This is a genomic window from Gottfriedia luciferensis (assembly GCF_002156865.1).
In the GTDB taxonomy this organism is placed as follows: Bacteria; Bacillota; Bacilli; order Bacillales; family Bacillaceae_G; genus Gottfriedia; species Gottfriedia luciferensis.
Genome location: NZ_NCTA01000002.1, coordinates 230687 through 288357 on the forward strand (window position 1 = coordinate 230687; position 57671 = coordinate 288357).

The following is a 57671-nucleotide window of genomic DNA, read 5'->3' on the forward strand; positions in this document are numbered from 1 at the left end:
AGTTTTACCAGTTCTGCATAAACCTGTTTGAATTTCATCAGCAATGAATAACACGTTTTCGTTTTTACAAACTTCAGCTACTTCATTTAAGAATCCTTCTCTAGGGATATTAATTCCAGCCTCACCTTGAATTGGCTCGATTAAAAATGCAGCAGTATTAGGAGTAATTGCTGCTTTTAATGCTTCAATATCTCCATAAGGAATTAATTTAATTCCTGGTAAGAATGGACCAAATCCACGTTGATAGTCTTTTTCAGATGATAAAGATACTGCAGCCATCGTACGTCCGTGGAAGTTTCCAACGCAAGCAATAATTTCAGCTTGGTTTTCTTCAACACCTTTTACATCATATGCCCATCTTCTAGCAGCTTTAATAGCTGTCTCAACAGCTTCAGCACCAGTGTTCATAGGTAAAATCATATCTTTATTTGTAACTTTTGCTACCTTCTCATACCATTCACCCATATTTTCACTATAGAAAGCACGTGAAGTTAATGTAACTTTATCAGCTTGATCTTTTAAAGCTTGGATGATTCTAGGATGACGATGTCCTTGGTTTACAGAAGAATATGCACTTAGCATATCTAAATATTTATTTCCCTCTGGATCAGTAACCCAAATCCCTTCTGCTTTTGAAATTACTACAGGAAGTGGATGATAGTTATTTGCACCATATTGATTTGTTTGATCAATGATTTTTTGAGAATTAGTTGTCATTTGAGTTCCCCCAATATTGTTAAGTTTTTAGTTTCTTACTAAAAGAATAAGCAATTTCCGTGCCAAACATGTTAAATTAAATAATTTTCACAAAATGTACTTATTTAAAGGGTTATTTATTATAAACCAATGATACCGTTTTCAAATTACCGCAAATTTTTTTTGCATTTAACCGCAAATTTATATAAAATATGCATAGATTATTTGCAGCAAAAAACTTACGATCAACAAAAATGAATACATTTGGAAAAAAACTGCCTTCTTATCTTACCAAAAATAGATAGATGTGCAAATTTTTTCTATTGATTGGGTGAAAAGAGAGAATAGTATGAAAAAAGAAGATAAGCAGGATTTTTTAGCTATTGATGAATTATTACAGTTAATATTAGAAGAAATTGATATTGGTATACACGTCGTAAACCAAGAAGGTAAAACGATGGTATATAACCGCAAAATGATGGAAATCGAAATGATGAATGAGGAAGACGTATTACACAAAAACTTATTAGACGTGTTTACCTTTCAGAAAAACCAATCAAGCACTTTACTTGAAGCACTTCAAAATGGAAAAGTTAGAAAAAATATTAAGCAATCCTACTTTAACAATAAAGCAAAAGAAGTAACGACAATTAACGATACGTATCCAATCATGAAAGAAAATAAAATTATTGGTGCGATCGAGATGGTTCGAGACGTAACGGAATTAAAACAATCTGTACAGGATGGTATACTACAAAACCGAAACACTCGCTATACATTTGAGCAGCTAATCGGTAACTCTCAATCATTCAAGAGTATCATTGCAGATGCCAAACGGTCTGCTAAGACACCTTCATCAGTATTAATTGTCGGTGAAACCGGTACGGGAAAAGAATTATTCGCTCAAAGTATTCATAATGCTAGTCAAAGAGCTACAAAACCGTTTATTTCTCAAAACTGTGCCGCTCTTCCAGAAACATTAATTGAAAGTATACTATTCGGTACAAAAAAAGGTGCTTTTACGGGTGCAATAGATAAACCTGGATTATTTGAAGAGGCCAATGGTGGAACCTTATTATTAGATGAAATCAACTCACTTAATCCCAATTTACAAGCTAAGCTTTTAAGAGTTATTCAAGAACGCAAGGTTAGAAGAATTGGAGATACGGTCGAAAAAGAAATAGACGTTCGCATCATTGCAACGATCAATGAAGACCCAATTGAAGCGATTGCAAATAATCATTTACGGAAGGATTTATACTATCGTTTAAGTGTGGTTTCATTATTTCTTCCTCCTTTACGTGAACGAGCAGATGATATTTTGTTACTAGCAAATTTCTTTATTCAAAAATATAATCGTCTTTTTGGTCGTCAGGTAAGTAAATTAGATGAAAATGTAACAGAATTTTTTCTAAGTCATAACTGGCCGGGTAATATACGTGAGCTTGAACATATGATTGAGGGTGCAATGAACTTAATTGAAGATGAAACGATTATTAATACTACACATTTACCATCTAGATTTTTTAAAGATATTCAAAATGTGAAAACTGCATCTAGCAATCAAGAAAACGAGCAAGCCAACACAAAACAATCAACAGAATCAACCAATGATCAGACAAACTTAAAAAACACTTTATTAAGTAAAGAAAAGCAACATATCTTGAATGTTTTAAATGAACATGATGGCAATATTACGCAAGCTGCAAAAAAATTGGGCATCAGTAGACAAAACTTACAATACCGTATCCGTAAGTTTAATTTATTGAATGATTAATCGATAAACCAATCATGATTAGAAATGAGTTACAAGTTGGAGTGTTTTTTCTATGTAATATGCCCAAACCTTCCACATTTGTCCTGCATAGTCTAAATATGTAAGACTCACATGTGGAAGGAGGTTAGATTATATGCAAAATGAGATCGAGCATGAGTACCGTCCTCATGGATTTGGTGGATTTGGTGGAGGAGGCTTTCATGGTGGTTTTGGTGGATTCGGTAGACCAGGATTCGGATTTGGCAGACCTGGATTTGGGTTTGGTAGACCTGGATTCGGATTTGGATTCGGCCGTCCGTTTTTCCGTCCGTTCTTCCGTCCATTTTTTCCATTTTTCCCATTTTTTTGGGGTGGTTATGGCTATGGTTATCCTTACTACTATTGTCCTCCAGGATATTATTGCCCACCACCTTATTACTACTAATGTAAAAATAAAAAATATAAAAGAGAAGGTTCAAAAACCTTCTCTTTTTTCTTTGTCTATAGTGAAATAGTAGAATAACTTCCTACTACGTTTACTGTAAAACCTAAAGCCTCCAATTCCTGCTTAACTCCAGGTAATAAAACATCATCGTATCCCATCTCGACATCAATAATGAAAAAATAATTCCCTAATCCCGTTTTCATTGGACGTGATTCAATTTTTGAAAGGTCGATCTTTCTCCAGGCAAATGCAGACAAAACTTGATGAAGTGCTCCAGCCTGATTCTCTGGCATCATAATGACGAAAGTTGCTTTTGTCTGTTTAGCCTGAAAATAATTTGATTGAACTTGAGTATTATGTCTTTGTAGGACAATAAATCTAGTATGGTTATACGAATTAGAATGAATATCCGAAACAACAATTTCTAATCCATATTTTTTTGCAGCAAATTCATTTGCAATTGCTGCTATACACTCATTTGATTGTTCACTTACAATTTTAGCTGCAGCGCTTGTTGAAGTGACAGGTTCTAACTTCGTGTATTTATACTGATTATGTAAAAATGTATGACACTGCGCTAAGGCATGAGAATGAGAATAAATAACTTCGATATCCTTAACACGATGAGCTTGTCCTTTTGTCATCAATAAATGTTGTCTTATCGGGATAATAATCTCACCGATCATTTTTAAAGGTTGTTCGTGTACAAGATAATCAATTGTTGTCGTTACTGATCCTTCAACTGAATTTTCTATTGGTACTACGACCAAATCAACTTCTCCTTCAGCTACACTATCCATACAAACTGGAATACTAGAATATGCAATATGTACTTCACCCTTGAAAACAGACTGAACAGCGACATGTGTAAAAGTCGCTTCAGGACCTAAATACCCAACTTTCACGTTCCCACTCCTTTTAATTTTTAATTATACTAAAAAGAGTGATTATTTAAAGTGAAATGTTTAATTTTTAAAAATTTTCTAACAAAATGTATGGATTTAAACTATTTGCAATCATGTTTAAATACTACTCTCGCGGATCTTTAAAGTTGTAGGTACAATTACTTTTTTAGCTATTTTGCGTCCCAACAATCTTTCCATTAATAAATCCACTGCTGATTCACCCATTAATTCGGTATATATTTTTAATGTACTTAAACTCGGAAAAAGATATTTAGAAAAAGTAAAATCATTCATTCCTATTAAATTTACTCGCTCCGGCACTTGGATTTGCGCTTCGTGTAGTGCCTTTAAACATCCGGCTGCCATCGTATCACATCCAACTAAAAAAGCTGTAGGCAATTCTTCACCTTGCTCCTTGATCGCTTTTTTCATTAAATTAAATCCTTCCTCGGCCGAAAAATCACTTAAATACAGATTTTCTTTTTGAAAAAGCTTTTTTTCTTCTAAATACTTTTTAAAAGACTTAGACCGAGAATTAATTTTCTGCCCCTGCTTCTTTTCATATTCATGACCTCCAATATATCCAATCTTATTGTGTCCATGTGATATAAGATGATCCAAGACTTTAATAATAGCATTTTCATAATCTATTATAACTGAATCATATTTTTCTTCATCTGGCGAAAAATCAACAAATACAATATTCTTGGAAATCTTTCGCAATGAAATAATTTGTTGGTCATCAAATTTACCTAAAGCGATAATTCCTTGAATTTGATCATCAACCATCCCTTTATCATGTCCTTGAAATAACGTAGAAATTTGTAGGCAGTGCTGATCACATTTATTTTCAATCCCAAAACGAATTAGCATAAAAAACATGACATCCAATGCTTCTATTTCCAGATCACCTTGGACGAGTGCAATTTTAGCTATATTCTTTTTTGACTTTGATTTTTTCTTATATGAAAGCTTTTCAGCCGTTTCAAAAATTCTTTGTTTCGTGTCATCGCTTACAGATAGCGCAGGATCATAATTAAGTACTCTTGATACGGTAGCAATTGATACCCCTGCTTTTTCTGCAATTTCTTTAATGGTTGTCATCGCAACTCTCCTTATAAACTTACTGGCTTAAAACAATTCTACCAGTTGAAAGTTGTACGATTCTTCCATAATTATGAAGAATTTTTTACATATTTTAATTTCTTCATAATAAGATCATATTTTTTAGTTTTATTTATGGATTTTAGAAATATTATATTTTAATTGGAGGAAAAATTATTTTTTGGAGTGAACACTTAGATGATTAGATAGTTTGATCTAATTTTTTATTCATATAATGCTCTTATAATTACACCCGTTATCGCTTCAATCGTTTTAGATGAAGAGAGCCCTACTTCATTTGGAATATTACTATAAATTAATAAATCCATTCCTTTATTAATACAATAACCAGCCTGTTTTAAATAACTAATCGTTTTCTTTAAATAACTCTTCCAATCATGTCTTATTTCATCATCTAAATCATTTAACGAAATTTCAATGATCCCTAATTCTTCAAAGTTTAGTGATACCAATTTAATTAAATTATTTTCTGTTTTAGACGTAACTAGATAGATTCCAAATGATTGTGACAATGAATTAATGTCATTTTTATTATTCTCAGTAATTTCTACGATTTCGTCAGAGTAACCTGACACAAAAAATATACGTAAGTCTGAATGATTATAATATTGCTTATGTGCTAACACCAAATCATTAACGTCCATTTCCATATCACTCCTATTTACCTAATCAGTATTAAAATTTAACTAAAAATTAGATTTGAAAATAAGCCACATAGTTCGATGCAACACATTCCAATTAAAAGCCTGTTTAGATTAAGTAATTAATTCGTTAAATGTATCCTACTCTCATAGATATTATTGGTCAATAACAAAACAGAGTATATTTACTAAAATACTGGAATTTTTTACTAAGTTTTTTATTCTGTCACAATTACACTTCTTTTAAAATAGAGATTGATTTCCTTTTATGAATCAAAGCTTTCAAATACATAGTGCTATTAGATTAATAATAGTAATAATTTTACAATTTTACTTTCATCCTCTATTTAAAATTATACTAAAATAACTAAATACAACTTTACTATCCCTTGATTTTAGTTAATCCAATTAATTTTCCACCATGTTCAAATATAATTTTATCTTTTTCATTGATTTATTTTCAGAAAATTTAATAAACTAATTATAACCTTATTATTTGGCTCTGCTAATGTTAATTGTTGATATTTTACAAAACACATTTTTTGAGAAAAGTTTTATACAATTTAAAGACATTGATTGGAGTGGAAGGTGGGAGAAATAAAAAGCAGGAAGAGCAGGGAAAGAAGGGGAAAACAGATTGATAAGAATACTGAAAGGAAATGAATAAAATTCTCTAAAGTCTTTTAATCTCTTTTCCCTTTGATCCTGCCTTTCCTTGTTCCTGCTCTTTACTCATCAACATTCTTTTTTAACACAGCCAATTATTTAAAGGGGGCATTTCAAATTGTCAGGAATCGATTCTAGTTTTGATATTTTTAAAATCATTGCTTTTGTTTTTCCAATCATATTTGTTGTCGTCTTTGCGGGCATTTTTTTCACACTTTTGAAAGGATTAAAACAGTGGAATTACAATAATAAACAGCCTAAATTAACTGTTTCTGCAAAAGTTGTTGCAAAAAGAACAAACTTCATTCAACGTAAAAATAGTAATCAATTTGGTCAAACTTCTACTCATTATTACGTAACCATTGAAGTTGAATCTGGTGACAGGATTGAATTTCAAGTCGAGGGTTCAGTTTATGGAAAATTAGTAGAAAATGATTTTGGAAATTTAACCTTTCAAGGAACGAGGTTTATAAATTTCGAGCGATAACGATATCTTTATTGAGGTGGGTAATGAAAGTTTTTATAAGTGGCGCTACAGGGTTTTTAGGAAAACATACTGTTAAAAGATTAAGTGATTTGGGGTATACCGTATTAGCGTATGGGAGAAATGAGCAAGCTGCTAAATTTTTTAATGATATGAAAAATGTTACCTTTTTAAAAGGTGATTTAAATCATACTAAATTATTAGAAGAAAGTATAAAAAATGTAGATTATGTCATCCATTGTGCTGCGATAGCAGCGCCTTATGGAGATTATGCCGAGTTTGTTGAAACGAATGTGAATGGAACAAGGAATATCGTTAATGCTGCTAATTCGGCAAACCTAAAAAAGTTTATAAACATCTCAACACCTAGTGTTTATTTTACAAATGAAAGTCGTAAAAATGTAAAAGAAAGCGATTCACTTCCACTTAACTATTCAAATCACTACGCCAAAACGAAGCGTTTGGCAGATTTAATTGTTGATGAAGCAACACAAAATGGACTTCCTGCAATTTCATTAAGACCTAGACAAGTTTTTGGACCTTTCGATCATACTATTTTCGGAAGGTTTATCCAAATAAATGAGAACGGCGGAATTCCATTAGTTAACGGTGGACAAGTTCTGATGGATTTCACTTATATTGATAATGTTGTCGATATGATCGTAGCTTGTATGAATGCCAATGATCAATTTAATGGTGAATACTATAATATTACAAATGATCAACCCATTTATTTAATTGATATACTTAAACAGCTTTTTCTTGCATTAAATAAAGAGCTAAATACAAAAAATATCTCACCAATACTCCTTTCGTTTATTGCGACAAACTCTGAATTAATGTCAAAACTCACTAAAAAAACGCCAAAGGTATCTAAGCATATTGCAAACTTCTTAAGTTATGACTATACGCTTAATATTGAAAAAATCAAAAACGATTTAAAGTATGATCCCAAGGTCTCAATAAATGAAGGGATAAAACGCTATGCCGATTGGTATTTAGCTACAAGTAAATTAAAATAACTTTTTCTTTATCTGCCAAAAATGATTAATGAAGCATATTTGCTTCTAAATGAAAACAAGTTAAAATCACCTTTATATGATTGGTGATTTTAACTTGTTTTTTTAAATTTTAAGTCAGCTAAATTTCCATTTTACTACAATTTAATTAAAGTTTAGTAATCTATTATTTTACAACATGGTCTATTTAACCTAATGATTAACTAATTAAAGAAGACGCTTTTTCGCAGTCTGTACCTTTTTAATATTTAATGACCATAATCCACTATTTAGGATTGTATCTGCATCAACGATCTCTAGTCTCTCTTTAAATAGTGGTCCATCAACTACAAACGTGTGATATTCTCCACCTTCACCCATTAAACAGATTTCCTTGCTAAAGAATATTTCTTTTAAATCTTTATTTAAACTCTTTCCAACTATAGACGAATCAAAAATATTCTCTAAAGCTCTACATATAATTGCATCATATCCACTTGCCAACCATTCATCTAGCAAATTAGAAGACGCTTTTTTGTCAATCCACATTGGGAATAGTGGTTGAAGTCCCGCCTGTAAAGCTACGTATTCATTCCACTGTCGATCTTCCTCAACATATAATGTACCAAATGCAATTTTGGTAAGATTAAATTGTTCTTTTATCAATTTCAACCCCGCTATCATTGATTCCTCATATTTACCTGCGGAATCTACCATTACTAATGGGATACCTAGTGCATCTGCTTGCATTTGTAAAGAAGCAAGTGGTGTTCCATGCGCATGGTTTCGTTCATCCTTTTTTGAAACCATTGATATAAGACATACTACTTCATCATTATTTTTAATTAAACGCTCTAACGCTAAACAACAATCTTTCCCACCACTCCAAGAAACTGCCACTCTATGTTTATTCATCCTAAAATCTCCTAAATTTAATGAGATAACCTCCTACTTCCAGGAGGTTTATTATTTTATTAAACTTTTTACATATCCCATTGCTTTCATCGAATAATCAAACCACCGTTGATCTTGTCCGTGTGGAATTTCAACCCACTCCTTCATAGGTTTCCCACCCATCGGATCAAAATTCTTTGCACCACTTAGCTTTAGTGCTTCTGCAACATCTACTGGCCTTAACTTTACTACTATATTTGGTTCATTATAGAAAACAAATACTTTACCTAGTACTTTTAATCCTTTATGCCCAAAAATACTGCCTTTTGTGGCATCATGATGATTGATCAGTTCAGTACGTAAGTTTTCAAATATTTCAATTGTGCCTTCCATTTTCACCATTCCCTTACTATTTACTATCTATAAAAAAACTCTGCTTAATGCCTTTATTCATTCCTAGAACGATCCTTTATAACAATATCTTATTAATGCTAATAACTTATCGATATTATTCATTGCAAGATTATCGTCTATACTAATAATATAAACGATTAATTTGGGAGGAATTAACATGACAATTGACTTCCATGATACAAATAACCAAACGACCTACTCTACTCGAGATGCTGATCAATCTTGGATTCAATTAATAACGGAGAATATTAATCTACTTGGTAAAGATGTAGTAGATATTGGTTGCGGAGGTGGCATTTATTCAAAAGCCCTAGCAGAACTTAATGTAAATCATGTTACTGCTGTAGACTTTTCAGAAGAAATGCTAAAAGGTGCCACAAAAAACTGCAAAGACTACAATAATATTTCTCTAATTAAAGGTAACGCATACCATACTAAACTTCCATCTTATAAATATGATTTTATTTTGGAAAGAGCTTTAATTCATCATTTAGATGATTTAAAGGCTTGCTTCGATGAGGCAAATCGGTTATTGAAAAAGAATGGAATATTAATTGTACAAGATCGGACGCCTGAAGATTGCTTGCTACCTGGTAACGATCATCATTTACGTGGTTATTTTTTAGAAATGTACCCAAAATTAATAAAAAAAGAAACCTCAAGAAGGTATACTTCACATGAAGTAAAAACTGCTTTAGAGTCTGCTGGGTTTAAAGTTGAAAAATCTGTAAAACTTTGGGAAACGAGACGGTACTATCACAATTTCGAATCACTTCGAGAAGATCTTTTATTAAGAACAGGTCGATCCATTCTTCATGAACTGACTGATAAAGAGCTTAAACTATTCGTAAATTTCATTGAAACTAAACTTCAACATCAAACATCATTTGTTGAGAAAGATCGTTGGACGGTGTGGTTTGCTAGTAAAAAATAAAATCATCCAGTTAGAATTGAGAAAACTATTTTACTTATAGACTACCTGCTTGTATATTAATTCTCAATTCTAATTTTTCACGTTCTAGTAGTTTAAGTGAAGAAACTTAATTGACCAACCTAGTTTACTATGTTTATCTTATTCTTTTATTTTCAGGTTGTTTAAGCCAGTACCGTACGCCTTTACCTGCCAATGGTTCATCATTATATCTCGGTATGATATGAAAATGACTATGAAGGATGGATTGATTAGATACTTTCCCAACATTCCATCCAAGTGTGTATCCATTAGGTATGAATTTTTCATCTAGATATTCCTTAGCTTTTTGTAGCAGTTCATATGTATCATTCCACTCTTCAACCGTTAATTCAAATGTGTTTTCTCGATGTTTTTTCGGGATAATTACACCGCTACCTTCTAGTACATCCTGTTGGAGATTATGTTGTAAAAAGTAACAAGTCTCGTTTTCAAAGAGTATATTTTGGTTTGGATCATCTAGTGGATTACAAAAAGGACAAGTATTATTTAATGTCATAACATCCTCCTAGTTTGCCTTAAATTAATTTGCACTTACTTCATACAATTCAATTTTTGGCAACGTTATTGTTACCTTCGTTCCTTCATCTAAATTGCTCTCGAACGAAATTGTTCCATTCATTGCCTCAATAATTCTGACAGATATAGTTGTTCCAACGCCAGTTCCCTTTTCTTTTGTTGAATAAAATAAAGTTCCAATACGCGACAGTTGTTCTTTTGTCATTCCTTTGCCGTTATCTCTAATTGTTATGATTGTTTTTTCTTTTACCTCGAATAACTTCAAGTGTACATATCCGCCGGAATTTGTTGCTTCTATCGCATTTTTAATTAAATTAATTAATGCTTGCTTGAATTGATTTTTATCTGTACTAATTAGAGATTCAGCTACTAAGTCGCCTTTTAATTTAACATTTTGCTTTAAAGCTAAGGGTTCTAATAAAGTAATGACATCTGAAACGCATTGTTTTAAATTAATTATTTCGACTTTATCAAATTGTGGTTTAGCAAAGTTTAAATAATCATTAATAATTCCTTCTGCTCTGCCTAACTCACTTAAAACTAAAGGTAAATATTCCATTGACTGATTATTTTTGCTCTCTTGCATTAATTGTAGAAATCCCTTAACAACTGTAAGAGGATTTCTTACTTCATGTGCAATTGAAGCAGCCATTTCACTTAATGTATTAAGCTTCTCAGCTCGTTGAATTTCTCTATGTAATATTTTCTTCTCAATTAAAGTTTCGTTTAGTTTCGCTGCTAAAGTAATTGCAATTACTTCTATGACAATAAAGATCAGAACTAACCCATATAGTCTAAAATCATTTTTAAAACTAATATGACTAAAATATAAATATGAAAATAAGATTCCTAGTTGAACTAACGCCGGCCAAAAGCCAATTAGTGCAGTTAAAATAATCCTCTGTTTTGGATTGAATTTCCAAAACCATTTTGCTAAAACAAAGGACCCTAGTGAGGATAAGGTAATACTAATCATTCCAAATATGACTGCATCTCCACCTAAAATTAACCTAGCTAATAAAATAGCGAAAAAGGTTATGATTCCCCACCTATATCCGCAATAAAGAAAAGCCAAGGTAAGTGGAATATACCGTAAATCCCAAAATAATCCGTATGCTGGGTAAGGAAAAGCCATGCAAAAAAAGCCTGCTACAGCTTGAAAAATTCCAAAAAGATGAATTTTATCTTTGTAGCTATGGTTTTCATAAATAATACTGTAGATTAATATTGGACTTAATATGATTAAAACATGTAGTAAAAGTTTTTCAATTAACACATTTATATCCCCACAAGTTCATAATTTACCAATTATTTTAACACTCAAATAATACGACAAAATTTCCAAAAATCCTTTATTTTTTCCTAGAAAACTCCATTATCTGTCAATTTATTTTCATTCTAAATATTTTCGTTCATATGTGAGTGAATAAAGTGCGTTTATGCGTTTAAACATTTATACTATAAATACTTAACCTACATATGAAAGGGATCTGTATGAATAAAAGAATATTACTTAATATTATTTTAGTGACGTCTTTCTTTTTATTAATAAATTTTTATATCGGATTTCATGGGTGGATGTATATTAGTGCTTTACTCGCTAAATGGGCAAATCCGACAGTTAGATCTATTTATTGGATATTGTTTTGGTTTATTTCTTTCTCATATATTTTCTCAAGAGTATTTAAAAAAAGACTTCCAAATCCTCTTTTTAAACGATTACATCAAGTAGGAGCTTATTGGTTAGCAATCTTTTACTATTTAATCTTTTTCATTATTGCTTCCGATTTTATTGGATTAGTTATAAAAATAACAACTAATCTAAAATCAAATAAGATCATCTTAATACTTGGAACAATTGTTTTATTGAGTATTATCTTCCTTATTTCAAAAGGTAGAAAGAGCGCATTAAACACACAAATAATTCACTATGACCTGAATGTCGATAAATCAATTGATAAATTTAAAGAGCTATCAATTGTATTAGTTTCTGATTTACATTTAAGCACATTAGTCACGAATAAAAGATTAGAGTTTCTTGTTGCGGAAATCAATAAACTCTCACCAGATCTCGTTTTGATTGCTGGAGATATAATTGATGAAGATATCACTCCATTTGTAGAAGAGAATATGATTGAAACATTTAAAAAATTAAAACCTAAGATTGGGACATATGCTGTTCCTGGAAATCATGATTATTATGGTGGGCATTTAGATTTACTTGTAAAGCATTTAAAAGAAGCTGATATTCATATTCTATTGGATGAAAAAGAATTAGTAGAAGACAGCTTCTATATCATTGGTCGTAAAGACCTCGCAAGCAAAAATCGATTAGAATTGGATGATTTACTAGAAGGAATTGATCATTCAAAACCAATTATTTTACTTGATCATCAACCATATCACTTAGAAATACCGACGCAATTAGGTGTAGACATCCAAGTATCTGGACATACCCATCGTGGACAATTTATGCCAAATCACTTAATTACTCGACGACTTTACGAGGTTGATTGGGGTTATTTACAAAAAAATAATTCTCATTTTGTTGTGTCATCTGGATTTGGAACATGGGGTCCTCCGATTCGGACAGGTAATCCTTCAGAAATTGTAACAATTAAAGTTTCTTTTACAAAGTGATTCAAAATAACTAATTAGAGACCGAAATTATTATACTTTGGTCTCTTTTTTTTTATTAAAATTCATAATTTATCTACAAAAAATTTTCAGAAAAGTGTAAAATATTGTCGTGAGCTTCTTTTTTAGAATGGAGATTTTAACATGAAAAATACGGAGTACTACAATAACAGAAGTCGGCGCATCTATATTTTCTTTATGGTCTCGCTCGTTACACTATTACTAGTAGGAATTACACTTTCTCCACTTACAATGGAGGATAATCCAATTGAACTAATTACCCAAATTATTTTAATGTTCATTGTCATTATTGCTGTTTTTTATTTTGTTAAAACGAATAGTACATTTTCAAAAGTATTATTTACCACATTAGCTTCGTTATATGTTTATATTAAGTTTTGGACATACCCAGATACATCAACAATGTACAGCTTTGTAGCTATTATCCCCATATTTACGATTTTCTTATATAATCGGATGGCATTTTATATTGGTTGGGTATTAAACATATTTATTGGTCCTACATTTGTCTTATTAATTTCATTAACTCATCTAAAAGAACGATATTCTTATATAGCATTAGATCCTGTTGGAAATATATTAGAGTTTTTAGCGATTCAATTCATTCTCCTATTCGTATTTTTACAAACTGAAACAAAGGTTATGGCCTTAGAGACATATCACAGTGAAATTCAACAAGCAAAACAATTGAATTCAATTGGTCAGTTAGCTGCAACGATTGCACACGAAATTCGTAATCCGATCACAGTAGTAAAAGGATTTGCACAGCTTTTTCAAAAAACAAAAACTATGTCTACTGACGAAAAATATTATGTTGATACAATGTTAAAAGAATTGGAATATGCTCAAATAATCATTAATGATTATTTATCATTAGCAAAACCTCAAACAGAAACTGTTCAAGCTGTTGAGATAAACAGAGAAATTTTAAATGTAACGGATTTGCTAGCTTCAATGGCCAATAGCCAAAGTATCGGTTTCGAATTAAACTTGAATGAAATTCTTTTTACAAAAATTAATCCAATCGAATTTAAACAGGTCCTTGTAAACTTGATGAAAAATGCAATTGAATCAATGCTTACCCCTGGTTTTATCACTGTAAACCTTGTTCAAGAAAATGATTATGCACTTATTGAAATAATTGATACTGGAATCGGAATGTCGCAAGAAACAATTGAAAGACTTGGTACTCCATTCTACTCATTAAAAGAAAGAGGAACTGGTATTGGAATGACTGTTTGTTTTAATGTCATTGAAAAATTCAAAGGGAAAATTAATGTACTAAGTAAAGTCAATGAAGGCACAACATTCCAAATTTATTTACCTATTTCAAAAGATGAAAACAAATAAAAAAGCTCACTTTATTAGTGAGCTTTTTCTCGCTGTTGAAATATTTGTTAAATAGTTACCAAATTTTCATAAAAGAAGTTGAGTGATGTTCATTTCCACTACAGGATTCTCGCTTTCCATGGGGCGAAACCTGAGCCTCCTCGGCAAGCCTGCGGGGTCTCAGCCTTTCCGCATTTCCCATAGGAGTCGAGCATCCTTCCGTTCCAATTAACTTATTCTTCCAAAAAAGTATTCATTAAAAAACTATTTGACTACTTAGAACAAATTATTAATCAGTTTGACCGACAAATTCAAAAAAAGCATCGTCTTTTAAGATTTGAATTCATGTTTCTAAAAAAACAGTATTTAACCGTTTAAACTTGATGAAATCAATAATTTTCACTTAATGACTTTTTTATTACCTTTATCAATTTCAACACTCGAAAAGAAAAAGCTCACTTTATCAGTGAGCTTTTTGCTGTGAAAAATTAAAAATCCTTTGCAACTTCTTTAGCTTTTTGAATCGCCTGTTCTTTAATTTCTTGAGCTCGATCAGGGAATTGGTTTTGTCCTTCTACAAAAATACCATTAAAATCAGTAATTCCTAAGAAGCTCATGATTGTTCCGATATAACGATGTCCCATTTCTAGACCCGCTGCTGGACCTTCTGAGTAAACCCCACCACGCGCTTGAATATGAAGTGCTTTTTTACCGCCTAATAAACCTTCTGGACCATTTGATGTATATTTAAATGTTTTCCCTGCAACGCAAATAGCATCAATATAATTTTTCATAATTGGAGGGAATAAAAAGTTCCATAAAGGCGTAACAAATACATATTTATCAGCCTCTGTAAATTGAGTTACGATTTCATTTAATCTACCTACTTTTGATTGTTCACCAGATGAAAGTGTATCAAAAGCTCCTCCCGATTGAAGTTTGCCCCAACCAGCAAACACCTCAGCATCAATATGAGGAATCGTTTCATTATAAAGGTCAATATGTACTACTTGATCACCAGGATGTGCCTCTTTATAACTTTCAATAAAAGCATCACCAACTGCCATACTATATGAAGTAGACTTATCATGTGGATGTGCAGTGATGTACAATAATGTTGCCATGTTTTTTCCACCTTTCATTACTTAATAACTTTGAAAAGCACTGTATTATCATTTGTTATTATTACTAAAACAATACAAAAAAAATTAAATAAAAAAACCTTTACTCGTGAATTTAAAGAGTAAAGGTTTTTAATCTAATTATTTAGCTTTAAATAGGCCAAATGGTTTTCCTACTGGTAAAAATTCTCTTCCGAAATGGGCGTTTAATACTGCTGCAGCTGAACCATAGAATGACATAATTGCAATACCTAATTCACTATAAGCCGCAAATGTATGAGTTGCTTCTTCCATAAATCCTAAAGTGCTTAATGATAATCCAATAAATAAACAATCAATTAATACAAAAATGATAAATAATACTTTATGTGTTTCCATTGCGCCAATCGTCATAAAAATTGAAAAGATTAAATATCCTACAAATGCAAAACCAAGTTGTTTAACATCAGCTGCTTTCATTAATGTTTCTCCAAAAACACCTAGTTGAATTAACCAAGTTGTTCCAACCGCTAACCAGAAGAACGCGTAACCACCGAATGCTGTTGCACCAAATACATTATTATGTTTGAAATCCTGGATACTCGCAAATAATTGTGCAAATGCTCCTAAAAAAATCGCCCAAGGTAATACTAATGAAACCCCATCAGTAATTCCTAACTTTTGTGTTGAAGCTACAAGTGTTACCATCGCTAAACCAAATAAACCAATTGCAGATGGATCCGCTGTAGTAATTTTAATTTGTTGTACGTCTTTCATTAATGTAAATCCTCCTAAACTTTTAAACAGACTAAATTATACTACTATAAAATTTAAAGGATTTATATAGAAATTTTTCAGGTTTTATAAAGAAAGCACTTTCTTTTAAAAAGAAAGCGCTTTTCCTTAAAAATTTATTTTTTATGTCGTTTTGCATACCCACATCTTTTACATAATTCTTCCACTGCACATCTTCTAGAGAATCCATCATAAATCGCTCTAGCACGTTCAGAATTTAAAATATCCTCTAATGAAGTCTCATAAATGTTACCTAAAGGAATTTTACCTTCACTATCTAAACAACATGGTACAACAGTTCCATCAACTAATACGCCAATTTGATCTCTTAAACCATAACAGAACACATTTTCATCAATGATGTCATTACCCATATCTGGCCATTGAAACTTTTCTGCCATGTTTAAGTAAATTTTATCACGAAGCTTAATATTATGAGTTTCTTGAAGTTTTTCACTTAAAGAAAAATCTAAGTTTAATTTTTCTTCTAATAACTTTAATATATCAATATTTAATGAATTACTTGCTTTTAACTCTTCACTGTCCATATTCCAAAGTCTAATTGCACAGATCATATCACTTTTTTTGTTCGCTTCATTAATGAAATTTGTAATATTTTCAACGTAATCATGCAAATCTTTGGTTAAATCATTCGCTTCAAAACTATGCAGTGAAAAATTGATTTGTCTCAATCCTTTTGATTCAATCAATAAATCTTTTACTTTATTTATTAACGTACCATTCGTTGTAATGTTAACCTTTAGACCATTTTCATGACTGATGTCTAAAAATCTTCCGAGTTTTGTGTTCAAAAATGGTTCACCCATCAAATGAAAATAAATATGATCTGTATAAGGTTTAACTGAACTTATAACATGTGTGAATGCTTTTTCGTCCAAAAATTTCAACGGTCTTTCCAATGTAGGACTAGGACAAAAATTACATTTTAAATTACATATATTTGTAATTTCTATATAAACTTTCTTGAATTTTCTCATTCTGCTCTCCTATTTTTCATTTTGTTTCTTTTTTAGATTGTTGCGTTTGGTTTATTTAACTAATTGACTAAAAGTTAAATTTTCTATCGTCACATATTTCGCTCTCAAAAACTTTGTATATTCTATCATACAATAATTTTTGGGAATTTAATATTTCTACGCATCATTCAATTTTTACCAACCGATCAGAATTGTAATCATTCTAAAACTTTCTTAAATTATTTAAATTTTATTACGCCATACAGTTTTAGGCGATTAATATTGCATGTCGTTATGTGGATTGGACAATTGATCATACGGCTTTTTACCGTAAAAAAAGAAATAGTCCCTATGCTATCTCTCCGCATGGGCTATTTCTTTGAAAAAGCTCTGTTAAAAATGTGTTGATTTCCGTTTCATGATGCTCAAATCAGGAACAAGGAAAGGCAGGATTCAAGGAGAAAGGAAAAGATATTAAAAGGTTTAGAACTTTTTCTAAGTAATTTTCTCCCTTATATTTCCCTTGCCCTTCCCTATTCTTTCTTGCACTTCCTGCTCTTCATCAACACGAACTTGCCTATATTTTTAACATTAATAGATTACTCAATTAAGTATTTCTAACTAATATACTAATTTCTTAAATGAAAATACTCATATATATTGATTATGACGGGGGCCAGTTGTTTTCATTTGATTAGTACACTAAATTTTAAAATACAAAAAATCTCTTTAAATTAAATTTAAACGATTCATTTACCACTAACTGTGAATGGTAAAATATTTCCAAAGGATATAAAATTCTTAGATTCTTCTTTTGCAATACCAGTTTTTACAGTAAAAAATAAAAATAGCGCAATCAATAAAGCAATCGTTTTTTTTAACATTTATGTATCCCCCGATAAATTGAGTATCTTTTAAAAAATGTCGATATTTACTACTAATAATAACGGACAAAATTTGACAATTTTAATCTAGTTTGGAAATCATTCTATCGACAAATATCTACATTTCCAAAGAAATTATCATCCAAATTTATACAAAATTAAAGTATTTTAAAATAAAATGTGTTGACAGTTATTTATTATCTGTAATATTATTTGTTCATCGCAAAACAAACTAGTTTGATTAAAAAACTGCAGTTATTATATAAAACTTAAAATTTCAATTTAAAAGCAATGATGAGAAATAGTAAAAGTATTAAGTTCTTAAACAGAGAGTTCCCGGTTGGTGCGAGGGGCATAAGACAATATTTTGAACACATCTCTGAGCTGAGCACCGAACCCTTTTGGTAGTAGACTGTTTCCGGTTTCCCTGCACCCGTTACCGTGCTAGAGTATAGCTTTAATGCTGCACTTGAAGAGGTTGGTATCGTGAGGTACTAATAAATAGAGGTGGAACCACGTGAGTAATACTCCCGTCCTCTAGCTATACTATATAGCTAGAGGACGGGAGTTTTTTGTTTTTCCAAAAAATAGTTTAAGGAGAGAGTAAAATGAATAAAAAATTAGTGTCAGCTATTATCATGTGTATGATTTCAATATTAATCGTTTCTGGTTGTGGAAAAGAAAAGAGAAAAGCAAATGAGGTAGTCGTTGGTTTAGACGATACTTTTGTACCAATGGGTTTTAAAGATGATAAAGGTAATGTGGTCGGTTTTGATATCGATTTAGCGAAAGAAGTATTTAAACGTGAGAATATGAAAGTTACATTCCAACCTATTGATTGGACAATGAAAGAAACTGAATTAGTATCTGGAAATATTGATGCGATTTGGAATGGATATTCGATTACAAATGATCGTAAGAAAAAAGTTAATTTCTCAAAACCTTATTTAAAAAATAGACAAGTTATTATCACACTAGCAAATTCATCTATAAAAACAAAACAAGATTTAAAAGGTAAAAATGTTGGTATTCAAGATGGATCAAGTTCATTAGATGCAGTTAATAAAGATCAAAAACTAGTTAAATCATTTAATGGTGGTAAACCTGTATTATACGAAAATAACAACCAAGCTTTAATGGATTTAGAATCAAAGCGAGTTGATGTAGTTGTCGCTGATGAGACATTAGCACGTTACTATATAAATAAAAGAGGTCAACAAAAATACAAAATTCTAGATGATAACTTCGGTGAAGAAGAGTATGGAATTGGTGTTAGAAAAGACGATAAAGCTTTAGTTGAAAAAATTAATAAACAAATTGATGCCATGAAAAAAGATGGAACTTACAACAAAATTTATAAAAAATGGTTTGGAACATTGAAATAAAAAGGAGAAATCAGTTATGGATCAGATTACATCATTATTACCTTCCATGCTTGATGGGTTAACTGTAACGCTAGAAGTTTTCTTAATCACTCTAGTGTTGTCTATCCCGCTTGGAATTGTTATCGCACTTGGTAGACTTTCAAATATTACTGCAATCAAATCGATTATAAGTTCCTATATTCTTTTAATGCGTGGAACACCTTTACTTTTACAGTTAATCTTTATCTTTTTCGGTTTACCATTAATCGGAATTGTATTTGACCGTTTTACTACCGTTATTATTGCATTTACCCTAAATTATGCAGCTTATTTTGGAGAAATATTTAGGGCCGGTATTCAATCTGTAGACAAAGGGCAATATGAGGCAGCAGAAGTTTTAGGATTAAGTCGTAGTCAAACATTTAAACGAATTATCCTACCACAAATGACTAAAAATGTTTTACCGCCTGTTGCAAACGAGGTTATCACACTTGTAAAAGATTCAGCATTGGTTTATGTAGTTGGTCTTGATGACATGCTTCGAGTAGCTAAAATTGCATCAAATACTAGTGCATCGTTACTCCCACTAGTTCTAGTTTGTATCATTTATCTATTGCTAACAGCGATCTTAACAAATCTATTTAAACGATTAGAAAATAGATTTTCATATTATAAATAAAGGAGAGACTTTTATGTTAAAAGTAAATAACTTAACAAAACAGTTTAATAAACAAACAGTATTAAACGAAGTCTCTTTTGAAGTTAATAAAGGAGAAATCGTTACACTATTAGGGCAGTCAGGTGCGGGAAAAACGACTATCTTACGTTGTATAAATGGTTTAGAAAAATTTGATGGTGGCTCAATCGAGATTGATGATCAAATCATCCAATCTCAAAAAGATCTAATAAAAGTAAGAAAAAAAATAGGGTTAGTATTTCAAAACTTTAATTTATTCCCTCACAAAACTGTACTGGAAAACATTATTGAAGCTCCAATACTTGTATTAGGTTTGAATAATGAGGATGCAACAAAAAGGGCAATTTTTTTACTAGAACAAGTTGGTTTAAGCGACAAAGCAAACGCCTATCCAAATGAATTATCAGGTGGCCAACAACAGCGTGTAGCGATCGCAAGAGCATGCGCACTTCAACCAAAGATTCTTTGTTTTGATGAACCAACTTCAGCACTTGATCCTGAACTTACAAATGGCATCGCTGAAATAATGAAAAATCTAGCAAAAGATGGAATGAGCATTTTAGTCATCACTCACGATATGGAATTTGCAAAAAATGTTTCAACACGTACACTTCTTGTTAAAGGAGGAAAAGTTTTAGAAAACGCATAAAGAATTTAAAAAATATGACTTTCTATATGATATAAGCCAGTGGTTTGTTGCTTTTCCTAATAAACTAATGATATCAATTTAATCTTATTTTAGGTGAATTTTGCTTTATATTAGCAAATTCACCTTTTCATTTGCAGTTTTACCTTTCATTTTGCAAACTCCCTAATTCAATGAAAAAACTTACTAATAAATGATAACCCCATAATAAATGCCACGATAAAACATAAAATAACAAGCCGTTTTTCTTGTTTATTTGAAGAGTGCATTAAACCTTCTCCTCTTATCGTTATTTTTTGCCTTGAACATATTCAGCATCAAATAAAAATAGCTTAAATAAGAACAAAAGCGATGGGACTAAAAGTAATAGACCTAAAACGAATACCGTTACTAGCATCGTACCTGAGGTTGGATTGGTATAGCCATTATAGATTGTAATATACGGATCTAATATATATGGAAGATGCGCTGCTCCGTAACCAAAAAATGCGAAAAAAAATTGGAGCATAACAAATAGAAAGGCCGTTCCATAATTTCGTTTTAGTAAAATCAACGTTGAGGCAATTAAAAAGCAGATTAAAGATAATAAAAACATCCACCAGTATTGATTAACAATGTTTTGATAAAACCTTAAATTATTATCTCTTAATCCTACAAATACTAGAAAGCTTGATAAAATCGTTGGAACTGTCCAAAATAAAGCATATTGTCTCAATATGGATAGTGCCCCTTCATCTTTCGCTTTACTTGCGTAAAACGTTAAAAAAGTCGCGCTAATATAGAGTACAGATATGATTGCAATAATTACAACACTCCATGAGTAGATACTCGTTAATAAATTTCCGGCTAAAAATCGAACGACTCCGCTCTTTTCAACTATGTAACCACCACCAGAAATTGTTAAAACCGTGCACAATGACGCGGGAATTAATAATCCTGTCGCACCATATAGAAATAGATAAACTTTATTTTCCTTTGAACCATAATTTGAAAAAGCATAAAATGATCCTCGAATTGCTAATAGTACCAATGATATACTTCCTGGAATTAATAAAGCAGTTCCATAATAATAAGCTACACTTGGAAAGAAACCTATTATTCCTACAAAGAAAAAAACAAAAAATACATTTGTAATTTCCCAAACAGGGGATAAATATCTACTAATTAAATTATTAATTAAGTGATCTTTTTTTGTAACTTTACCATAATAAGCAAAAAATCCTGCACCAAAGTCTATTGATGCAATAATGATATATCCATAAAGAAATATCCATAAAACAATAATCCCAAGCAACTCAATATTCAATGCTCACCCTCCTATCACCATAATGCTACGTATACAGAGTCTATTTTTTCAAACGATATTCCAGTTCATTCTCAGGCGGATTATGAATAAACATCTTTCGAATAACAATCGCACAAAAAACACCCAAGAACACATACAAAGCAAAGAACAACCAAAACATACTACCTAGCCCCTTAGCCGTAGTAGCCCCTTGTGAAACCTTCATATAACCTCTTAGTATCCAAGGCTGACGGCCAATTTCAGCGATCAACCAACCAAGTTCAATATTAATCAACGCTACTGGTCCAGTAAGCGCTAATCCCCGTAATAGCCATTTATTATGCATCCAATTTTTTTTCTTAATTGAAAATGCCACAAAAAGAAATGTCATCGAGATAATTAGTCCAACAAAGGTCATTTTAATATCAAATAAATAATGTATGATTAGAGGAGGAGTCTCATCTTTTGGGAATTCATTTAATCCAATTACTGGCGCATTAAAGTCTGAAAATGATAAAAAACTCAATAGTTTTGGAATTCGAATTTCATATTTTACCTCATGCGTTTTGTCATCCAATGTTCCAAATAATACAAAGTCTGCCCCTCTCTCCGTTTCAAAATGCCATTCGATTGCTGCAAGTTTTTCAGGTTGATATCTAGCAAGGAATTTAGCAGAAATGTCACCTGTAACCCCTGTTAAAACAGCGAATATTAATCCTAAAGTAGCAGTCAGTCGAAGTCCTTTTTTTGTATACTCAGTAATTTTCCCTCTTAACAGTTGAATCGCAGCGATTGAAGTTAAGATGAGTGCTGATGCTACATATGCAGTTACAATTACATGTAACGTCTTAGATGGAGCTGCTGGATTAAACATTGCCGCTATTGGATCAACCGTTTTAATTGTCCCATTTTCTAACGTAAAACCTTGAGGTGTATTCATAAAAGCATTCACAGTCGTAATGAAAAATGCCGATAAGGTTGATCCCAATATAACAGGAAAAATGATGAACCAATGATAGATCGGTTTTTTGAAGCGATCCCAAGTATATAAATATATCCCGAGAAAGATTGCTTCAAAAAAGAAAGCGAATGTCTCCATAAACAAAGGAAAACTAATAGCTTGACCAGCTATTCTCATAAAGCTCGGCCATAATAACGACAATTGCAAGCCAATACATGTTCCTGTTACTACACCAACAGCAACTGTAATTGTATACCCTCTTGCCCATCGCCTTGCCATAAGTGTATAGTGCGGGTCTTTTTTTAAAATACCTAAGCCCTCAGCAATTGCGATCATTAAGGGCATTCCTACACCAATCGTTGCAAAAATAATGTGAAATACTAGTGTCATACTTGTTAGTAATCTACTGAGTGTGACATTATCCAACTCCATCTGAAATCCCCCCTACAATGTAATATCATATTGTCCATTGAAATTAATTATTCTAATCAAATTGTATTAATCTTATTTATTATTAAATTTTTCATTCAAATTATTTACATTTTGCATCTATAAAAGTATGTTCCTATAACAATAAAGGTATACGATACATTAACTTAATAATTAGTTGATTTCTAAAAAAATTGTATAAAATATCAACATATTACATTAACATAGCCAAAAAAATAAGAAAAAGACCAATCTAAAAGATTTGGTCTCAGTATGTAGACAAAGTCCTATTTATCTGATTATCAGACTGATTGAAAACGCTTGTCTTTCGAGGCGCGAAGCCTGGCGAGGAGCGGAGTTACCATTAACGGTAATGAGCACCACAGACAGGCGAAGCAACGAAGAAAGCGAGCGTTTGTCAACAGTCTGAGACCAATCTAAAAAGATTTGGACTAGTGTAGATCCCTATGAATTTTTAAGACTAATTGAAATCACTTGTCTTTCGGGGGCGAAGCAACGAAGCAGCGATTGTTTTTTATACTACTAGTCGAGCTAAACGTTTCTTTTTCCAAAATAATTTATAATAAAAATAGTTTAACCCCAGTCCGACTATAAATGCTATAGGGTATCCAACCCAAATTCCTTTCATTCCTAAGGAAGTGTAATTTGATAATAAATATGCTACAGGTACTTCGATACACCAAATAACGAATATACTAATGAGCGTTGGCCATAGTACAGTCCCGCTAGAACGCATCGTTGAAGTTAAAATAAATGAATGACCCAATATTAAATAACCCCATACTGTAATCATTAATAAGCCGTTTGCAATTGTCATCGTGCTATGACTTGTTAAAAATAAATTTAAAAGCGGTTTTGAAAAAAGATAAGTTAATAAGATAAATAAGCCACTTAACGCATAGTTGAGGAATAATCCTATTTTTACGACTTGATTTAATCTCTCAAACTGATTTGCCCCGATTGATTGAGCTGCAAATATAGACACCGCAATACCGATACAAATTGAAGGCATTTGAACATAACTAACTATTTGATTTACAACACCATAAGAAGCTGTAGCCTCAGACCCATATTGATTAACAAAAGTAATAACAGCTATTTCAGATATTGAAAGAAACACCATATTTATACTTGTTGGAATTCCTAACTCTAAAAGTAACTTTAATAGGTCAGTATCTATTCGTAGATATTTCCTTATCGAAGAATTAAGACGTAGAGGATGTTTCGTTTTATATAAGTAAATAAAAAGCGCGATACATGTCAAAATTGTTGAGATAGAAGAGGCATAAGCCGCTCCATATATTCCTAGCTTCGGAATTCCGAACCACCCAAATACGAATAGTGGTAAAAGAGAAACATTTAAAACGGTACTAATTATAAGGAAATAAAACGGCGTCTTGGAATCTCCAATACCTCTCATAAGAGTCGTATATACCATATAAATAAACATCACTGGAATAGACCAGAATAAAACAGTCGCATATTTAACACTGACTGGAAGAATATTCTCAGGAGTTCCTATTAATCTCAACAGATCTTCAATAAAAATATTTCCGAAAATAGCGAGTGCTATCGAAAGTATAAAAGTAAACGAAAGAGTAGTTCCTACGATTGCTTTTAGTCTTTCATCAAGCTTTGCGCCAAACGCCTGACCGATTAAAATTGAACTTCCCGAACCAATACCAATGATAAATGAAACCAAAAAGAAAAATAGTGGAAAGAAAGCTGAAATTGCAGCTAAAGCATTTTCTCCAAGCCATTTACCTACGATGATCATGCTAAAGACTTGACCAATGGACTGAAGTACATTGCTTAATAGCAGAGGAATTAAAAACATAGTCATTGGACGGATTAAAGTAAGTTTCTCTTTCTTATTTTCTAAAGGACTTTTTTCTTCTTGAACATCTGATGTAATCATACTTTCTCATCTCTACTATTCATTGAATGATATCCTCGTTCACCAAATGGTTGCATTTTTTCCATCCATTTTTCCTCAAGTTTCTTTAAATCTCCCTTTATACCTAATGGACTAATCTCCTCATCTTTCAAAATTTCTAACACCTCGAAAAGAAATGCATCTTTTCCGTATGTGTTCCATTCTTCTTGAAGACTTTTATTTGTACAAGCACCCATTTCTAACTCAAATTTCTTACCATTTAATGTTTTTAAATTTTTTGTACTTCCTATAAACACTTTTTCATTCTTCGTGTTCTTAATCTGATAAATACCCGCTTCGATTTTTGCCTCTTTATATTGCATTTTTAATTCTTTTTTTCGATCCATTTTTATCAACCTTTCTTTTACTAAACTTTTAACCAATAAGTACTTCCGTCTGGTTTTCGATCAATAAATCCATATTCAATTAAATATCTTCTTAAAACGACATAATCATGGTAAACAGTTGTTAATACTTCATTTATCTCTTTCTCTGTATATTTCTTGTTTGGTGTAAATCGTTTAACAATTTCTCTTAAAACAACAAGCTTCTGTTTCTCTTTTAACGGAAACTTCTTCATTGGACCATCTGTACCTTCCGGAAAATACTTCAACAAACTTTTTTCTTTCTCTTCTTCTGTAATGTTATAGCGATCATCGACTAATTTTGCTGTTTTATGGAGAGGCAAAAACGTTGGTGCATGTTGATCCTTTTCCTTTAAAAGTTCCATCATTACAAGAAATAATTTAGCTTGTCGCTCTTTTTCTTTTAAAACAAAACGATGATTCCTAATTGTTGAAGTGCTCCCAATTCCAGTTTCCTTCTGAATTTCCGCATCACTCTTGCCTTGATAAAAAAGGCGCAAAAGATGATTTTGATGCTCAGTAAGGCCTGTTAATTTTTTATCTAGTTGAATTAAATAGTCAAAAACTGAATGATGATTTTTTTCGATATGAATCTTCATAAATTTTTCAGCTTCATATAAATTACCTGAGTCTTGATAAATCATTCCTTTTTCAATTTTTTCACTACACAATAAACATACATAATGATCCTTCTCTTCAGAATAACCTTGTTTCAATTCATATATTTCAGCATCCCAAAATGCGTCTACATTTCCCATTTTACAAACACTTCCTTTAAATGTTTATATTTAAACAAACAATATATAACTTTGTTTATAAATATATAAACATATTATGTTAATGTTTACATATTGTCAATTTCTAAACAACTTAATTAATGGATTAATACTTCGTTTCAGAATGCTCGCTTTTCGTGGGGCATGAACTGAGCCTCCTTGGCAAGCCTGCGGTACCCTTCCCGCTACTCCCACAGGAGTCTCGCACCTTCCACTTCAATCAAAGTCTTTTAAATACTTTTTGCAACATTAAAAGATATTCCCCCCAAAAAAGTAACCTTTTCAGGATTTGAAAGTGTTACCACTTAGAAAAAAATAAAAATTAGCATAAAAAAGAGCAATTCATAATGAATTGCTCTTTTTAGCGACAATATTTATTATACCATTTTTATCCACGGGAAATTTATCTAATTTGCTATATGAAATTTCGTTTTAGAAATTCTGAACCTGCTAAATTATTGTTTTGATTATTATGCATAGCAGTTCCTAGATGATGTTAGATATGCGTATTCTATTAATCTAATCTGTACCAATATTAAGAAAGTTTTTTAGATTTGTAGGTTTTTTTTAAAACTAAAGGAGGTCAATAATGAAGAATAAATTATTAAAAAAAAGTTTACCAATATTTATCTCGGCTATAATGGTAGGAACAATAATCCCTACACTTGCACAAGCAGAAACTGTAATGAATCCTGAAAAACAAAGTATAAAAAATATAGCTTATGATCTCTCTGTTGAAACTGTAAATTTACATTTGCATTTTCTACCCTAATTTTTAGTCTAGCAAACTGGAAAAATAAAAAATTAGCAAGATTTCTAATCACTGCTAGTGTATTTTTAACAGTATCGACTTCAATTTTAATTCACTATATATCTTAAAACGTTAATGTATAATAGGCTATTTACCGGCATAATAAGTACCCTATAGAATAAACACTTAAAAAAGGTCTACCCTATAGGGTACTTTTGTTTATAATTTAAAAGAACGATATCGGAATTTTTTATGAGCAATAAAACATTTATCGATTAAGGAACTAACCTACTTTCCACAACCTTATGTACAATCAAACCAGTTTGATTAAAAAGAATTACTGACACTGATATTTAATGTTCATTAAATAGGGCACATTTTATAAATTGGATGACTTACTATTATTAAACTCTTGATAATAATTTTTCTAAATCATTCACTGGTATTGGTTTACTGTAGAAATATCCTTGTCCAATATTACATTGATTTTGCTTTAAAAATTCCACCTGTTCTTTTTTCTCAATGCCTTCTGCAATTACATTGAAGTTTAAGTTATGCCCCATGTCGATTATTGTTTTTACCATTTCGCCTTTAGTTGAATGGTTTATTATATCGTCTACAAAAGATTTATCGATTTTAATACTGTCGATTGGTAAATGCTTTAGATAACTTAATGATGAATACCCTGTTCCAAAATCATCTATTGAAATTTTCAGACCAATTTTCTTTAGCTGATTAAGGACATTTGTAGACTTTTCAATATCTTGCATAATACTTTCTGTAATTTCTAAATCCAATAAGTTTGGTTTTAAACCTACTTCGTCTAGTATTCTAGTAACTGACTCTATAAATTCCTCATCTTGAATTTGTCGAACTGAAATATTAACTGCAATTGGAATTGGCTTAAAGCCTTCTTCTTGCCACTTTTTATTTTGCAAACAGGCTTCCTTGAGAATCCATTTACCAATTGGTACGATTAGTCCGGTTTCTTCTGCTAATGGAATAAAATCTGCTGGCGAGATCATCCCCTTCTCCGGATGATGCCAACGCAGTAATGCCTCAACACCAATTATTTCATTTGTTTCTAAATCTATTTGAGGCTGGTAATTAATCTTTAATTCATCCTTTTCAAGCGCTCTTCTTAACCATTTTTCAATATCCATTTTTTGAGTTGCAAGTTCAGCGAGTTTTGATGAATAAAATTGATAGTTATTTTTACCTCGTTCTTTTGCTAAATACATTGCAGTATCAGCATTTTTAATTAACGTTTCTTCATCTTCTCCATCAGCTGGATACATACTTATTCCAATACTTGGTGTGACAAAAAACTCTAGATGATCAACATCAAAAGGTGTCGCAAATTCTCTCAAAATACTTTTGGCTACTTCAATTACTTTTTCAGTATCTTTATTTTCTAGTAAGATGATAAATTCATCTCCGCCCTGTCTAGAAACCATACCCTTATTATTAATTGCAGATTCAATTCTTTTTGCAACAGATTGGAGTAGTTGATCGCCGACTGTATGACCTTTTGTATCATTAATAATCTTAAAGCGATCTAAATCCAAAAATAATATAGCATGTTTTTGATTAGTCGATTGACTTAATACTTCATTTAAATGCTTTCTAAACTTATTACGATTTGGAAGCCCTGTGAGAACATCATAATAAGCCATATGTTGAATCGTATGTTCAGCTCTCTTACGGTCCGAAATATCTCGTCCGACAATTTGTGTTGCGGCCCTTCCTTCATAAAATATTGGCATCGTCGTCATTTCTACTTCAATGCTCTCACCATTTAAACGGTTCGCTTGAAACTCAAATCTCATCATAGATTTTGAATCGTCAAGGTCTAGTTCATTATCCTTAATTTCTCTTAAAATATTTGGATGAATTAATTTTGAAGGAGGCTTCCCTATTAAATCTTTTTGATTTGATGCACCGAAAAGCTTACATCCAGCCTCATTTATATAATCAATTCGCCCCCTACTATAAACTGCTATAATGTCTGGTGACATTTCAACAAGTGTACGATAACGATCTTCACTCTCTTTTCGATTCGTAATGTCAAAGAGTACACTACAGAAATCGATTAAACTTCCTCTTTCATCTACTGTAGGAATTCCCCTATCTTGTATCCATCTAACCTCTCCGTCACTACGGATAATACGATAAATACTTGTTACAGTTTTTCCTAATGAAAGAATACGTTCTCGTTCTTCTAATACTTTTAGGTCTTCTGGATGGATAACCTTCTTCCATAAAGTAGAATCTTGATAAAACTTCTCTAGTGAATATCCATATAAGTTTTCGATACCTGGTGTTATTAGCAATGTATTTGTTTTTAAATCATGTGACCAAATTGCAACATCCAGTGTGTCGAAAATATGATCTAATCGTTGACGATCTTTTCGAAGTTCATTTGAATTTTTATTTGAGAATTTAAGTAATAAAATAACTATAAGTAAAATAACCAAGGTGAAGGTTGTATTGACTAAAGCAAGTGCTAGACGGTTATGTAGAAATAAGAAGGTAGCAACTAATTCAATTAAAATTGCCATTACAATTAAAGTTAGACTTCTAGAATTTAACATGTCAGTCTTATTATTCATTTATTTCTCCTAATTAAGATAATCCCCTATTATAATCCAATTTTTGACACTTTTCTTTAACATATCAAAAAAAAATATTTATCACAATAAGATTATTTTGATTATTCATTAAGCTAGCAATATTACAAATAATTTTTATAGTATTCTATCTATTAAACTAATGGCTTAGTATGGATCTTTCCTCTAAAAAAAGTGTAGTCCATTCTATGCTATTTTATTAACGATTTGTATTTCATTAGGACTATTTTCAAATCTCCAATTGACAATTCCCTACAGAACTTTACAATTAAAATTAGAAGATTATAGTGTTTTCGACATATTCTAATAGATTGAAATTCCGTGTTCTCGATGGAGAAATTCTCCATCTATAGTCTTGTAAAATCTATTTTATATTTTAAGAATAATAGAAATGAAAAGCATGACAAAAGATATATCATCTAAGTCTAGTTTCATATGTTCTTTCAAATAAATCGAAAATCAGTAATTTCTATAAAAGATAGGAGGCAATCATGTCAATTTACCCTGGAAAACTTATTGAGCTTTTATCGATTGATCGAAAATTAGGAAAATCTTTTTTACATATTAAACTACTATTTAAACAAGAAATTGAACTTCTTTGGGAAATTGACAACAACACAGCCAACCTCATGGAATCAATGATTGCTTTTGAGGAATCCTATAAGTATAGACTTTCTTTAAATAGTTCTTGGGATGCGGCTAAGAATCAATATACTAGTTTTATAACCAAAACGGGTAAGGATTATAGTGAGCGAATCTATTTTCCTTGTTCAGAGGAATATCACCTTAGATTGCATTCTATTAAAAACATGAAAGACCTTAATATATTAATTGATTTACCTTATATATCAACCACACGTTCAAAATCACATAAAGTAAAAGATACCACAAATCGCTATAAACTGATTGGCTGGGTCACAGTTGCCGCGATTAGCATTCTCTCTACTATTATCGTAGCCTACAAAAGTCACACTTGTACTACCGAATCTCTATTTTGTGGAAAAAAACCTGCAAAAGCTGAGAGTATAGCCAAAGCACAAAAATTAAAAATGAAAGAACAAGAAATAAAAAATCAGCACAAAAAAGCACAAAAGAAAAACAATATTCAAAATGTATCTAATCCTCTTGTAAAAACAAATGATCCTGATCTTAAAAATGCAAATAAACAAACACAAATCAAGAAGCCTGAGCCTGTCCAGCCTGTCCAGCCTGTCCAGCCTGTCCAGCAACCTATTTATCCGACTGTTAAGTTAAACAATGTTATCAATTACAGTATTCCAGAAGGTAGTGTAGCCCTTACATTTGATGATGGTCCTTCAAAATATTCAAAGGAAATAGTAGATTTATTAAAAAATTATAAAGCTGGGGGAACATTTTTCTATATTGGACAAAATGTTCAAAGATACCCCGATTATGTTAAGTATGCATACTCGAATGGTTTCTCAGTAGGTAGTCATTCAATGCATCACAAAGATTTCACAAAGCTTTCTTATCAAAATCAAGAAAATGATATGGTCCAAACAAGTCATTTGATCTCAAATATCACTAAAAATAACACAGTCCTATTTAGACCTCCATACGGAGCAAAAAACAATGCGACGATTGAAATAGTGAAAAAACATAATTTTAAAATGGTCCTATGGAATAAAGATACTGAGGATTGGAAAAACCGTAATACAAATGACATCATTCATTACGTTAAAAGCTATGCTGAGTCTGGTAGTATCATCCTGCTTCATGAATCAAAGCCTTCTTTAGACGCTTTACCTGAAATTATTGAATATCTTAAATCAAAAAACCTAAAAATTGTAAACTTAGATTAAAAAAATAGTCACTTTAAAAAGTGACTATTTTTTTATTTTTCTATATTACCGTTATTTTATCCTTCAATTTTAAAATCAAACGTTTGTTTAGTAATTGCATTTTATTCGAATCCTTCAAAATAATTAGACACGATCCTTTAACCTTCCCTAAACTCCATAATTATTTAAATTTTTATTTTTTTAATGAATTGTCTTTATCCTGTTTACGAATGAATGCACCATCGTTATACTACTAACTTAGGCCCAAAAAAAGGCAAATTTTTTATCATAAAAATAAAAAAAATGTTTTTTATTTTTTTAAAAACTTTTTCAAACCGGTATGCGTCTTTATTATGTATACCTTCTTAGATACGTATCTCAAAAAAGGAGCTCTTTAAATGAAGGGGAAATCTCACTTAGAAAAGGAACTTGTAGACTTTATTATAAATAATAAAGATGATTTTTATAGATTAGCTTTTAGCTACGTGAAAAATCCGGATGATGCGGTAGATATTTTACAAGAAAGTCCAAATACAATTAAAACCCGTTTATATAAAGCTTTAGAAATACTCCGGATTAAAATGAAATGAACTTATTTTTTAGGAGGCCAATTAGTTGGATAAAAAATTAGAAAAATTAAGATCGGACTATAAGAATGTACCTATCCCGGATAATCTGGATATTATTGTTAAAAAAGCAATTAAACGTTCAACGCAAAAAAAATTCCCTTTTAAATCAATAACAGGTCTTGCAACTGCTGCACTATTTGTCCTTTCGATAAATACTAGTTCAACATTCGCGAAAACATTATCAAATGTTCCAGTATTAAAAAATGTTGTTAATGTCCTTACTTTTACTGAATATACTGTAGATGAACCAACTTATAAGGCAAAGTTAAAAGTCCCCGCTGTTTCAAATTTAAAAGATAAAGAATTAGAGCAAAGTTTGAACAAAAAATACTTAGAGGAAAATCAAAAGCTATATAGTCAATTCAAAAAAGAAATAGAATCAGTCAAAAAGGGATCTGGTGCCCACTTAGGCATTGATAGCGGATATGTTGTTAAATCAGATAATGAAGACATTTTATCTATTGAAAGATATGTTGTTAATACTGCTGCCTCTTCCTCAACGACAATGAAATTTGACACGATTGATAAAAAGAAAGAAATCTTACTCTCATTACCGATTCTTTTTAAAGATAAATCATATGTCAAAATTATAAGTGAAAATATTAAAGAACAAATGCAAGATCAGATGAAGAAAGATGAAGGAAAAATTTATTGGATACCTGAAGCTAAACTAGATTATTCAATTGATCCTTTCGTAAGTATTAAAGAAAATCAAAATTTCTATATAAATAAAGATCATAAATTAGTTATATCATTTGATAAGTACGAAGTTGCTCCTGGTTATATGGGTGTTGTGGAATTTGTTATCCCAACGGAAATCCTTTCAAACATTTTAGTAGGGCATCATTATATAAAATAATTTAAAAGAGCCTATCTCACTAATGAGATTTGGCTCTCTTTTGAGCGAAGACAATAAGCCTATAGATAATGAAAACTCGCTGATTGGCAAGCCTTTAGGCGAAGACAGAGGCTTAGTTGCACTTATACTTAATTCCTAAAATTGGAAACTACGTCCAGTTTTCTACACCGCTGCCAATTTATACTTTCTTAATGTATAAAGAAATGGCTAATATAAATAACATGTTAGGGGAAGGGGTAATTGATAATGAACTTTACGGTTCAAAAGAAATTAGTTTTTAAAAGCGCAAATTACTTTGAAAGAGAAATCGTTTACGAAGTGTTTAAACGAAGAGGCTACTATAATGTCTAATACAAAGTCTCGTTATATGGCTGGATTAGACGGACTTAGAGCTTTAGCAGTACTATCAGTCATTGCATATCATTTAAACTTTTCGTGGGCATCAGGTGGATTCCTAGGTGTAACTGTATTTTTTGTATTATCGGGTTATTTGATTACTGACCTCTTAGTTGCTGAGTGGAGTATCAATAAAAAAATAGACTTAAAAAGTTTTTGGATTCGTCGTGCAAAAAGACTGTTACCTGGAATGTTTACTCTATTATTATTTATTATTGCATTTGTTTCATTGTTTGATTCTTCATTACTCGGAAATTTAAAGCAAGACTCAAAGGCAGCCCTTTTTTATTACAGTAATTGGTGGTATATATTTCATCACCTTTCATATTTTGAGTCATTTGGTACTCCTTCATTATTAAATCACTTTTGGTCACTAGCAGTTGAAGAACAATTTTATATTCTATGGCCGATCCTAATCTTATTAGGCTTACGCTTTATTAAAAATAAAGATCGACTCGTCTTGTTTACATTAATTGGCGCAATCGTTTCTGCACTATTAATGGCAGTTATATATGAGCCAGGAAGTGATCCTAGTAGGGTTTATTATGGTACAGATACAAGGGCTTTCTCTTTATTAATAGGAGCAGCACTTGCGTTAGTATGGCCTAGCCGAAAACTTTCAAATAATGTTACAAAATCTGGGAAGATTACAATAGATGCTATTGGAATTATCGGAATGCTTACTTTCCTGTTCATGGTTGGAAAAACGAATCAATACGATAGTTTTCTATACCGAGGCGGAATGTTCCTATTATCAATTTCCACAGCTATGTTAATCGCTGCTCTTGCTCACCCTGTAAGTAAGATTGGTAGATTCCTAGCTATGAAGCCATTGAAATGGGTTGGATTACGTTCTTACGGTATTTACTTATGGCATTATCCTGTGATTGTTTTACTTTCCCCTAAAGTAAACACTGGTGACATTTCAATTTTTAGAGTAATTCTTCAACTTACTTTAATATTTGGGCTTGCTGCACTTTCATATCATTATATTGAAAATCCTATTCGAAAAGGAAAGTTAGAGACAATTTGGAAGAATTTACTTGCAGGTAAAATTAAATTCAAAGATTTATGTTTCAAACATATCGCTATACTTAGTACGTTTATTTTAATAACTGCGGTAGCAAGCTTTGGATTAGCTGCTCTTCCTGGAGCTAAAGGAGCAAAGGCTAGTTCGGAAATAGAATCTATTAACACTGTTTCAAAGCAATCTTCTGAAACTGTTACGAATGAAACGAATAAACCTTCATCCTCTAATGATAATCATGAAGAACATGTATCTAAACCAAATCAACAAAATCATAATGATCAATCAGCTAATCAAAATGAAAAGCCAAATGTAAATAATCCAAATAAAGAACCTGAACAAAGCAAAAATGGTCAATCTACAAATACAAATGATCCGAACAGTAATAATACTCAACCCCCAAAAAACAATGAGAAACCAGTTGTAAACAATACACCTGCCCATTCCAACAAGAGTATATTTATTATCGGAGACTCTGTTGTTATTAACTCAATACCATATCTTAAACAGAAATATTCATCTTTGAATGTAGATGCTAAAATCGGTAGACAGTTTTCTGAAGCTACTAAGATTATTCAGCAGGCTAAAAGAACAAATTCACTTGGAGATTTTGTGATCATTGAGCTTGGTACAAACGGCGCATTTACAAAAAAACAGATGAGCCAATTAATTGAATTAATAGGAAAGCAGAAAAAAATCATTTTTGTAAACACACGTGTACCAAGACCTTGGGAGTCCGTGGTTAATAAAACCTTAAATGAAGTTTCAAGCAGTTATTCGAATACGAAGGTCGTTGACTGGCATAAAGCGAGTGCGAATCATAATTCATATTTTTCAGCAGATGGTGTTCATTTAAAACCTGATGGTGCAAAAGTATTTGCTTCTCTACTAATAAATGCAATCGAAGCGTGGAAATAGGAATTTACTCGCCGATTGGTGAGCCTTTAGGTGAAAACAGGGTTTAGTTGCACTTATACTTAATCCCTAAAATTGGGAACAACAATCAATTTTCTACACCAATGCCAATTTATACTTTCTTAATGTACAAAAAGGGGCTGTCTCCTAAGTCTAATTGACTAAGAGACACCCCTTTAAATTTATAAACATTTATTTGAACTTCACTTTTGGGAATTTATCCACCCTATGGGGGCTTGTCCCTTTTTTGTTATTTCTTCGCTGGCATAGCTTCTTCAAGTGCAAGATGATTGTTGTATAAATAAGTAGCGTATTTTACACCGACATATCGAATATGCCATGGTTCATAGTGATAGTGTGTTTTCTCTACTTTATCTTCTGGGTAACGAATAATAAATCCATATTCGTGTGCATGATCTGCCAACCACTTACCTTCAGCTGTTTTGACAAAATCTACTTCTAAAGCATTTCCAAATGCAGGGGAAGATACATCCATTGCCAGTCCAGTTTGATGTTCACTTGTTCCTGGGTATGCACTATATGCTTTCGTCCATTCTTCACCGCGTGTAGCAAGATAATTATTATAAAGAGCAACTTGTCGATCATACGAACGATATCCAGAAACAGCTGTTAATGTATAGCCATCAGCAGATGCTCCTGCAAAAAGTTTCTCTAATGCATGTGCAGCTTCACTTCTCATTCTTGTTTTTTCTTTAACGGCTCCATTTAATGGAATTGATGGATAGATTAGATCATCAGGTTCATACCCATCAGGTAGCTTTCTATCTTTATTTACTAAAACTAAATTCGAATCAATATTTAATACTTCTAATAATCCATTCTCATCTTTTTTTGTTGTTTTATAGTAATCCGGAAAATGTAGTGAATCATCATTTTTGACAATGTTTGTTTTTACCTTATCATCTTTTTTAATGACCATTGTTTTAACATTCTCGTCTTTATGGTGATAATTTAGAGCACTTACTGCACCTACAACTAAAACTAAAGAAGTAACTACAATTCTTACCATAGCTTTTTTTCTACGACGATTTCCTCTTCTTGCCAATTAATTCTCTCCTCTCGTACGAATATCGTACTTTTCTTATTTCTAACCACATCATTAAAATCGAAACAAATCCTAACAATATTTTTTCTTTCTCTACAATAGACGATTTAATTATACAAAAAGTTTTATAATCTGACATTTTTTTTATTTACAAATTATGATTAAATTTTAATTAAAAAACAAGGCTCTGTTAAAAAAGAATGTTGATGATTTCCGTTCCAGGATGCTCGCTTTCCATGGGGCGTGAGCTGAGCCTCCTCGGCAAGCCTGCGGGGTCTCACCCTTCCCGCTACTCCCATAGGAGTCTCCCACCTTCCACTCCAATCAATCTCTTTAAATTGTATAAAATCTTATTCAAAAATGTGTTTTGTAAGAAATCAACAATTAACATTAACAAAGCCAATCTTTTTATAATCTAGGACGCATTTCTACTTTTTCTAAGCGAGGATTTTCACGGAGTTTTCGACCAACTTTTGCCTGTGGTTCTCCATTTAACTCAACATTATCCCCTGTAAATCCTATATTAACTTTTAATAAACTTCCACCTACACCATATAAATCTACTGGTACACCTTGTTTTTCAAATGATAAGATTCTTTCTACTGTGAATCCACCACTTACTACAATTTGAACATGATTATACCCTTCTTGATCCAGTGCTTTTCGTAATGCATAAATTAATGGTGGATTAACACCTCTTGGGTCGAATGTTCCTAACAATTCCGGATTAGAAATAAAATACTGATCAATCATTGTTTTCGATGTATCAACACGTACCGCCTTTAATTTATTGCCAAATTCTCGCGCTACTTTTAAAGCATCATTAATAACATCATTATTATAATCTACCAAGACGATTAAATCATCTTTTGGGTAAACTTCTGTGTAAGCTCGTGCAGCCTCTACAACATCACCATTGTACATTTGGATTAGAGCATGAGGCATAGTCCCCATACCTTCATTGCCCCACCACTCGTTCATTGCATGAGTTGCTTGTGCAGTTGCTCCTCCAATAAATGCTGCATAGCCATCACCAGCTTGTGTAGTGAAGTGATCATCACGATCTCCCATAAAAATAATAGGTTTCTTAATACCTGCTGATTTTGCTGAGTGTTTTACATTGTAAACATTTGTTGCTACAGATGTACGTCGAGCTAAAATTCCATCAATAATTCCTTCTAAATAGCCAAAATCTGCGTATTTACCTTTTACAGTTAATACCGTTTCAAATGGCTCAATCTTATCGCCATCCTTTAAAGAATGGACAATCAGTTTTTCTGGATTATCTGCAAATGTTTGAAGGATTGCGATTGCTTCATCCGTACCACATAATACTGCACTTTCCCTTTGGAAGAATTGCATTGTTACTTCTGTATCTGGCTTTTTTTTTCGAATAATTTCTCGCGTCTTTAAGAAGTATACCGCTGAGAACCAACCTTCACCAATTCGTTCGTCGAATTTAAATGTTTGGTTTGTTAATCGGTTTATTTTGCCTTGTAATTTTAAATCTAATTCTTTTTCCATGAATCTTCACCTGCTGATTGTATCGTTCTATTTTTCTAGTATGGGTTAAAAAATCTTTACCATTCGTTACTTAATTCTTACCGATTTTCAAAATTAATCCTCAGAACGAAACTCTTCTAATGTAACAAGCACATCTCGTGGTTTGCTACCATTTTGATTTGATACGATACCGTGATCAAACATTAAGTCAACTAATCTTGCCGCACGGTTATAACCAATTCTGAAACGTCTTTGTAGCATCGAAACAGAAGCCCCTTTTTGATCAATAACAAACTCTACTGCTTCTTTGAAAAGTTCATCATCTACGTCTTGTGCGTCTGCTTTTGCAACAAGTTCCTCTTGATTAAATAAGTAATTCGGTTTTTGTTGATCTTTTACAATCTCTACAACATGCTCAATTTCATCATCTGAGACATAAACTCCTTGTAATCGGACTGCTTGAGATTTTCCATTATCTAAGAATAACATATCTCCTCGTCCAAGTAACTTTTCCGCTCCGCCTATATCGATAATTGTTCTTGAATCTACTTGTGATGATACAGTAAACGCAATTCTCGTCGGTATATTTGATTTAATAATACCTGTAATGACATCAACTGATGGTCTTTGCGTTGCTACTAATAAATGAATACCACATGCTCTTGCTTTTTGAGCGATACGACAAATATAAGTTTCTACATCCCCAGGAGATACCATCATTAAATCAGCTAACTCATCAATAATAATAACTAAGTATGGTAATGCGTCATTATAAGCGCCTTTTTTCTTTGCTAAATCATTAAATCGTTTAATATCTCTAGCCCCTGCATGTGCAAATAAATCATAACGTCTATCCATTTCATCACAAGCCCATTTTAAAGCAGCAGTTGCCGCTCTAGCATCAGTAATTACCGGAGAAATAAGGTGTGGAATATGATTATATGGTGCTAACTCAACCATTTTAGGATCAATTAATATTAATTTCACTTCATGTGGTTTTGCTTTATATAAGATGCTAACTAAGATTGAATTAATGCATACACTTTTACCAGAACCAGTAGCTCCGGCAATTAAACCATGTGGCATTTTTGCAATATCAGCATAGACTGGCTCTCCACCTATATCTAACCCAAGCGCTACTGTTAATGGTGACTCACTTTGAAGAAACTTCTCTTCACTTACTAATTCCCTTAAATAAACTGGCTTGCTCTCTCTATTCGGTACTTCAATACCAATTGCACTTCTACCTGGAATTGGCGCCTCTATCCGAATGTCTCTAGCAGCTAAGCTTAATTTAATATCATCCTGAAGATTTGTTATTTTATTTACTTTCACTCCTGGATCAGGCTGTACTTCGAATCGGGTAACAGTCGGACCTTGAGTTGCAGCGATTACTTTTGCACCAACATTGAAATTATGTAGGGTTTCTTGAAGTAGCTCTTTTTGACCTTCAACCCAGTCTCCATCATTAAACTGCTCCACTGGTGGTTCATTTAATAAATCTAACTCTGGCAATTCATATAGTACAGGTGGCATTACTGGTAATTCATCTACTATTTCTTTGTGCTCTTCAATCTTTCCAACTTCAGAGTTAGTAACTTCTAAATTACTTTTTATATTATTTTCAGGTTCAAGATCTACTTGAAGCTTAGAATTGTCATAATGACTTTGATGATTTTCAACTACTATAGCTTTCATTTCAGTTGATTCAACTGTATATTCATCGAATGATTTTAATTCACTTTGTTCAGATGGTTTCGTTACAATCGAATTTGTTTCTTTGGCATCTTGTTCAGACTCTATTTGATTCGTATGATCAGCTACTTGGTCATTTTCAGTTGGATTGATTTCTTCAGCTACTTGCCCAGTCTCTATCGAAGTCGTATTGTCAGTTACTTGACCATTTTCAGTTGGATTAGTTTCTTCAGCTACTTCCTCAATCTCTATTGAAGTAGAATGATCTATCACTTGATTATTTTCAAGCGAATTTGTTTCGACAGTAGTTTCCTCAATTTCAGTCGTATTAGCTTCTTCTGACACTTTTTCAAGTGTAGCAGCTGATTCATTTTGTAATTCACGAAGCTGTCTCATAATATTTGCTTTTCGTGAAGCCTCAACATCGCTACGAAGCATCATTACATTAAAAGGAAAATGACGCTTTTTCTCTCTTTTCTCAGGAGCTGATTGTTCTGGTCGTTCATCTTTATTTGTAGCTTCTTCAATGATTTCCTGTTCAGATGATTCCGTAAAAGAATGTTGATTACTTTCGTTAGATTCCTCAACTTTATTTGCTTGAACCTGCTCAGAATGCATTGATTCATTTTGATTTAAGTTATCTTCAGCAATGACGCTTTCATTTTCTTCTATTTTTGTAATAAGCTCTTCTTCTTCCGAGCGCTCATTTGTATTCGTTACTTCTGTGATCCGCGGAATATTTTTTATTTCCGACTCCTCATCTATTTTAACTTCATGATGTTGAGTTTCATCCACATATTCAGTTTTACTTTCATTTTTTAGTGGTAAAGTTTCATCGTTATTCTCAACTTCATCCTCAATTGACTCGTATTGGACATTATCAAGATTTTCTTTTATTTCCTCTGTATTCTCTTCTTTATGATCTGATTCATTTCTAATTTCATGGTTTGGTAAATGATTTAATTCGTCAGTGATTGATTCAATTTGATCAGGTTCTGATTGATTCGAATATACATTCTCGGATAATGTCTCAACATTTTCTTGTGATAATTCATTAACTCCTACGTTATCTTGCACAGGAATAGAAACTATTGTTTCATCCTTCGACATACTTTCAATTTCTTTATTCGGACTCATTTCCAATGATGAGTATTCATTTTCCAAATCTTGATTCTGTATGGAAGTTGTTTGGTTAACTTCATTTATTTCTTTTACAGAAGGTTTTTGATAACCATATATTGGCGAAATGTATTCACTTGGTTTAAAAGGTGTTTTTCTTTTTGGGCGAAATACAATATCTACTTTTTCTTCTTTTTCTACTTCTTTTTCAATTTTCACTTCAACCGGTTTTTCTTCATAACGATTTGAAACATGATTTGAAACATGATTTGTTACAAACTGTCTTGTTTGATTATTCGTTTCAAAATTATGATTTACTAAATTGTTTCTCTGATTAGATGCATGTTGATTTTCTTCTCTATTTATTCTGTTTGTTGTTTGTGGTGGATTTTCCCAGAAATCATATTTTTTTTGTTGTTGAAATGCTGGTTCAACAATCGTTTGCTCATTCATATTTGGGACGTCCTCATCTAAATCAAGGGGAAACCTAAAATTTGGACGCTCGCTTTTATTTTTGTCGACAGAGTGTGATTGATAAACTTTCGCCTCAACTGGCTTTTCTTCAAACTCTTCCTCAATCTCATTAAGGCTATTTGCCTTAAAAAGGCTCTTTAACCATTTTTTCATTTTTCTCACTCTCTCTATTTCATTTCGTATCTACTATTTTACCATGTGACCTAATGACAAAAAACACAATATTATTACAAATAGTGCCATAAATAACATATTTCGACTTTAATTATGTAATATTAATAAATTCATAGTAAAATGTTGATTCTAATATGAAAAATCTTAATGAAAACTGACGATTGGCGAGCCTTTAGTTTCTGCTCCGTAGTTTTCTTAATGTAAAATAAAAATGCTAGAACCAATTACTGGTCCTAGCATTTTTTGTTCATATAATTAATTAAAGAAAGCTTTCCCAATTTCAGCGTCAGTTTCTAAAACTAAAATCCCTTTTTCTTGTGGAGCATTAGGTAAATCTAGCTCACGTGCTGAACAAATCATTCCAAATGAATCAACACCACGTAAATTAGCATCTTTAATGACTAAACCTGATGGCATTACTGCACCAACTTTTGCAACAACTACCTTTTGACCTTGCTCTACATTCGGTGCACCACAAACAATTTGTAATGTTTCTGTTCCAACATCTACTTTACAAATATTTAGTTTGTCTGCATTTGGATGCTTTTCTTTTTCCATAACATATCCAACAACAAATTTAGGTGAAAGATCTAACACTAATGAATCTGTAAATCCCTCTTTAGCTAATAATTCATTAACTGTGTTAACGATGTGTTCTGTGATTGTTACAACGCCATTTTCTTGAACATCTACGTATGTAGAAGCTTCAAATACGTTAAATGCAACAGTTTCGTTCGTTACTGAACTATAAACACGTGCAATATTCCCTTTACGTTCAACCTGACGATCCTCAGTTGGAATTTGTTTTAATGTAATTAAAAGAGTGTCACCAATTCCTTCTTTATTATAAAAAATATTCACTTATTTCTTCCTCTCTGTCTGATTCTTCTGTTTCCCTAGTATAAATACAGGCGTAAGCTTTTCATCTTCGTATGCAAATGAAAGAGAAGTAATCGGTATCTTACCACTTGCAAAAAAGCTCATATTCATTTGCGCCATTATATCATAACCTATGTTATTTCGAATGTCAGCAAGGATTAGTACATCACCGTGAGGAATTCCAATTAATAACTCCCCTTTTATTTTCGAATGAATTTCTTTCATAAATGTACTATTCAGGACTCTACTTGCATCATAACCATCGTTTGTTCGCACAAAATAAAAAGTATTATCAGCAACTATGTCTTCTTTTACCTGGACAGGCATCTTCTGTAAATTTAAAACTGCAATCGAATGAAGTTTTTCCTTTGTGTAGCCAGATTTGCTTAATAAATTTTCATCAATTAGTTGATACGTTTTTTCTGAGTCAATTGCATAATAGATTCTTGTTTCGGCTGTATGTTCATTTGTAACAAATGAATTTCCCTCTTCCTTTTCGGTCGGGAACGAAGTAGCTCGTATAACTGGTCGAACTTGGTCCTCAAGAAAAACAGTCACAGTGTGCATTGCAGAAAGTGCCTCTTTGACATAATAAATTAATTCATTAAATGCCACTTCGCCTTCAGCTTCATACTTTGCAACTGCACTATTTAAAGAGACACTCATTCCTTTTTTACTTTCAATCCCTTCAATTCGAAGGTCTTCTTTTTCACGATCATATATAAAACGCCATTCTTCATTACCAAGGCGATTTTCTATCATTTTTTTTATGTCTAACGTTGTTTTTTTAGCCAATTGTTTTACCTACCTTATTAACCTCTAAGTCCTTCAAGAAACTCTTCTACTTGTTCTTTTGTTTTACGATCTTTATTTACGTATCGCCCAATTTCTTCGCCATTATTAAAAGCTACAAAGCTAGGTATTCCAAAGATATCTAGTTCTTGGCATAACTCAATAAATTGATCACGGTCTACATAATAAAAAGTAAAATCTTTATTCTCATCAATAATCTCTTGGAAAAACATATCTAAAAATCTGCAATCTGGACACCAATCTGCTGAAAATTGAAATACTACTTTTTCTCCTTGTTTCGCTTGTGTAAATTGTTCAATTGAAGTAATTTTCTCCATACGATTACCCTCTCTCGATTCGTTTTCTTTTATTTTATCTTATTTTTTTCGATATGCAAAAAGGATGACTTATCAATTAGATACTTCTTTAATTATTTTGAATTCATATTGACCTAAAAGTAGTTCACAAATGTGTTCAAAGATTTGTGTCCGAGTAATTCTGCCATTTGTAAAAATACCTACAGCCCCTTCTTTACTACGAATATCTTTTTCATTTGTATATCGTTCCATAAGTACTGCAAGCTCTGTTCCATTTTGTAAATCTTTAATAAATTCACATGGCAATAAAATTTTAGCGCCACTTGCTAATATCACTTCATTTTCATATACTAGGGCACCCCAATTACAGAGGAATAGCAGCTCATTTTCTATAATGACGCCACCTTCTAAACCAATGCCTATTTCTGACTTACCTGCAATTTTCGCATTATGTGCCCGATTAATTGCACCTTGCATCGTTTCAAAATCTGACATAGGTTGGTTTGAAACATCTGAAGGAACATTTAATCCTTCAACATTAAACTGATTAAAGACTTTTTTTACCGCTCCTACTTTAGTCGGGTTTAAAGAACCTATTATTATTTTCATCCCTGTAACTCCCACCAATTGTTTTTATTATTAAGTTAGTTATATACACTTTTAATATACAACAAAAAAGATACATTCAAAATGAAAGTACCTTCATGCGTTCATATTAGGGAAAGTAGGAAAGAGAGGATATTCAACGAATCTTATCCTTTTATTTTTTGACTACAAAAGTATCAATATATTGATTAATAGCATATGCAACACCATTTTCATCGTTATTAAGCGTGGACATTGAACAAAGAGCCTTGATGTCGTCCTTCGCATTCCCCATCGCAACACTATACCCAACTTTTTCAAACATCGAAATATCATTATTACTATCACCAATTGCCATTGATTGATCGAGTGAACCATTAAATAGGTAAACTAATTTTTCTAATGCTAATCCTTTTGATGCAAAACGACTAGTAATTTCAATATTGTGATCCGCTGATGATACAACCATCAACTCATTACAATTACTAAATTGTTTTCTAGCTTCTGCTAATCTATTTTTATCAAAAGAACAGGCTAGAATATTAAATACTTCATCATTTTGTTGTAATATATCGTTACTGTTCTCTACTAAAATATATCCAAACTGGTCAAACTGTCTTTCGGCAATACTAACTAGTTCTTTCGTATCTTCATCTAAGTCCGCTCTTTTTAAACGATTGATCTCATTCTGGAAGCTTTCCCTTTTTTCTTTAAGAGAAAAAATATTCTTTTCAGTAAATACTTCGTAATAAAAATCATGTACATCAAGCCATTTTACAATCGACTCAACATGAATTTTAGGTATTGCAATGGATGATATACATTCGCCATCTTTAGAATGAATTGTTGCACCATTTGTTCCGATTACGAATGGTAAAATTCCTGATTTTCCACAAATTTTTTGAACGTCAAAGTAGGCTCGACCAGTTGAAATAACTACTTCAACACCATTTTCTTGCGCTAATTTAATTGCTTTAATATTTTCTTCACTTATTTCATTTTCGTTGTTTAATAATGTCCCATCTAAATCGATTGCAATAAAACTCATTGGTTCGTAGCCCCTTTACATTAGTGCTGTATTTAACTGTCCCTATGCCTGAATCCATTTGATTTCTTCTAATTTTGCATGTTCATTCCATTCTTCTGGGAAGGGGTGGTCACATACAATCACATCAACTTTTTCAAGAGTACAAACTTTACAAAATGTATCAACGCAAATTTTTGAGTAATCAGTTAATAAAATTACTTGCTTAGATACATCTACCATTTTTCGTGAAATTAATGTTTCGTGTAAATGATAATTGCTTACTCCATTTTGAGTTGAAACACCGCCAGCAGAAATAAATGCTTTATCAATATTAAATTGATTTAATAATTGTTCTGTCAAACTACCGCTAATCGATTGTTGTTTTGGATCAACTATTCCACCGAGTAATAAAATCTGTCCTGTAAACTTATTTTGATTTAAAGATTCCGTTAGTAAAGATGAGACTGGTAATGAATTAGTCAATATCGTAATGTCTTTTTTATTTTCAATACATTGAGCAAATTCAAGCATAGTTGTTCCTACATCAATTGCAATTACATCTCCATTTGAAATCAGATCAATTGCTTTTTTACCTATTTTTACCTTTGCTTCCTGATTCACTGTCGTACGATGTGTAAAAGAAGGTTCCTCGTTTAAATAAACTGTTTTTATTGCGCCACCGTAAACTTTTTTTAAATGGCCTTTTTCTTCTAAAATCGTTAAATCTCTGCGAATTGTCTCTTCTGAAACGTTAAATTGCTTAACTAACTCAACAACTTTAACTTTTCCCTTTTTATTCAGTTCTTTTAAAATCTCGTTTTTTCTTTCTTCAGGTAAAACTGCCATTTATTCCTCCACTAATATTCGTTTATAAAATAACGCATTCTTCTTTTGGGATAATGATATTAACATGTGTTCCTTGCTGGAACATTTCCCCTCGGTGGTGAAGATAGTCAACAAGGAATGAAGATTCTTCTGTATCAACTTCATATCTTAAAACATTACCTGTCATTGTAATATCGGTGATGATTCCTTTAATTCCCCAGTTTTCTTGTAAGTTCAAATCATCTTCACCAATAGAAACTAATTTCATTACTTCTGGTCGAATCGCTACATCATTTCCAGTTAATTCTGTATTACGAATGAGTTTTTGGAAAACGTTCATTTCATAAACATTATAGTTTCCAATAAATTTTGCAACGAATTTATTTGCCGGTGCTGTATAAATTTCTGAAGGTGTACCTGCTTGTACTACATTCCCATTGTTCATTACGAATATTCGATCAGACATTGTCATCGCTTCTTCTTGATCATGCGTAACAAAAATAGTCGTAATATCTAATTCTTGCTGTATTCTTTTTAATTCTTTTTGTAGGGTTTTTCGAATTTTTGCATCTAAGGCACTTAACGGCTCATCTAATAATAGTACTTTCGGTTCGGTGACAAGAGCTCGAGCAAGCGCCACTCTTTGTTGCTGTCCTCCAGACAATTGATGAGGATATGAATCTTCCTTACCGATTAAATCAACCAGTTCAATCATTTTTTTTACTCTTAAAGAAATATTTTTAGCCTTTTTCATTTTAAGACCATAGGCTATATTTTCAAAGACTGTCATATTTGGAAAAAGTGCATAAGATTGAAATACCATACCTACTTCGCGTTGGCGTGGAGATAAATTTGTGATGTCTTTTCCATCTATTAATATACTTCCAATATCAACGTTTTCAAGTCCAGCAATCGAACGTAATAGCGTACTTTTTCCACATCCACTTTGACCTAAAAGTGTCGCAAACTCACCTTTTTTTAGTGATAACGAAATATTATTTAAAACAACTTGATTTTGATATTGCTTAGTCACTGAATCAATTTTTACATAGCTCATTTCATTTCACCCTCAATTGCAGTATTTTTAATGTGATTTTGTTTTTTTAAAATAGACAATTTTTTATTTAACAGGACAGGTTTTCTTTTATTTCTAAATGAAAGTTTTAAGACTGTTCCAGTTAAAAGTAAGATCACAAAATAATAAGTAATAACGATGGCACTTGTTAAATGCCCACTGCTATTTAGTTTATCTGCAAGATAGATTTGTAGTGTCTCAAATCGCCCACCCACTAATAAATTAGCAAATGCAAATTCACTAAATAAAAGAGCTACTGATAATAAACTTGATACTAATATGCCAGATAAAATATTTGGTAGTATAACAGTTCGAAATGCTTGAAATTTTGTTGCACCAAGTAATTCTGCTGCGTCAACAAGTTGAATTGCATTTAGTGTTCGAAGACTATTACGAATACCTTGATACATAAATGGTAGGATCGTTATAAAGTATGCACCAATTAATATCCACGGAGTACCTGCAATTTGGAATGGTCCATTAGAATATAGCTTAATCAACCCAACTGCTCCTACGATCGGTGGAATGCCGTATGGCAGCATTGCAATAGCTTGGAGAATCCCTTCGAATTTACTAAAATATACAGTTATGATAAAGATTGTTGGAAGCATAATTGTAATACTGAGAAAGACAGTTATAACGATTAAAAACAATGTTCGTTGAAAAGCATCAAAAAATCGTGCATCTTTAAATAAATCTATATACCAATGCATTGTATAACTTTCTGGCAAAATTGTATGATCCCATTTATTTGCAATCGAAAATAAAAATGTACCGACTAGTGGAATTAATAAATAGATTACAAGTACGCCAACTATTATTTTAAAAATTGTCATCGATGATTTCATCGTAAATCCCTCCTAATGCGACGCATCATTCTTTCATTAATCCACATCGCACCAATCATAGTCATCGCTAAAAGGACTCCTAGTGCACTACCAAGTTGTGGTTTTAATGAAACGTCACTTGCAACAAGGGATGCTATTTGCAATGACAATAAATTATAATTACTTCCAACTAATGCGTAGGCTGTTGCATAAGCCCCCATTGCATTAGCAAATAAAATACTAAATGTACCTACTATGCTAGGTAATAATACTGGAATACCAATTCGAAACCAAAATGAAATTGTTGATCCACCTAATAATTTAGACGCTTCTTTCCATTGTTGTTTTATTCCTTGAAATGAAGGATAAATCAACAATATTGCAAGTGGAATTTGAAAATAAATATAGACAAGTATAAGCCCCGTCCAAGAATATAAATTAAAATCTCCAAATAGATTCCAGCCTAATTTTGCAAAAAGCAAAGTAAACAATCCGTTGTTTCCAAGTAAAATAATATATGAGAAAGAAAGAGGAATCCCTTCAAAATTTGAAGTCATATTAGCAACCATTAGTAGTCTATTTTGTATTTTACGTGAAAACTTCGTAAAAGAATAAGCTGAGACAACAGCTATTAGTATCGAAATAACTGCCGAAATCATAGAAATCACGATACTATTTTTAATACCTTGTAAGTAAAATTTACTTTTAAAGATCGTTATATATTGATTAAAAGTATGGTGAATTCCGTCATCTGCGAAAAAACTATTTTTAATCATTGCCATTAGTGGACCAATTTCAAATCCAAGTACGAACAATACAAATGGCAATAAAAGAGCTAATAAGTAAATTTTATCTTTTTTTATCTTTTGCAAAACCTCTCGCTCCTTTAAATTCCTTAGAGAATTGGTAAAGTTTTTACTAACCAATTCTCTTTTCATTACACTCTTCATTAACGGTTAACAGTTGTATTTACTTCTTTCATTCCTGGAAGTTGATAGGAAATCATCTTATTTGATGGCTCTATATTTAATAGGTCACAAACAAGCGGTGCAAAGGCCAACTGAGGAATTACTTCTTCATAAACACCCGGTTCAACTTTTGGACTGATGATAAATAGTGGTACATCACGTTCTCCTGCTGTTATCCCTCCATGATTACCAGTTTCACTCATTCCATGATCAGAAGTGATTAAAATGTGATAACCTTCTGACATCCAAATTGGAAGAAGCTGTGCTAATAAGCTTCCGATTTTTAAAATTTGTTCTCGATATTCTTTTGATTCAGACCCGTGTATTTCTCCTTTAACATCGACTCCTAATGGATGAATGTATAAAAAGTGAGGATCATATTTTCTACGTAAAGACTCCGCGTCCATAAACACATGACTGTCTGGATAGTCATCATCCCAATAGAATTTTCCATTTTGAATTGCCTTTGTAGCATCATCTTGTTCACGATCTTCAATAAAATTAAAAGGTGCTCGATTATAAAGTTCACTTACCCAGTAATACGATACGACTCCGTTTCTCAATCCATTTTCTTTCGTAAGATGAAATAGACTTTTTTCATTCGATAAACGAACTGCTTGATTTGACGTAATTCCATTAACAGATGATGGTGTGCCAGTTAATAGTACTTCATATAATGGGCGGGAAAGACTAGGTAATTCTGACTTCATTTTGTATAGAGCCGCTTGATTCGATTCAATTAAATGTTGAACAAATCCAAGAGCTTCACACGCTTTGTCATACCTCATACCATCAACTACTATCGCTATAACTTTATTTGACATTGACTAACACCTCTTCTTGCCAGATTTGTGGTAAAGTTTTTGCAGTTTCTTCCCAAGCTTTAAAATCTCTTACTGGTTTCGCATTTTTGTATTGCTCTTTTGGAATCATTTTTTCAGCTACATCTTTTGGTAGTTTTACATCACGAATCGGACGAGCATAGCCTTTTGCTAAATTTATTTGTCCTTCATCGCTTAAAATATATTCTCTCGTAGCCATAGCAGCATATGGGTGTTTAGCATATTTATTTATAATTGTTGAATAGCCACTAACAACTGATCCATCAGTAGGAATCGAAATTTCAAATTGTTTACGGTTAATTGCTTCTGCATAACCAAGCGCATTAAAGTCCCAAACAAGTGCAACTTCTACTTCACCTTTTTCTATGTTTGCTGGTTTTGCATCAGTTAGTCCTAGACGACCTTGCTTGGCTAACTTTTTGAAAAAGTCTATACCAGGTTGAATATTTTTTTCATTTCCACCATGTGCAATAGCTGCAGCAAGTACGGCCATTTGGTTCTGCGTGCCTCGTTGTACGTCCCCAACTGTTACTTTATAGTTTCCTTTTAAAAGATCATCCCAGGTTTTTGGAGGATTTTTGACTAATTCTTTATTCGTCATAAATGCAATCGTACCTTGATATGCAACAACCCAGTCTCCATTATCATCCTTTGCCCAATCAGGAACCTCGTCCCAATAAGAAGTTTTATACGGAATCGTTAATTTCTTTTGTTCGGCTATTGGTCCAAATGACATGCCAACGTCACCGATGTCCGCAGTTGCATTTTCTTTTTCGGATTCCATTTTTGAAATCTCTTCTGCACTAGATAAATCTGTATCACTATGTTTTAAATTATATTTTTTGTTAACTTCATTCCATGTTTCGCCCCAATTAGCCCATGAATCTGGCATTCCAACACTATTAATTTCGTTCTCTTTTTTTGCTTTTGTTTCAATCTCTTTAATAGTTAATGAATTTGGATTTTTTACAGCTTCACTATTTGAATCAACCGTTTTTCCACATGCTGTTAGTCCCAGAACAGTCATACCCAGCATTACAACTTGAATTGCCTTATACCTTTTCTTATTAAATGCAATTTTCATATTAATCCCCCTACAAGTTTGTGGTTTGTTTAACGTTTATTACTACTTATTACGGTTTAATCATAAGATAGTATCGTAAAACCCACATTAATTGCGTGTTAAGAATTTATTAACGATTACATTTATTAATTAATATTGTTGATGTATGTATGTTTTTAATAGATTTTTTATAGATTTGGATTTGTGTGGAATTATGACTGTTCCACTCTAATGAAATGATCAAAATAGATGATTGTTGAGTAATTAGCCAATTTTATATTCCCTTATTTAAATTTGGTGGGGTTTAAAGTCGGAACAAAAATGTGATAAGAGGAAAAAAAAAAGCCCTATTGGAATTGACCACAATTGTTTAAGATGACTAAACAATTGAAGAAATTCCATTTCAGGCTTCCTTCTTAATAATTACGTAATGTATCTACAGTTGTTTTGTCTGTTGCTTTTACTAGCTTTACAAGTAATTCTTTAGCAGCTAAATAATCATCAACATGGATAATTGAAGCTGCAGTGTGGATATAACGAGAACAAATGCCAATTACAGCTGATGGAACGCCATCATTTGATGTATGTACACGCCCAGCATCTGTTCCACCTTGGGAAACAAAATATTGGTAAGGAATATTATTCGATTCTGCAGTATCTAAAATAAATTCTCTTATTCCTTTATGTGTTACCATTGTTCGGTCAAGGATACGTAATAATACCCCTTTACCTAACTGACCAAACTCAGATTTTGAACCAGACATATCATTTGCAGGGCTTGCATCTAGAGCGTAAAAGATATCTGGTTTAATCATATTTGAAGCAGTTTGCGCACCTCTTAGTCCAACCTCTTCTTGAACGGTAGCACCTGAGTATAAAATATTTGGTAAAGTTTCATTTTGGACCTCTTTTAATAATTCAAGTGCAAGTCCACAACCATAACGGTTATCCCATGCTTTTGCCATAATCTTTTTCTCGTTAGCCATTGGTGTGAAAGGACATACAGGTACAATTTGTTGACCTGGACGGATACCTATATTTAATGCATCTTCTTTATTATCTGCGCCAATGTCAATTAACATATTTTTAATATCCATTGGTCTAGCTCTTAATTCATCGCTTAGTAAATGAGGAGGTATAGACCCAATAACACCAATTACTGGACCTTGATCAGTCATAACCTGAACTCTTTGAGCAAGCAATACTTGATTCCACCAACCTCCAAGTGGTTGGAATCTAACCATACCGTTATCTGTAATTTGAGTTACCATAAAACCGACTTCATCCATATGACCCGCTACCATTACAGTTGGCCCATCCTCAGTTCCACGTTTTACGCCAAAAATACTTCCTAATCGATCTTGAACAATTTCATTCGTATATTTCTCAAGTTCTTTCCTCATAAAATGACGTACTTCATGTTCAAAACCTGATGCACCTTGTAATTCTGTTAAAAATTTAAATAATTGTAGAGTGTCTTGATTCATCTTTTCGTTCCTCTCTATACAAAACATAATCTTCTTTTTTATTTTATCGAAAAATAACATATAATACCAATCTAACCGTTGAAATATTAAACCTATTTGACTAAGATAGGTAGTAGAATATTTTTTCAAGAGCATAATACATAAATAGAGGTGGTAATAAATGAAACTAAAACGAGTCTTATTAGGCCTAGGTTTAGGTATAGCCGGTGGACTTTATTTACAAAAAAAATTATCTTCACAGTATATACCGGCAGAAAAAGCTTTAAAAACAATCAAACCAGTATTTCTTTCATATGGTAATGTAACTGGCACTTGGATTCACTCTGAACCTAAATGGGCTGATTTACCTGAATATGAAGGTGATGTTTATGAAGGTGGTTTTACTGTCGTTGAACCAGATGAACAAACAACGAACTACTCATTCATCATTAATGCTGTAAATGGTGAGCTAATTTCAGCTCAAATTGTCTAATATTAACTAAATGCTATTTACTTGGAGCGTTCGATTGACTGTAAAACATGTCCATCAGCGCTCCATTTTATTGCTCTAAATGAATCATCATGATAGAACGTAAACCATGAATTTTTTTTCAATCCTAAATTGACCCATTTTTCTTTCGCATAAATTGACGTCATTGGATAATCATCATACGCCATTACCCATAAAGGAGATTGATGAGCATGTGTAGGCATTAAATCTCCCATGTGCAGTACTAGTTCATCTTCTGTTTCTATTTTTACAATACTATGACCATCGCTATGTCCACCAGTATGGATAATCGTTATTTCTTCAGTCAATGAATATTCGTTAGTAAATGGAATTACTTGATTTTGAATAGCTTCCCAATTTTCTTTCCAATATGTATTGCTTGAACGGATATTAGGATTTCTCATTTCATCCCATTCAACTTGAGAAGTAATAATCTTTGCATTAGAGAACACTGATTTATATTCTCCATTTTCAAATTTTGTTAATCCGCTCGCATGATCAAAATGTAAATGCGTCATAATGACATAATCAATATCATCTACATTTAAGTCATACTTTGCTAATGATTCTTCAATCTTAGAATCTTCCGTTACTCCAAAGTTTCTTTTTTGTTTCTCATTTAATTTATTAACACCTATTCCACTATCAATCATAATATTTAAATCATTTGTCTGAATGAATACTGGATCGGTACGTAATGGAATTTGGTTTTTCTCATTAGCGCTATATTTTTTAGACCAAAGCGCTTTCGGAACAACTCCAAACATCGCTCCACCATCTAATTGAGTATTCCCACCGATTAGCCATTGAATTGTACAATTTCCAACTTTTAATTGTTCCATATTAATCCCCCTTCAATATGATTAGACCTACATATTATACCATTATTACAATTTACTGAATATTTAAAGAGTAGGTTAAAGTTAAAAAGGAATGAAGGGCCTAGATTGAGTGTGCAGCTTCGCTAATACAGAATTCTATCTAAGAGATTATTCTTTTGTAAAAAAATTAAATAAAAAAAAGACTATCATGATAAAAATTATCACAATAGTCCTTATCTTAATTTCTATATGCAGCTTCAACTCGATAAATGCGATTTCCTTTTGAAGAAAACTTTTCTTCATACTCAGTCATGATGTTCCCTTCAAAATCACTATTATGAAGATCTAAACTTAAGAAATGAATCGTCATCCCATAATTCGCCATACTCATAACAGAAAATTCAAATAAACCTTGGTTATCCGTTTTAAAATGAATTTCTCCGTCATTTTTTAAAATTTGTTGATACATCTGTAAAAACGTTTTATATGTTAATCGACGTTTCTCATGACGAACCTTTGGCCATGGATCAGAAAAGTTTAAATAAACTCGATCTACTTCCCCATCCTCAAAAAAATCCGATAATTTTTGAGCATCAACATTTAAAAGTTTTAAATTCGGTACCTCTGCTTCAATTAATTTATCTAAAGCATCAGAAATTACACTCGTATATTTTTCAATTCCGATATAATTAATATGTGGATTAGCTTTTGCCATTTCCACCATAAAACGTCCTCTTCCAGTCCCTACTTCAATATGAAGTGGCTGTACACTAGGAAATACTTCTTGCCATTTTCCTTTTTGTTCAGTCGGATTAGGGATTACATATTCAGCGTTATTTTTTACTTGTTCTGCCGCACCTGGCTTATGTCTTAATCGCATAAGTTTTACTTCCTCTCGATTTTTATATTTCTATATATTTTTCTTCAAGTTTAAGCCACTTTCGTTCTGTCTAGTTCCAACGCTTAGATCCTCGAGATTATAAGCTACTTTTTGTTTTCCATAGAAAAAACCAAGCACAAATGTCACTCGGTTATTACTGGAGTATAAAAATATTTCAACTTACACAAACTAATTCAAGTGTACTAATAAAAAAAGGATGTGTATTGTATGCCTTTAAATCATGAGCATCAATTAACAATTTTACGTGATATTTTAATGAATCATCAATCTGATTGCTGTGGAACTGTTTCTGAATGTGAACAATTGGAAAGACTTGTCCAATCATTATTAAGCAATGACCAAGTAACCGACGATGTCAAAAGCATGCTAAATGATGTTTATTACTATAGCCAATCTGGAAAATATTCTCCAGATTTAGACCAGCATATTACTAATCATCAAAATCAAATTTCACAATGGGTTACTGATTTTAATTCTTATTCTTAATTTATGTGACAATTTCCGAGGAAATTTTTATTTTATTACCCTAAAATCTTCTCAAGCAGGCTCTCCATCTTTTGAGTCTGCTTTTCATTTTCACGTAAAGTATACCATTTAATCCAAATAATTGTTTGGGCAACAACATACCAGGTCATACGATTTAATAGTTCTTCTGTTAATTTAATCCCGTAATTACGAAGCCATTTATCCCAATTATTTTGTTCTACATAAGTAAACAAAAACATCCCTAAATCAAATGCTTTGTCAGCAATAATCGCTTCATCCCAGTCGATTAAATATAAGTTATTCGATTCTGTTAGTAGCCAATTATTATGATTTAAATCGCTATGACAAACAACTAAATCTTCTGGATCGAAAGAAGGCATATTTTCTTCTAAATATTCAATTCCTTTTACAATAATTTTACTTTGAGTAAATTCCTCCGTTAAATTTCCTACAATTGTTTGTAGTAAATCTTGAGGTTCTAATGGATTGATACCTAGTTTTGTTAACATATATAACAATTCTTTGGAAGAATGGATACGATATAAAAACTGAGCGACCCCTTTCGTAGATAGCTCAAAAGGCTCCAGGCTTCGAGCAATAACCCACTCTTGTGCAGTAAGAACATCACCATTTTCTAGTCTTCTAGTCCAAACTAATTTTGGAACAAAACCAGCTGCTGATAAAACTGCTAAAAAAGGAGAAGAATTTCTTTTTAGAAATAATCTCTTATCATTATTCTCTGCTATATACGCTTCACCAGTAAATCCACCAGCGGGCGAGATTGTCCATTCTTTTCCCAACATTTCTTGTATATGATCCATTTTTCTTCCGTTCCTTGTTGATAAATAGGTTTGTTTTTTAAAAATATTTTATTACAAAAAGAAAGATAGCCTATTACACTTAGCCGTAATAAGCCATCTTTTACAAGTTTACATTGTTTAATTAGAATCTGCAAGTAGTTGCTAGTATTTTACTAATACAACAGTCGATAGTGAAGGTATTGGTAATTTATTACAATCAATTTTAGTTCTTTTATCCAAATAATTTTCTTTGCCATCCCAAATTACTTCCCAGCCACTTTCTTTACCGAGATTAATTAAAATGTCACTTAATCCATTGTGAAATAATACAATCATTTCTTGAATATGGTCAACCTTTTCGATCCCGGAAATACGATACCCAATTACGTCTGGGTGAAGATTGATTGGCTTTATATGTTTTTTTATTTCTTCTTTTAATGAAAAACGCAAACAATTAAAGCGCTTTCGAATTGAAATTAAGTCTCTAACAATATTAATCGAGTTTACTTCACGCTCTGCTTTTGCCCAATCAATACTATTAATTGTATCTTCCGAATTATAACTGTTTTCTACCCCATGTTTTGTTCGATAAAACTCCTGACCACTATGAAGAAATGGGACTCCAAAAGAAAGTAATACAATACTCGTTCCAAGTAAATGCCTTTTCTTTCGTATTTCTTCACATTCATTTGAATTTGAAAGCTTTAATCTGTCCCACATTGTATGATTATCATGTGATTCAATATAATTGATTGATTGGTAAGGTTCTTGAAATAAAGAAACTTGATTTTTAATCCCAACACTTCCTAGCAATAAATCGAAATAATAATCACTGTTCTTCTGTCCTTGTATAAACCCAATTTCCTGAAAAGAAAAAGTACTACCCTTTATCCCATCACGAAACTTGTCATTAAAAAAGCCAACTTTAGATAATTGATGACTTTGATTGATCGTCGCTTTTAGGAAAGGCGGTCTTAATGATGTGTTTAAATCCCAGCCTTCACCAAATAGGATGATCTCGGGTTTCAATTCGGTTAGTTCAGCTACAATTTGATTCATTGTATCCGTATCCAAAATCCCCATTAGATCAAATCTAAATCCATCGATGTCGTACTCTTCAGTCCAAAACTTTAACGATTGAATAATAAAACGTCTAGCCATTAACCTCTCAGAAGCAAAATCATTCCCTACTCCTGTACCGTTAGATGGTAGCCCACGTTCATCCTGTCTAAAATAATAACCAGGGACAATTTTTTCAAAATGACTCGTTTGTAATTCATAAACGTGATTATAAACGACATCCATAATAATACGTAAACCATGCTCATGATAAACTGAGATAAGTTCTTTTAATTCATTTATCCTTGCGACTGGTTCATCTGGTTTAAGACTATAGCTACCTTCTGGGGCATTAAAATTTAATGGATTATAGCCCCAATTATATGTTTGGAAAGGATTATTCTCATCGATTCCTTCAAAATCAAAAAATGGTAATAATTCAATATGAGTAACTCCAAGTTTGCATAGATAGTCAAAACCGGTTGAGAATCCGTTAAATTTCGTTCCTTTTTCATGAAAACCTTCGTAAGAGCCTTTTTTTTCCACCCCGCTTAACGGGTGTGAAGTAAGATCTCGTATACTGGCTTCGTAAATGATACAATCAGTAAATCTTTTTGGCGGAAAGCTTTTTGCTTTAGTAACTTTTCTAGT

55 protein-coding genes and 1 other annotated feature (2 of these 56 running past the window's edge) are annotated in these 57671 nt (G+C 32.1%); of the genes, 18 read left to right on the forward strand and 37 right to left on the reverse strand.

Annotation, left to right across the window (positions count from 1 at the left end):
* On the reverse strand, positions 1-717 hold the 5' portion of the coding sequence (locus tag B7R67_RS03320) for an ornithine--oxo-acid transaminase (RefSeq protein WP_088067513.1). The gene continues 495 nt to the left of window position 1, outside the view; only the first 717 of its 1212 coding nucleotides appear in the window; its start codon is at positions 715-717; the stop codon falls past the left edge of the window.
* Positions 718-1045: 328 nt separating this feature from the next.
* On the opposite strand from B7R67_RS03320, the gene B7R67_RS03325 reads away from it, so the two are divergent.
* Together B7R67_RS03325 and B7R67_RS03330 are read left to right on the forward strand one after the other, a co-directional pair.
* Positions 1046-2473, forward strand: a complete 1428-nt coding sequence (locus B7R67_RS03325; protein ID WP_088067514.1) for a sigma-54 interaction domain-containing protein — start codon at positions 1046-1048, stop codon at positions 2471-2473.
* 133 nt (positions 2474-2606) lie between these two features.
* Positions 2607-2897 (forward strand): hypothetical protein, encoded by a 291-nt coding sequence (locus B7R67_RS03330; RefSeq protein WP_088067515.1) that lies wholly within the window; start codon positions 2607-2609, stop codon positions 2895-2897.
* A 56-nt stretch (positions 2898-2953) separates the two neighbouring features.
* Here the strand turns inward: B7R67_RS03330 and pheA are convergent, their stop codons facing one another.
* From pheA to B7R67_RS03345, 3 genes are all read right to left on the reverse strand, one after another.
* Positions 2954-3802, reverse strand: coding sequence for a prephenate dehydratase (pheA, locus tag B7R67_RS03335; protein WP_088067517.1), 849 nt, complete (start codon positions 3800-3802; stop codon positions 2954-2956).
* 117 nt (positions 3803-3919) lie between these two features.
* On the reverse strand, positions 3920-4906 hold the full coding sequence (locus B7R67_RS03340; RefSeq protein ID WP_088067518.1) for a LacI family DNA-binding transcriptional regulator: 987 nt from the start codon (positions 4904-4906) through the stop codon (positions 3920-3922).
* Positions 4907-5130: 224 nt separating this feature from the next.
* Positions 5131-5571, reverse strand: coding sequence for a GHMP family kinase ATP-binding protein (locus tag B7R67_RS03345; protein ID WP_088067520.1), 441 nt, complete (start codon positions 5569-5571; stop codon positions 5131-5133).
* A 781-nt stretch (positions 5572-6352) separates the two neighbouring features.
* Between B7R67_RS03345 and B7R67_RS03350 the strand changes: the two genes are divergently transcribed.
* Together B7R67_RS03350 and B7R67_RS03355 are read left to right on the forward strand one after the other, a co-directional pair.
* Positions 6353-6721: a DUF2500 domain-containing protein gene (locus B7R67_RS03350; RefSeq protein WP_235822074.1), complete on the forward strand. Its 369-nt coding sequence runs from the start codon at positions 6353-6355 to the stop codon at positions 6719-6721.
* A gap of 23 nt (positions 6722-6744) precedes the next feature.
* Complete coding sequence (locus tag B7R67_RS03355) at positions 6745-7740, forward strand: NAD-dependent epimerase/dehydratase family protein (RefSeq protein WP_088067522.1); 996 nt, start codon at positions 6745-6747, stop codon at positions 7738-7740.
* Between the two features lie 204 nt (positions 7741-7944).
* Here B7R67_RS03355 and B7R67_RS03360 read toward each other — a convergent pair whose 3' ends face one another.
* Positions 7945-8631 carry a Dph6-related ATP pyrophosphatase gene (locus B7R67_RS03360; protein WP_088067524.1) on the reverse strand — a complete coding sequence of 229 codons (687 nt, stop codon included), beginning with the start codon at positions 8629-8631 and terminating at the stop codon, positions 7945-7947.
* A gap of 51 nt (positions 8632-8682) precedes the next feature.
* Complete coding sequence (locus B7R67_RS03365) at positions 8683-9003, reverse strand: hypothetical protein (RefSeq protein WP_088067526.1); 321 nt, start codon at positions 9001-9003, stop codon at positions 8683-8685.
* Positions 9004-9181: 178 nt separating this feature from the next.
* Between B7R67_RS03365 and B7R67_RS03370 the strand changes: the two genes are divergently transcribed.
* On the forward strand, positions 9182-9958 hold the full coding sequence (locus tag B7R67_RS03370; protein ID WP_088067528.1) for a class I SAM-dependent methyltransferase: 777 nt from the start codon (positions 9182-9184) through the stop codon (positions 9956-9958).
* A 133-nt stretch (positions 9959-10091) separates the two neighbouring features.
* Here the strand turns inward: B7R67_RS03370 and B7R67_RS03375 are convergent, their stop codons facing one another.
* A complete protein-coding gene (locus tag B7R67_RS03375) occupies positions 10092-10493 on the reverse strand; it encodes an HIT family protein (RefSeq protein ID WP_088067530.1) in 402 nt (133 codons plus the stop codon).
* A 24-nt stretch (positions 10494-10517) separates the two neighbouring features.
* Positions 10518-11789, reverse strand: a complete 1272-nt coding sequence (locus B7R67_RS03380; RefSeq protein WP_088067532.1) for an ATP-binding protein — start codon at positions 11787-11789, stop codon at positions 10518-10520.
* A gap of 218 nt (positions 11790-12007) precedes the next feature.
* On the opposite strand from B7R67_RS03380, the gene B7R67_RS03385 reads away from it, so the two are divergent.
* Both B7R67_RS03385 and B7R67_RS03390 read left to right on the forward strand, forming a co-directional pair.
* Positions 12008-13153 carry a metallophosphoesterase gene (locus B7R67_RS03385; RefSeq protein ID WP_158095010.1) on the forward strand — a complete coding sequence of 382 codons (1146 nt, stop codon included), beginning with the start codon at positions 12008-12010 and terminating at the stop codon, positions 13151-13153.
* Positions 13154-13294: 141 nt separating this feature from the next.
* Complete coding sequence (locus B7R67_RS03390) at positions 13295-14521, forward strand: sensor histidine kinase (RefSeq protein WP_088067536.1); 1227 nt, start codon at positions 13295-13297, stop codon at positions 14519-14521.
* 467 nt (positions 14522-14988) lie between these two features.
* Here the strand turns inward: B7R67_RS03390 and B7R67_RS03395 are convergent, their stop codons facing one another.
* From B7R67_RS03395 to B7R67_RS22625, 4 genes are all read right to left on the reverse strand, one after another.
* Positions 14989-15624, reverse strand: coding sequence for an FMN-dependent NADH-azoreductase (locus B7R67_RS03395; RefSeq protein WP_088067538.1), 636 nt, complete (start codon positions 15622-15624; stop codon positions 14989-14991).
* A 138-nt stretch (positions 15625-15762) separates the two neighbouring features.
* Entirely contained in the window at positions 15763-16377 is a 615-nt protein-coding gene (locus B7R67_RS03400) for an acetate uptake transporter (protein ID WP_088067540.1), read from the reverse strand.
* Between the two features lie 134 nt (positions 16378-16511).
* Positions 16512-17393, reverse strand: coding sequence for a radical SAM/SPASM domain-containing protein (locus B7R67_RS03405; RefSeq protein WP_088067542.1), 882 nt, complete (start codon positions 17391-17393; stop codon positions 16512-16514).
* A 728-nt stretch (positions 17394-18121) separates the two neighbouring features.
* Positions 18122-18256: a hypothetical protein gene (locus B7R67_RS22625; protein ID WP_268875985.1), complete on the reverse strand. Its 135-nt coding sequence runs from the start codon at positions 18254-18256 to the stop codon at positions 18122-18124.
* A 282-nt stretch (positions 18257-18538) separates the two neighbouring features.
* Positions 18539-18797 (forward strand) — a binding site (T-box leader).
* Positions 18798-18864: 67 nt separating this feature from the next.
* On the opposite strand from B7R67_RS22625, the gene B7R67_RS03410 reads away from it, so the two are divergent.
* The 3 genes from B7R67_RS03410 to B7R67_RS03420 are packed head-to-tail and all read left to right on the forward strand — an operon-like array spanning position 18865 to position 20966.
* Positions 18865-19641 carry an amino acid ABC transporter substrate-binding protein gene (locus B7R67_RS03410; protein WP_088067545.1) on the forward strand — a complete coding sequence of 259 codons (777 nt, stop codon included), beginning with the start codon at positions 18865-18867 and terminating at the stop codon, positions 19639-19641.
* 16 nt (positions 19642-19657) lie between these two features.
* On the forward strand, positions 19658-20299 hold the full coding sequence (locus B7R67_RS03415; RefSeq protein ID WP_088067547.1) for an amino acid ABC transporter permease: 642 nt from the start codon (positions 19658-19660) through the stop codon (positions 20297-20299).
* Between the two features lie 13 nt (positions 20300-20312).
* Positions 20313-20966: an amino acid ABC transporter ATP-binding protein gene (locus B7R67_RS03420; protein WP_088067549.1), complete on the forward strand. Its 654-nt coding sequence runs from the start codon at positions 20313-20315 to the stop codon at positions 20964-20966.
* 286 nt (positions 20967-21252) lie between these two features.
* Here the strand turns inward: B7R67_RS03420 and B7R67_RS03425 are convergent, their stop codons facing one another.
* The 5 genes from B7R67_RS03425 to B7R67_RS03445 form a co-directional block, all read right to left on the reverse strand.
* On the reverse strand, positions 21253-22269 hold the full coding sequence (locus B7R67_RS03425; protein WP_088067551.1) for a cytochrome d ubiquinol oxidase subunit II: 1017 nt from the start codon (positions 22267-22269) through the stop codon (positions 21253-21255).
* 40 nt (positions 22270-22309) lie between these two features.
* Entirely contained in the window at positions 22310-23641 is a 1332-nt protein-coding gene (locus B7R67_RS03430) for a cytochrome ubiquinol oxidase subunit I (protein WP_088067553.1), read from the reverse strand.
* Positions 23642-24173: 532 nt separating this feature from the next.
* Positions 24174-25577, reverse strand: a complete 1404-nt coding sequence (locus B7R67_RS03435) for an MATE family efflux transporter (protein WP_208615625.1) — start codon at positions 25575-25577, stop codon at positions 24174-24176.
* Complete coding sequence (locus B7R67_RS03440; RefSeq protein WP_088067641.1) at positions 25574-25942, reverse strand: GIY-YIG nuclease family protein; 369 nt, start codon at positions 25940-25942, stop codon at positions 25574-25576. The genes B7R67_RS03435 and B7R67_RS03440 overlap by 4 nt, the downstream gene beginning before the upstream one ends.
* Positions 25943-25962: 20 nt before the next feature.
* Entirely contained in the window at positions 25963-26718 is a 756-nt protein-coding gene (locus B7R67_RS03445; RefSeq protein WP_088067555.1) for a DUF2087 domain-containing protein, read from the reverse strand.
* 607 nt (positions 26719-27325) lie between these two features.
* Between B7R67_RS03445 and B7R67_RS03450 the strand changes: the two genes are divergently transcribed.
* Positions 27326-27508, forward strand: coding sequence for a hypothetical protein (locus B7R67_RS03450; RefSeq protein WP_088067557.1), 183 nt, complete (start codon positions 27326-27328; stop codon positions 27506-27508).
* A 383-nt stretch (positions 27509-27891) separates the two neighbouring features.
* On the opposite strand, the gene B7R67_RS03455 is transcribed toward B7R67_RS03450, so the two are convergent.
* A complete protein-coding gene (locus B7R67_RS03455) occupies positions 27892-30099 on the reverse strand; it encodes a sensor domain-containing protein (RefSeq protein WP_235822075.1) in 2208 nt (735 codons plus the stop codon).
* Between the two features lie 509 nt (positions 30100-30608).
* Between B7R67_RS03455 and B7R67_RS03460 the strand changes: the two genes are divergently transcribed.
* The 5 genes from B7R67_RS03460 to B7R67_RS03475 all read left to right on the forward strand — a co-directional run bounded on the left by B7R67_RS03460 (position 30609) and on the right by B7R67_RS03475 (position 35748).
* Positions 30609-31940 (forward strand): polysaccharide deacetylase family protein, encoded by a 1332-nt coding sequence (locus tag B7R67_RS03460; RefSeq protein ID WP_088067559.1) that lies wholly within the window; start codon positions 30609-30611, stop codon positions 31938-31940.
* A gap of 377 nt (positions 31941-32317) precedes the next feature.
* Positions 32318-32509, forward strand: a complete 192-nt coding sequence (locus tag B7R67_RS03465; protein ID WP_088067560.1) for a hypothetical protein — start codon at positions 32318-32320, stop codon at positions 32507-32509.
* A 25-nt stretch (positions 32510-32534) separates the two neighbouring features.
* A complete protein-coding gene (locus B7R67_RS03470) occupies positions 32535-33407 on the forward strand; it encodes an RsiV family protein (RefSeq protein ID WP_088067561.1) in 873 nt (290 codons plus the stop codon).
* A 116-nt stretch (positions 33408-33523) separates the two neighbouring features.
* Positions 33524-33688, forward strand: a complete 165-nt coding sequence (locus B7R67_RS22020; protein ID WP_158095011.1) for a hypothetical protein — start codon at positions 33524-33526, stop codon at positions 33686-33688.
* A 62-nt stretch (positions 33689-33750) separates the two neighbouring features.
* Positions 33751-35748, forward strand: a complete 1998-nt coding sequence (locus B7R67_RS03475; RefSeq protein ID WP_088067562.1) for an acyltransferase family protein — start codon at positions 33751-33753, stop codon at positions 35746-35748.
* A 247-nt stretch (positions 35749-35995) separates the two neighbouring features.
* Here B7R67_RS03475 and B7R67_RS03480 read toward each other — a convergent pair whose 3' ends face one another.
* The 15 genes from B7R67_RS03480 to B7R67_RS03550 all read right to left on the reverse strand — a co-directional run bounded on the left by B7R67_RS03480 (position 35996) and on the right by B7R67_RS03550 (position 52463).
* The gene (locus tag B7R67_RS03480; RefSeq protein WP_235822076.1) at positions 35996-36811 is read right to left on the reverse strand and encodes a M15 family metallopeptidase; all 816 of its coding nucleotides are present in this window, start codon (positions 36809-36811) and stop codon (positions 35996-35998) included.
* Between the two features lie 408 nt (positions 36812-37219).
* Positions 37220-38335 (reverse strand): nicotinate phosphoribosyltransferase, encoded by a 1116-nt coding sequence (locus tag B7R67_RS03485; protein WP_088067563.1) that lies wholly within the window; start codon positions 38333-38335, stop codon positions 37220-37222.
* Positions 38336-38428: 93 nt separating this feature from the next.
* Complete coding sequence (locus B7R67_RS03490) at positions 38429-41755, reverse strand: DNA translocase FtsK (RefSeq protein ID WP_088067564.1); 3327 nt, start codon at positions 41753-41755, stop codon at positions 38429-38431.
* A gap of 276 nt (positions 41756-42031) precedes the next feature.
* The gene (gene ytpR / locus B7R67_RS03495; RefSeq protein ID WP_088067565.1) at positions 42032-42637 is read right to left on the reverse strand and encodes a YtpR family tRNA-binding protein; all 606 of its coding nucleotides are present in this window, start codon (positions 42635-42637) and stop codon (positions 42032-42034) included.
* A complete protein-coding gene (locus tag B7R67_RS03500; protein ID WP_407920366.1) occupies positions 42638-43450 on the reverse strand; it encodes a DUF1444 family protein in 813 nt (270 codons plus the stop codon). It abuts the gene before it with no gap.
* A 17-nt stretch (positions 43451-43467) separates the two neighbouring features.
* Complete coding sequence (locus tag B7R67_RS03505; RefSeq protein WP_088067567.1) at positions 43468-43785, reverse strand: thioredoxin family protein; 318 nt, start codon at positions 43783-43785, stop codon at positions 43468-43470.
* 72 nt (positions 43786-43857) lie between these two features.
* The gene (locus B7R67_RS03510) at positions 43858-44373 is read right to left on the reverse strand and encodes a DUF84 family protein (protein ID WP_088067569.1); all 516 of its coding nucleotides are present in this window, start codon (positions 44371-44373) and stop codon (positions 43858-43860) included.
* A 151-nt stretch (positions 44374-44524) separates the two neighbouring features.
* On the reverse strand, positions 44525-45397 hold the full coding sequence (locus B7R67_RS03515) for a Cof-type HAD-IIB family hydrolase (protein WP_088067571.1): 873 nt from the start codon (positions 45395-45397) through the stop codon (positions 44525-44527).
* A gap of 42 nt (positions 45398-45439) precedes the next feature.
* The gene (locus B7R67_RS03520; protein WP_088067573.1) at positions 45440-46222 is read right to left on the reverse strand and encodes a DeoR/GlpR family DNA-binding transcription regulator; all 783 of its coding nucleotides are present in this window, start codon (positions 46220-46222) and stop codon (positions 45440-45442) included.
* Positions 46223-46244: 22 nt separating this feature from the next.
* Complete coding sequence (locus B7R67_RS03525) at positions 46245-47258, reverse strand: ABC transporter ATP-binding protein (protein WP_088067575.1); 1014 nt, start codon at positions 47256-47258, stop codon at positions 46245-46247.
* Positions 47255-48124 carry an ABC transporter permease gene (locus B7R67_RS03530; RefSeq protein WP_088067578.1) on the reverse strand — a complete coding sequence of 290 codons (870 nt, stop codon included), beginning with the start codon at positions 48122-48124 and terminating at the stop codon, positions 47255-47257. The genes B7R67_RS03525 and B7R67_RS03530 overlap by 4 nt, the downstream gene beginning before the upstream one ends.
* Positions 48121-49053, reverse strand: a complete 933-nt coding sequence (locus tag B7R67_RS03535; RefSeq protein ID WP_407920367.1) for an ABC transporter permease — start codon at positions 49051-49053, stop codon at positions 48121-48123. Before B7R67_RS03535 ends, B7R67_RS03530 begins: the two co-directional genes overlap by 4 nt.
* Positions 49053-49895, reverse strand: a complete 843-nt coding sequence (locus B7R67_RS03540) for an alkaline phosphatase family protein (RefSeq protein ID WP_088067582.1) — start codon at positions 49893-49895, stop codon at positions 49053-49055. The genes B7R67_RS03535 and B7R67_RS03540 overlap by 1 nt, the downstream gene beginning before the upstream one ends.
* Positions 49885-50997, reverse strand: coding sequence for an ABC transporter substrate-binding protein (locus B7R67_RS03545; RefSeq protein ID WP_235822077.1), 1113 nt, complete (start codon positions 50995-50997; stop codon positions 49885-49887). Before B7R67_RS03545 ends, B7R67_RS03540 begins: the two co-directional genes overlap by 11 nt.
* 395 nt (positions 50998-51392) lie before the next feature.
* On the reverse strand, positions 51393-52463 hold the full coding sequence (locus B7R67_RS03550; RefSeq protein WP_088067584.1) for a M42 family metallopeptidase: 1071 nt from the start codon (positions 52461-52463) through the stop codon (positions 51393-51395).
* A gap of 160 nt (positions 52464-52623) precedes the next feature.
* Here B7R67_RS03550 and B7R67_RS03555 point away from each other — a divergent pair, with 160 nt between their 5' ends.
* The gene (locus B7R67_RS03555) at positions 52624-52935 is read left to right on the forward strand and encodes a PepSY domain-containing protein (protein ID WP_088067586.1); all 312 of its coding nucleotides are present in this window, start codon (positions 52624-52626) and stop codon (positions 52933-52935) included.
* Positions 52936-52952: 17 nt separating this feature from the next.
* Here B7R67_RS03555 and B7R67_RS03560 read toward each other — a convergent pair whose 3' ends face one another.
* Complete coding sequence (locus B7R67_RS03560) at positions 52953-53795, reverse strand: YtnP family quorum-quenching lactonase (protein ID WP_088067588.1); 843 nt, start codon at positions 53793-53795, stop codon at positions 52953-52955.
* 217 nt (positions 53796-54012) lie between these two features.
* A complete protein-coding gene (gene trmB / locus B7R67_RS03565; protein ID WP_088067589.1) occupies positions 54013-54654 on the reverse strand; it encodes a tRNA (guanosine(46)-N7)-methyltransferase TrmB in 642 nt (213 codons plus the stop codon).
* Positions 54655-54882: 228 nt separating this feature from the next.
* On the opposite strand from trmB, the gene B7R67_RS03570 reads away from it, so the two are divergent.
* Positions 54883-55161, forward strand: coding sequence for a YtzH-like family protein (locus B7R67_RS03570; protein ID WP_088067591.1), 279 nt, complete (start codon positions 54883-54885; stop codon positions 55159-55161).
* Between the two features lie 35 nt (positions 55162-55196).
* Here the strand turns inward: B7R67_RS03570 and B7R67_RS03575 are convergent, their stop codons facing one another.
* Together B7R67_RS03575 and pulA are read right to left on the reverse strand one after the other, a co-directional pair.
* Positions 55197-55982, reverse strand: a complete 786-nt coding sequence (locus B7R67_RS03575; RefSeq protein ID WP_208615626.1) for a phosphotransferase family protein — start codon at positions 55980-55982, stop codon at positions 55197-55199.
* Between the two features lie 141 nt (positions 55983-56123).
* Positions 56124-57671, reverse strand: partial view of a type I pullulanase gene (pulA, locus tag B7R67_RS03580; RefSeq protein ID WP_088067593.1) — the 3' portion only. Its footprint extends 612 nt past the window's final position; the window shows 1548 of its 2160 coding nt (coding positions 613-2160); its start codon lies off the right edge, out of view — the gene reads right to left on this strand; it ends in the stop codon at positions 56124-56126.

Excerpts from the sequence above, each read along its gene's own strand:
- B7R67_RS03325 (WP_088067514.1), top strand. The coding sequence starts at position 1,046 with ATGAAAAAAGAAGATAAGCAGGATTTTTTAGCTATTGATGAATTATTA.
- B7R67_RS03330 (WP_088067515.1), top strand. The coding sequence starts at position 2,607 with ATGCAAAATGAGATCGAGCATGAGTACCGTCCTCATGGATTTGGTGGA.
- B7R67_RS03340 (WP_088067518.1), bottom strand. The coding sequence starts at position 4,906 with ATGACAACCATTAAAGAAATTGCAGAAAAAGCAGGGGTATCAATTGCT.
- B7R67_RS03345 (WP_088067520.1), bottom strand. The coding sequence starts at position 5,571 with ATGGACGTTAATGATTTGGTGTTAGCACATAAGCAATATTATAATCAT.
- B7R67_RS03355 (WP_088067522.1), top strand. The coding sequence starts at position 6,745 with ATGAAAGTTTTTATAAGTGGCGCTACAGGGTTTTTAGGAAAACATACT.
- B7R67_RS03360 (WP_088067524.1), bottom strand. The coding sequence starts at position 8,631 with ATGAATAAACATAGAGTGGCAGTTTCTTGGAGTGGTGGGAAAGATTGT.
- B7R67_RS03365 (WP_088067526.1), bottom strand. The coding sequence starts at position 9,003 with ATGGAAGGCACAATTGAAATATTTGAAAACTTACGTACTGAACTGATC.
- B7R67_RS03370 (WP_088067528.1), top strand. The coding sequence starts at position 9,182 with ATGACAATTGACTTCCATGATACAAATAACCAAACGACCTACTCTACT.
- B7R67_RS03375 (WP_088067530.1), bottom strand. The coding sequence starts at position 10,493 with ATGACATTAAATAATACTTGTCCTTTTTGTAATCCACTAGATGATCCA.
- B7R67_RS03385 (WP_158095010.1), top strand. The coding sequence starts at position 12,008 with ATGAATAAAAGAATATTACTTAATATTATTTTAGTGACGTCTTTCTTT.
- B7R67_RS03390 (WP_088067536.1), top strand. The coding sequence starts at position 13,295 with ATGAAAAATACGGAGTACTACAATAACAGAAGTCGGCGCATCTATATT.
- B7R67_RS03395 (WP_088067538.1), bottom strand. The coding sequence starts at position 15,624 with ATGGCAACATTATTGTACATCACTGCACATCCACATGATAAGTCTACT.
- B7R67_RS03400 (WP_088067540.1), bottom strand. The coding sequence starts at position 16,377 with ATGAAAGACGTACAACAAATTAAAATTACTACAGCGGATCCATCTGCA.
- B7R67_RS03405 (WP_088067542.1), bottom strand. The coding sequence starts at position 17,393 with ATGAGAAAATTCAAGAAAGTTTATATAGAAATTACAAATATATGTAAT.
- B7R67_RS22625 (WP_268875985.1), bottom strand. The coding sequence starts at position 18,256 with ATGTTAAAAAAAACGATTGCTTTATTGATTGCGCTATTTTTATTTTTT.
- B7R67_RS03410 (WP_088067545.1), top strand. The coding sequence starts at position 18,865 with ATGAATAAAAAATTAGTGTCAGCTATTATCATGTGTATGATTTCAATA.
- B7R67_RS03415 (WP_088067547.1), top strand. The coding sequence starts at position 19,658 with ATGGATCAGATTACATCATTATTACCTTCCATGCTTGATGGGTTAACT.
- B7R67_RS03420 (WP_088067549.1), top strand. The coding sequence starts at position 20,313 with ATGTTAAAAGTAAATAACTTAACAAAACAGTTTAATAAACAAACAGTA.
- B7R67_RS03430 (WP_088067553.1), bottom strand. The coding sequence starts at position 23,641 with ATGGAGTTGGATAATGTCACACTCAGTAGATTACTAACAAGTATGACA.
- B7R67_RS03435 (WP_208615625.1), bottom strand. The coding sequence starts at position 25,577 with ATGATTACATCAGATGTTCAAGAAGAAAAAAGTCCTTTAGAAAATAAG.
- B7R67_RS03440 (WP_088067641.1), bottom strand. The coding sequence starts at position 25,942 with ATGGATCGAAAAAAAGAATTAAAAATGCAATATAAAGAGGCAAAAATC.
- B7R67_RS03445 (WP_088067555.1), bottom strand. The coding sequence starts at position 26,718 with ATGGGAAATGTAGACGCATTTTGGGATGCTGAAATATATGAATTGAAA.
- B7R67_RS03450 (WP_088067557.1), top strand. The coding sequence starts at position 27,326 with ATGAAGAATAAATTATTAAAAAAAAGTTTACCAATATTTATCTCGGCT.
- B7R67_RS03455 (WP_235822075.1), bottom strand. The coding sequence starts at position 30,099 with ATGAATAATAAGACTGACATGTTAAATTCTAGAAGTCTAACTTTAATT.
- B7R67_RS03460 (WP_088067559.1), top strand. The coding sequence starts at position 30,609 with ATGTCAATTTACCCTGGAAAACTTATTGAGCTTTTATCGATTGATCGA.
- B7R67_RS03465 (WP_088067560.1), top strand. The coding sequence starts at position 32,318 with ATGAAGGGGAAATCTCACTTAGAAAAGGAACTTGTAGACTTTATTATA.
- B7R67_RS03475 (WP_088067562.1), top strand. The coding sequence starts at position 33,751 with ATGTCTAATACAAAGTCTCGTTATATGGCTGGATTAGACGGACTTAGA.
- B7R67_RS03485 (WP_088067563.1), bottom strand. The coding sequence starts at position 38,335 with ATGGAAAAAGAATTAGATTTAAAATTACAAGGCAAAATAAACCGATTA.
- B7R67_RS03490 (WP_088067564.1), bottom strand. The coding sequence starts at position 41,755 with ATGAAAAAATGGTTAAAGAGCCTTTTTAAGGCAAATAGCCTTAATGAG.
- B7R67_RS03505 (WP_088067567.1), bottom strand. The coding sequence starts at position 43,785 with ATGGAGAAAATTACTTCAATTGAACAATTTACACAAGCGAAACAAGGA.
- B7R67_RS03510 (WP_088067569.1), bottom strand. The coding sequence starts at position 44,373 with ATGAAAATAATAATAGGTTCTTTAAACCCGACTAAAGTAGGAGCGGTA.
- B7R67_RS03515 (WP_088067571.1), bottom strand. The coding sequence starts at position 45,397 with ATGAGTTTTATTGCAATCGATTTAGATGGGACATTATTAAACAACGAA.
- B7R67_RS03520 (WP_088067573.1), bottom strand. The coding sequence starts at position 46,222 with ATGGCAGTTTTACCTGAAGAAAGAAAAAACGAGATTTTAAAAGAACTG.
- B7R67_RS03525 (WP_088067575.1), bottom strand. The coding sequence starts at position 47,258 with ATGAGCTATGTAAAAATTGATTCAGTGACTAAGCAATATCAAAATCAA.
- B7R67_RS03530 (WP_088067578.1), bottom strand. The coding sequence starts at position 48,124 with ATGAAATCATCGATGACAATTTTTAAAATAATAGTTGGCGTACTTGTA.
- B7R67_RS03535 (WP_407920367.1), bottom strand. The coding sequence starts at position 49,053 with ATGAAGAGTGTAATGAAAAGAGAATTGGTTAGTAAAAACTTTACCAAT.
- B7R67_RS03540 (WP_088067582.1), bottom strand. The coding sequence starts at position 49,895 with ATGTCAAATAAAGTTATAGCGATAGTAGTTGATGGTATGAGGTATGAC.
- B7R67_RS03545 (WP_235822077.1), bottom strand. The coding sequence starts at position 50,997 with ATGAAAATTGCATTTAATAAGAAAAGGTATAAGGCAATTCAAGTTGTA.
- B7R67_RS03550 (WP_088067584.1), bottom strand. The coding sequence starts at position 52,463 with ATGAATCAAGACACTCTACAATTATTTAAATTTTTAACAGAATTACAA.
- B7R67_RS03555 (WP_088067586.1), top strand. The coding sequence starts at position 52,624 with ATGAAACTAAAACGAGTCTTATTAGGCCTAGGTTTAGGTATAGCCGGT.
- B7R67_RS03560 (WP_088067588.1), bottom strand. The coding sequence starts at position 53,795 with ATGGAACAATTAAAAGTTGGAAATTGTACAATTCAATGGCTAATCGGT.
- trmB (WP_088067589.1), bottom strand. The coding sequence starts at position 54,654 with ATGCGATTAAGACATAAGCCAGGTGCGGCAGAACAAGTAAAAAATAAC.
- B7R67_RS03570 (WP_088067591.1), top strand. The coding sequence starts at position 54,883 with ATGCCTTTAAATCATGAGCATCAATTAACAATTTTACGTGATATTTTA.
- B7R67_RS03575 (WP_208615626.1), bottom strand. The coding sequence starts at position 55,982 with ATGGATCATATACAAGAAATGTTGGGAAAAGAATGGACAATCTCGCCC.